Below are 47,008 nucleotides of genomic sequence, written 5' to 3' on the forward strand. Positions count from 1 at the left end.
CCCGTGACGTTCAGTTGCACCGAAAGCCCCCGTCCTTGCCCTGGGACGTCTCCGGCGGCTTCCTCGCCAGCGCCGCCACCGCCTACCGGCAGCTGTTCGGCTGGCCGCCCCACACCGTCCGCCCCGGCGATCCCGTCCTCGTCTGGGGTGGCGCGGGCGGTCTGGGTACCTCCGCCATCCAGCTCGCCCGCCAGGTCGGTGGCAAGCCCGTCGCCGTGGTCTCCACCGAGGAGAAGGCGAAGCTGTGCCGAGAGCTGGGCGCGGTCGGCACCATCCTGCGCACCGAGTTCGACCACTGGGGGCGGACCCCCGACGAGAGCGACACCCAGGCCTACGCGGAGTGGTTCCGCGGGGTACGTGCCTTCGGGAAGCGCTTCTGGGCCGAACTGGGGGAGAGGCGTTCACCCCGCATCGTGTTCGAGCACGTGGGGGCCGACACCCTACCCACGTCCCTGTACCTGTGCGACAACTCGGGCATGGTCGTCCTCTGCGGAGCCACCTCCGGTTTCCAGGCCGACGTGGACCTGCGCTTCCTATGGATGCGTCTCAAGCGCCTCCAGGGCTCCCACTTCGCCTCGCCGGCCCAGTGCCGCATGGTCATCGATCTGGTCGAGGACGGCCGACTCGACCCATGTGTGTCCAGGGTGGTCGGGTTCGACGAGATCGGTGAGGCCCACCAGCTCATGAGCGAGAACAGGCAACCGCCCGGCAACATGGTCGCGCTCGTCAACGCCGCTCCAGGTCAGGCCGATCTTGATCTTCCCTAGAAAACACCGAAAGGTTTCCAGACACCTTGGCCCAGACCTGGTGTACATAAAGGATGGCGGCCCCCGAGGCTGGTTCGGGGGCCGCCATCAGCCCGCACCCCTGGGTCTCAGGTGGGGCACGCCGCCCCTGGTAGGTCGGGCGGCGGGGGACGTATCCAGGGCTCGTCACCTGTGACGGAGTGACGAGCTTTCCGGTCCTGGATAGTCCAGGTTCGAAACACCGCGTGCTGGCTGTATCTGCTCACTCCTTCTGTTGGGGGAGGAGCCGCCGCCACCACGCTGTAGTGGCAGGAGCCGGTTCGGGTTCGCGGGAGGTGATTTCGCGGTAGTCCCTGCGCTGGGAGTGCATCTGTTCCAGGCGCGGAGGACCGGACCGCGGGTGGATCGGGGTGAAGCGCACCGGAAGGTCGACCAAGGCCCGCACGTTGACGTGGGGGACCCAGCGGTGTTGTTCGGGGGGCTCGGCCAGACGCAGGTCGGGCAGTCTGCTGGTGATGGTGCTCAGGGCGGTCTCGGCCATCGCTTGTCCCAGATCTCGACCATGGCGGGGGCAGCGGTGTGGCCCGGTTCCAAAGGTCAGGTGCGCCCGTGTGAAAGCGGTTTGCGCGTGGGGGGTGCGGTCCAGCAGGTCGATGTTGGCTGCGGAGAACCCCAGTACCAGGCAGTCTCCCGCCTGAATGGAGTAGTGGCCTAAGCGCACGTCTCGGGTGGGGAAGCGGCCCACCAGGATTTCCATGGGTGTGGAGTGCAGCATCACGTAGTTGACGGTTTCGGAGATCAGCATCTGGGAGCCGGCGTGGTTGGAGGCCAACCAGGTGTCCATCAGTAGACGGCGCAGTGCGGCCCCGATGGTGTTGGTGACCAGATCGTTGGTACCGGCGATGATCAGTGTCAGCTGGTCGCACACCTGGGTGTCGCTTTGCCCGTGGGCGATCAGGTGTGAGGGCAGGTCGTCTCCAGGGCTCGCGCGCCGATTCCGGGCCAGTTGGGTGAGTAGTACTTTGAGTTCGGCCGCGCCCTGGGGTGACTCGCTGCCCCCGCTCCAGAGTTTGTCCATGGACACGGCGAGTTCACCGACCTCGGCCTGGCCCAGCCCGAGCAAGCGTCCCAGGACGTTCAGGGGTAGCAGGCGTGCGTACTCACCGATGAGGTCGGCGTGGCCGCGGGCGCAGAAATCATCGACCAACTCTTCAGCGACCTGCTGGATCTGAGCCAGGACGCGTTGCTGGTCCAGTGCGGAGAAGGCCTCATGGAGGCCTGTGGACAGGAACTGGTGTTCCTCACCGTCGACGTAGAGCACGCTCTGGCGTTTTTCGTTGATGGCCCGTACCCCGGAGTCGGCCGGGATGATGCCGTGCTCCAGGTCATGCCAGTAGCGGCGATCGCACCGGTAGGTGTGATTATCGACCATCACCTGTCGGTTGACTTCATAGGAGAGCAGAAGCCAAGCGGGCACCCCCGGTTCGAGATAGACCGGGGCGACGTCTCCGTAGACCTTGCGTAGCCCTCGCCAGAACTCCTCGCGGTCATCGGGCACTCCCTCATAGAGGTGCACCGGGGGTGGCCCGCCTTGCACTCGTCCCGTAGGACGTCCCATCGTCTCTCCTTAGCGCGCTGGCCTCAGGCCGGGTATCTGTACCTGGGCGGCTTCCACACGCGAGGTGCCTTCGAAGTTGTTGGCCATGCGCTCCATGTCGGTCTCGGCGGCGCACAGGTAGAGCGTGCGCCCCTCAGGCCCGCCCAGGGCGCAGGAGACCACGAAGTGCCCTGCGGTGGCCGTGTCCACGATGTCGGTGACCTCGCCTTGGGGGGACAGGCGGCGCACCTGGCCGGAGAAGGGCGCGGTGACCCACGCCCCGCCCTCCGCATCCACACACAATCCGTCCAGGGCGTCCTGTTCCAGGCTGTCGAACTGACGCACGACGCGCTGGTTTGTCAGCTCGCCCTCGGCGTCGACGTCGAAGGCGCTCAGCCGGAAGTTGAACGTTTCGGAGACGTACAGCGTTTTGCCATCGGGGCTGAGCCCGATGCCGTTGGGGCACACCAGCCCCTCACCGGCGGTGGACACCTCACCCTCGGGGCTGACCACCACCACGCCACAGGGCTGGGCCTGGCCGCCGTTGAACAGGTCGTAGCCGATCTGGGTGATGTAGGCACGCCCCTGGGAGTCCACCCACATGTCGTTGGCGGCGAAGGCGACGTGGTCGAGTTTGGCAACGATTTCGACCGTGCCGTTGGGGTTGATCCGGCGCAGCGCCGAGTCGGCCTGGGTGACCACCAGCGGGGTCCCATCCGGGAGGAATCCCAGACCGGAGGGCTTGGCGTCCGGGAGGTCAGCGACCACGATCGCTTTCCCGGTCTGGGGGTTGATTCGGTAGACCAGCCCTCGGGGGATGTCCGAGCACCACAGTTCACCGTTGTACCAGCGGGCTCCCTCCAGGTACTGGAACCCCGCTTGCACCACCGTGGCGGTCTGTCTTGTCACCATGACCTGCTCCTTCGTTTCTGGGGCCTATTGGCAGACCCTCGCTCATGGGGTAGACAGGTAAGTGAACCAGCGTTCTCAAAAGATCACAATACGTAGAGCCGATCATTACCCAGAAGGAAGCCGAGCATGACTCCTGTGCGCATCGCCGGAGTGGGGATGTCATCCTTCTCCACACCAAGACACACCAGCCCATACACAGACATGGCCGCCACGGCGATCATCGACGCCCTGGACGATAGCGGCCTGAGCCTGGGCGATATCCAGCAGGCCTATGCTGGCTATGTGTATGGTGATTCCACATCTGGGCAGAATGCGCTCTATCGGGTGGGGCTGCCTGGCGTCCCGGTGGTCAACGTCAACAACAACTGTTCGACCGGCTCCTCGGCGTTGTGGCTGGCCCGACAGGCCGTGGCCAATGGGGCCGCGGAGTGCGTGCTCGCCTGCGGTTTCGAGCAGATGCGCCCTGGAGCGTTGGGTTCGCTGTGGGACGACCGGCCCAGCCCCTTCGATGAGTTCACCGCCGTGGCCGAGTCCGTCCAGGGATCCCACCCCGATGTCCCCTTGGCCGCACAGCTCTTCGGTGGTGCTGGCACGGCCTACGCTCAGCGCTACGGCATCAGCCCGGAGGTGTTCGCACACGTCTCGGTCAAGGCCCGCCGGCACGCCGCGAACAACCCCAACGCGGTCTTTCGCGACCCCCTCACCGTGGAAGAGGTCCTGGACTCACCTCACGTATTCGGCCCCCTGACCCGGCTCCAGTGCTGCCCTCCCACCTGCGGGGCGGCCGCGGCCATCGTGTGCAGTCCCGACTTCGCCCGCCGCAGGGGCCTGGGCGCGGGCGTGGACATCGTGGCCCAAGCCATGACCACCGACGAGCCCTCTTCGTTCACCGGCGACCTGATGAACCTGGTGGGGGCGGACATGACTCGCCGCGCGGCCGAGCAGGTCTATGAGGCCGCCGGGATCGGCCCTGAAGAGATTCCCGTCGTGGAGCTGCACGACTGTTTCACCACCAACGAGGTGATCACCTACGAAGGGCTGGGTCTGACCCCTGAGGGGACCGCGGAAAAGTTCATCATGGACGGGCAGAACACCTACGGGGGTCGTGTGGTCACCAACCCCTCCGGTGGTCTGCTCTCCAAGGGTCACCCTCTGGGGGCGAGCGGACTGGCCCAATGTGCCGAACTGGTCTGGCAGTTGCAGGGGCGTGCCGAACATCGCCAGGTGGAGGGGGCCCGGGTGGGCCTGCAGCACAACCTGGGCCTGGGCGGGGCCTGCGTGGTCACCCTCTACCAGAAGGTGGACTGACATGGCTCTGTCACCCGACGTGGTCGGCACCGTCTTGCCCACCACGGCCTTGCGCTTGGAGCGGGGCAGGCTGCGCCTGTTCGCCAAGGCCATCGGCTTGGTAGAGCCGGTGTATGTGGACGTGGCTGCCGCCCGTGCTGCGGGTCACCCTGACCTGCCCGCCCCGCCCACCTTCCTGGCCGCGCTCCAACACGAGGTTCCTCGGTCCCTGGGCTGGTTGGAGGACCTGGGGGTGGACCCTGCTCGGGTCTTGCACGGGGAGCAGTCCTTCACCTACCACCAGATGGCCTACGCGGGACAGAAGCTGACCATGACCGGTCGTATCAGCGACTACGCCGTCAAGAAGGGCGGTGACATGGAGCTACTCACCCGACATTTCCAGGTCACCGACACCAACGGAGCTCCCATCGCGGAGCTGGGTGATGTGGTCGTGGTGCGCCATCCGCAGGTGAGCCCATGATCACCACACCGTTGCAGGTCGGCGACCAGCTGCCCCCGTTGGAGATCGCACCGATCTCCCGCACCACCTTGGCCCTGTTCGCCGGTGGGTCCGGGGACCACAACCCCGTCCACATCGACCTGGACGCCGCACACACCGCGGGCATGGACGACGTGTTCGCTCACGGCATGCTCGGCATGGCCTACCTCGGCCGGATGTTGACCGCATGGGTGCCCCAGGATCGCCTACGCACTCTGCATGTGCGCTTCACCGCCATCACGCCGGTACACGCCGCACCGGTGTGCTCGGGCATGGTGGCCGAGGTCCACGAACAGCACGGCGAGCTCAGGGCCACGATTCAGGTCACCGTCCAACTCGCCGACGGCACCACCACACTCAGCGGCCATGCGACCGTCGCTGCGTACCCACCCATGAAAGGCATGTGAGAACGATGACGAACCTGCAAGGTAAGACCGCTCTGGTCACCGGCGCCGGACGCGGTATCGGCCAGGCCATCGCCCTCAAACTGGCCGCCGAAGGGGCCCGCATCGTCCTCAACGACCTGGACGAGGACCCGGTCAAGGACACCGTGGCCCAGATCGAGGCGAGAGGAGGGCAGGCGGTGCCCTGCGTGGGCAGTGTGAGCGCGCCGGCCTTCGCCGAGGAATTCGTCTCCACCGCGGTGGAGGCCTTCGACGGCATCGACATTATCGTCAACAACGCCGGATTCACCTGGGACAACGTCATCCAGAAGATGACCGACGACCAGTGGGACGCGATCTTGGACGTGCATTTGAAGGCACCGTTTCGGATCCTGCGCGCCGCCCAGCCGGTGATCTCGGCCGCGGTCAAGGCCGAACGCGCCGCCGGCCTACAGGTGCCGTGCCGCAAGGTCGTCAACATCTCCTCCCTGGCCGGGGTGGGCGGCAATGTCGGGCAGGCCAACTACGCCTCGGCCAAGGCCGGCGTCGAAGGGCTGACCCGGACCGTGGCCAAGGAGTGGGGGCGCTACAACATCACGGTCAACGCCGTGGCCTACGGGATGATCCACACCCGGCTCACCGCGGCCAGCGCCGACGGCGACAGCACCATCAGCATTCAGGGCAACGACATCAAGATCGGTATGAACCCCGAACTGCTGGAGCAGATGGAGCGTTCCATTCCCCTGGGGCGGGCCGGGACCCCCGAGGAAGCGGCCGGTGCCGTCTACCTGCTGTGCTCCCCCGAGTCGAACTACATCAGCGGCCAGACCCTCGTGTGCGGCGGCGGCTTCATGATCTAGAAAGGGCCCACCATGCCTTCGAAAAACCCTTCGCCTTGGATGGATGAGGACTTGGCCGCTCTACGCGACCTGGTCCGCACCTTCGCCGCCAGGGAACTGGCCCCGCACCAAGAGCGCTGGCGCGAGCAACACCATGTGGACCGCTCACTGTGGACCACGGCCGGGAAGGCGGGGCTGCTGTGCCTGTCCATCCCTGAGGAGTACGGCGGCGGCGGGGGCACCTACGCCCATGAGGCCGTCCTACTCGAAGAACAGAACCGGGTGGGTGACACCGCTTGGGGTGTGGCGGTGCACTCCATGGTGGCCGCCCACTACCTGCTGGCCTACGGCACCGAGGAGCAAAAACGCACTTGGCTACCGCCCATGGCCACCGGGCAGGTCGTCGCGGCCATCGCCATGACCGAACCCGGCACCGGATCGGACCTCAAAGCGGTGGCCACGCGCGCCCATCGTGAGGGCGATGAGTACGTGATCAGCGGTGCCAAGACCTTCATCACCAACGCCTCCCAAGCCGATCTGGTGATCGTCGTGGCCAAAACCGACCCCGAGGCGGGCAGCCGCGGCATCTCACTGATGCTGGTGGAAACCGACCGTCCCGGGTTCCAACGCGGCCGGATCCTGGACAAGATCGGCCAGCGCGGCCAAGACGCCTCCGAGTTGTTCCTGGACCAGGTACGGGTACCCGCCGACCATGTCCTGGGTGGTGAACCCGGACACGGGTTCGCCCAGCTGATGAACCAACTGCCCCAGGAGCGGCTGACCATCGCCATCACCGCGGTCGTGGCCATGGAAACCGCTCTGGAACACACCCTGGCCTACACCAAGGAACGCACCGCCTTCGGCAAGAGGATCTTCGACTTCCAGAACACCCGCTTCACCCTGGCCGAGGCTGCCACCCACACACGCATCGCCCGCACCTTCGTCGACGCGTGCATCGCCCAACACCTGCGCGGGGACCTGGACGCGGTCACCGCGGCCATGGCCAAGTCCTGGACCACCGAACACGCCTCGGTCGTGCTCGACCAGTGCTTGCAGTTGCACGGCGGCTACGGCTACATGGCCGAGTACCCCATCGCCCACCTGTGGGTGGACCAACGAGTGCAGCGCCTCTACGGCGGCACCACCGAAATCATGAAGGAGATCATCGCCCGCGACCTGTGAGCACAGACCCAGACCGGCCACGCCCCGAGCGCCCACCCCCCTTTCAACCACAGCATCGCAACGGAGCCCACCATGTACCTGACTCAGTCCCTGCACAATGCTCTCCAACAGGATCCCGACCGGCCCCTGACCCAACACCAGGGGCGTGTGCGCACCGTGGCCGAGTCCGCGGACCGCATCGCACGTTTGGCCGGCGCACTCCAAAAACTGAGGGTGGCCTCCGGGGGCCGCGTCGGTATGCTGGCCTTGAACGGCGACCGGTACCACGAATACCTGCTGGCGGTGCCCTGGGCCGATGCGGCCCTGGCACCGCTGAACTACCGGTGGAGCGTGCCCGAACTCACCCATGCCATCACCGAAGCCGAAATCTCGGTCCTGCTGGTCGATGAACCACTGTGCGGTGCCGCCCAACAGCTACGCGAGCAGTGCGCAGACCTGCACACTCTCATCTACTGCGGCAGCGGAACCTGCCCTTTGGGCATGCTCGACTACGAACAGCTCATCACCCAAACCGCACCTGTGCCCGATGCCCGACGCGGCGGCCAAGACCTGTTCGGGATCTTCTACACCGGCGGCACCACCGGTACCCCCAAGGGGGTGATGCTCAGCCACGACAACATCCACATCAGCGCATTGGGGACCCTGGTCAGCGGTGACTGGATCAGCTCGGGCGGGCGCATGCTGCACGTGGCCCCGCTGTTCCACATGGCCGAGATCTTCATCTGGCTCACCGGACAGCTACAAAACGCCACCCACTTGTTCCTGCCCACCTTCACGCCCAACCAGGTCCTGCACACCCTGCAGAGCGAGCACATCACCGACGTGCTCCTGGTGCCGACCATGCTCCAAATGATGGTCGACCACCCCGAGGCCAGCCGCTATGACCTGTCCGGTGTCCTGCATGTGCTCTACGGCACCTCTCCCATCTCCCAGCCCCTGCTGGAACGGGTACGCCGACTCTTCCCCAACGCCAAGTTCTCTCAGGCCTACGGCATGACCGAACTGGCGCCGGTCGCCACCATCCTGCGCCCCGCAGACCACGACCAGCCCGAACTGCGCGCCTCCGCCGGCCGTGCGGCCCCGCACGCCGAGGTCCGCGTGGTCGATGAAGACGACACCGAGGTGACCCGGGGCACGGTCGGAGAGATCGTCGCCTGCGGCGACCACATGATGTCGGGCTACTGGAAACGCCCCCAGGAGAGTGAACAGGCGCTGCGCGGGGGATGGATGCACACCGGCGATGTCGGATACATGAACCAGGACGGCTACCTGTTCGTGGTGGACCGGCTCAAGGACATGATCGTCACCGGCGGAGAGAACGTGTACTCCGCAGAGGTGGAGGGCGCCCTGGCCAAACACCCCGGAGTGGCCTCCTGCGCAGTGATCGGGGTTCCCGACGAGGTCTGGGGGGAAAAGGTGCACGCGGTGGTGGTGCCCCGCACCGGTCATGAGCCCTCAACCGAGGAACTGCGCCAGCACTGTCTGACTCACATCGCTGCCTATAAAGCGCCACGCAGCAGCGAACTGGTCGCCGAACTGCCGTTGGCGAGTACGGGTAAAATTCTCAAGCGCAAACTCCGTAAGGCTTACTGGCCTCAGGAGAATCGACCTATCGGATGATCCGCCCAGATCCATGCGCTGGGCCAGGAGAGGTATGCCGAACCAGACCAGGCAGGCGCCCGCTCGTGGCACCCGACCGCCCAACCGGCGCGAGCTGATCATCACCGCAGCCACCGAACTCTTCCACCACCACGGCTACGACAGTGTGTCCATGAGTTCGGTGGCCGCGGCCGTCAACGTGACCCCCACAGCGCTCTACCGCCATTTCCGTGGCAAACCCCAGTTGCTCACCGCCGCGGTGATGCGCGAGATGGAGCCTGTGCGCCAAACCATCGAGGACACCCAGAACACTGATCTGGATACTGTCGCCCAGGGGCTGGCCCGCGCGGCCGTGAAAAGTGATCGGCTGGGTCTGCTCTGGCTACGCGAAGCACGGGCCTTGCCCTCGGAGGAATACGCGCTCTTGCGCGCCGAGGTGTCCCACACCATGCGCCTGTTGGCCTCCTTGCTGGCGCGGCACCGCCCCGAACTCACCGATCAGGACACCCGTCTCCTGACTCAGAGCCTGTGCTCGGTGCTCTCCTCGACCTCCACCCGCCCCCAAGCTCTGTCGAAGAAGCGGTACCAACGAGTACTACACGACATCATCCTGGCTATCGCACGCCTGTCGCCCGAACCGGCTCAGGCGAGCCCACCATCATCTCAAGGAATAGGGCTCTTCCCCTCGGCCAGACGTGAGCGACTGTTGCAGAGCGCACTCACGCTCTGGGCCGAATACGGGTACACGTCCGTGGGCATCGAAGACATCGGTTCTCGCGCGGGGGTGGCCACCTCCGGTGTCTACCGCGAATTCGAGTCCAAAGAACATCTGCTGGCGGCGCTACTGGCCCGCGGAGATGAGTGGGTGCGTTACGACATGCACCGCGCCCTGGGACGTGCCAGCAATCCTGATGAGGGCCTGACCACGCTCCTGGCCTCCTACGTCGATTTCGTAGCCGATCACCACACCTACGTCACCATCTTGCTGCGCGAGGCTCGACACCTGACTGGTCAGGCACGTGAGCAGAGCAAGCAGACCCAGCGCGAATACATCAACGAATGGGTCACTCTGATGCGCACTGTGGTCCCCGATCTACCCGAAGCCGAGGCCCGCTTGCGCGTGGGCATCGTGGTGAACGTCGCCAACGACTTGGCCCGGACCCCCAAACTGCGTGCTCTACCCGCGTCACGCGCAATAATGAAACAGCTCGGCCTGGTCATCCTGGCCGTCCCGACACCCGTTGAATCACCTGCTCGATGACCGGATCAGCTTGCGCCGTGGATGAGCGATGGGCGGGATCGATCACTTCGTGGAATCGACCTCTGTCCTGGCCACACATCCGGTAGGCGTGCGCGGGCGATCTGGACATGTGGGTGGCGGCGTTCCTCGGCAGGCTTGCCGTTGACACCTTAGCGGCGGGGTATGCGTGTGCCGACGTTCGGGGGGTACCTGCAGATGACGTCTCGAGGCTCCTCATCCCGTTCTCTGAAAGAGCATCCCCGGCGTCTAGAGTACTTTCGACACTTCAACACCACCAACTACGTGGTGAGCACATGCCCAGGATATGGGCGTGGCCGACTCAGTGTGGTGAACTCATCGCCCGTATGGGAGGCGTGCGGCATACTAACCTCACCCTGTACTGAAGATCTGACCGGCCCCCACCCTTAAACCTTGTCGAAGCTGTCATTGCGCCTCAATGGATCCCCTGCACGTTCGAGGGGCGCTCGGTAAGATGGTCGTACTCCTGGGAAGGATCCGCAATTGGCGACTCGCCTGGATGAGGGTGTCAAGGCCGAGGCTGAAGCGATCGTGAAAAGGGCACCCGAAGGGATGCTCGCTACGGTTTCAACGTTTTTGACGACTGTGCGGCGCCAGGGCTTGTCGACCGCACTGACCGACCTCGAGTGGCAGGCCAGGGGACGCGAAGGCGCGGCGTCCCATGCTTTGAACGCAGGTGTGAGCTATCGGATCGGGCGCAGGGTCGCCGAACTGAACGAGCCGCCTTCAGCACAGGCTGTGCTGATCTGGCTGGCAGTGGCCGATTCACAAAAGCACGAGCTGGCCACACGCCATGCCGTACTACTGGCTGAGCAAGTATCCGAACGGATTCGGAATGCGCATTAATGTCGGCATCACCCTAGCCCATAGGGGGCTTAACCCCCGAGGAGTGGTCAACGTTACTTGAGGTGGCGAGCGGCGGTGGCCGGCGCCAGGTCGGTGAGGATGTCGCCGGGACCTCGGTAGGCGGTGCCCTTGGCTGGGCCGTAGCCGAGCTCGGCGGGGGTCAGCTGCTACCCGCAGTGGATGGAGAGAACTTCGGCCAGCAGAGCGGGGCTGCGCCGCAGGGGCGGGATCGGTGCTGTCCGACCCGAACCCGCCCCTACCTTCGCCCGTCTCAGACGCGGCAGGCCTGGATCTTGGTGACCAGGATGGCTCGGGCTCCCGCCTGCTCCAGCTGGTCCATGATCGTGTGCGTCTTGGCGGTGGGCACCATCACCCGTACCGCTGACCAGCCTTCCCGGTGCAGTGGGGAGATCGTCGGCCCCTCCTTGCCCGAGCTGATAGCTACGGCCTGGTCCAGGTTGGCGACCTCGATGTCGTAGTCGAGCAGGACGTAGTCCCGGGCGGTGAGGACACCATCCAAACGTCGCAGGAACCGCCGCGAGACGTCGCTGCCCACCTCCGGAGTTCCCTGGACGATGACGGCTTCCGAGCTCATGATGGGCTCGCCGATGACTTCCAGGCCCAGGTGGGCCAGGGTCGCGCCGGTCTCGACCACGTCCGCGATCACGTCCGCCACTCCCAGGCGCAGGGCGGTCTCGACCGCGCCATCCAGGCGCACGATCCCTGCGGCCTCGACGCCGTGGTCGGTAAGGTGCTTGGCGACCACTGTGGGGAAGGACGTCGCGATGGTCTTGCCCTCCAGGTCGTGCACGCTGCGCGCCGTCTCAGAGTGACCGGCGAAGCGGAAGGTGGAGCGGGCGAAGCCCAGAGCGAGGACCTCTTCGGCCGGCGCGGCCGAGTCGCTGAGCAGGTCCCGGCCGGTGATGCCCATGTCCAGCTGGCCCGAGCCCACGTAGGTGGTGATGTCGCGGGGGCGCAGGTAGAAGAACTCGATCCCGTTGGTTTCGTCGGTGATGACGAGTTCCTTGGAGTCGGTGCGCTGCTGGTACCCGGCCGCATGGAGCATCGCCACCGCTTTGGTGTGCAGTGAGCCCTTGTTGGGGACGGCGACGCGCAGCAGGGGCGACATGGGTGACCTCTCGTGTGTTCGGTGTTGGGGTTTCATGATTCCAGATCCCGGGTGGTGGCGGTGGGGGTTCACCACACTCCTTGCTCTCGTGCCCAGGCGTTCACCTGTGGTTCGGTCATGGAGGCGATGTGGTCCGTGACAGCGCGAATGAGTGAGGTGGGTGAAGCGTGGTCGCGTTTGACCCCCAAGCGCGGGGACAGGCCGTTGGGGTGCGTGAGCAGGTGTTCGAACAGGTGCTCCAGCGCGGCCTTGGCCTGGGGTCGGTGGCGGCGTCGTTGGGGTGGGCGTAGGACGTGGTGGAGTGTGATGGCGGTGATCCAGGCCGCTTCGGCCTCAGCGACGGCTTCGACGTGCAGGTCCGCGTGGTGGCCACGTACGGGATCCCCGTGGGCGGTGGCGGCGCGGATCCACCGTGTGGTCAGGGCCTGCGTGAGCGTGTGCACCAACCGTTCGGCTGAGGGGGAACCGTCGAACCCGGCCCCGACCAGTTCCCGCAGAGGGGCTGAGCCCAGGAGGCGTTGGGCGGCCTCGTCGATCAGTTCCTGAGGGTGCTCGGTCAGGTCCTGTGCTGCCAGGGCGCTGAGGAAGCGGCGGTGTTCTGGGGCGGCGAGCATGCGTGGGCAGAAGAGCTGTGCGCGTACGGCGTCCTCGAAGTCGCCGGTGGCGTTGGCGACGTCGTCCGCCCAGTCCATGATCTGCGCCTCAACGCGCACGTGGGCGGCGGGGACGCCCTGCCGGGCCCAGGTGAACGCCTCGACGTCTTGGGGGTGGACTCCGAACTTGCGCCGTCCTTCCTGGCGTGGCCATGGGTATTTGCAGGCCGCGTCCACGGTCGCGCGGGTGGGGTTCAATCCCACCCCGGCCTCGGTTACCTCCAGTCGGGTGAGGATGCGCAGGGTCTGGGCGTTGGCCTCGAACCCCCCGGCCTCGTGAGCCAGGGCGTTCAGGACGCTCTCGCCATAGTGCCCGAACGGGGGGTGGCCCAGGTCGTGGGCCAGGCCGCTGATCTGGGCCAGGCGCCCATGGGCTCCGAGCCGTTCAGCGAGTCGCCCGGCGATGAGGGACACCTCCAGCGAGTGCGTCAAGCGGCTGCGGGGGCTGGTGGTGCCTTCGTGCAGCCCCAGGGACTGGGACTTTCCTCCCAGGGCCCGCAGCGCATGGGAGCGCGTCAGGAGCGCGTAGTCCTCACCGAGGGGATCTCCCCCGCTTTCGGGGGCGGGGTGGCGTCGCTGGAGATCGTGCTCGTTCACAGCATCTCCCCCTCGGCGCGGCTGTCTTCGAACAGTCGGTGCATGGTGTCCTGGTCCAGGTAGCGGCGGTAGAGGCCATCGCCCAGCAGGTCGCCGCGCGTGCGACCGCCGAAGGCGGCTTCCAGGTACATCAAGCGGCGCAGGAGACGGCCGTGGATCCACCGCCGATCCAGGTCTAGACTGCGCCCCGGCGCCAGTTTTCGCAGCGCGTTGGTGTTGATCAGGCGGTTGGTGTCGACCAACCGCACACGCCCTGCCGAGTCCACGCACAGGTTCTGGAACCGGTAGTCGATGATGTCGGGCAACAGCACCTGCTCTCGCGACACCCGCTCCAGCAGTTCCCGAGTCAGGGTGATGAACCCGTGCAGGTCCGCCAGGGCCGTGGCGGGCAACTCGGCGCGTGTGCTGAGGTTCAGCCGCACCGTGGGGTGCACCTGGACCCACTCCTTGACCAGCACCATCTGGCACAACGCCGCGTCGGGCGAGGGACGGATCAGGACCTGGGAGGGGAGCAGCTGCGGGCACCGGGACGAGTAGACCTGCACTAGGTAGGCGTACTCCTCCTCGATCTTGTCCGGCGTCAGCTCGGGGGCCTGGGCTTTGAAGTACTGCACGCACAACCCGCTCCCCGGGTCGGGCCGAAACACGCGGCTGTGCTCTCCTTCACCCACCAGCGTGTACCCGGCGGGCGGCTGGGCCCGGGTCACGGTCACGTCGCGCCTCCCAGTTCCACCAGCGCCTGGTCGAGCACCACGGCGTCCGCCCCGAGGCGGCGCGCACACGCCAGCGCCTGCGTCGCGCTCTGCACCAGCGGTTCTCCGGGCCCGTTGAAGCTGGTGTTGAGCAGTACCGGGGCGTGGCCGCGCTGGCTGAGGACCTCCAGTACCTCCCACACCAGGTCCTCCCCGCCGGGTGGGAGTTGCTGGGGCCGGGTGGTGCCGTCGTGGTGGCGCACCGCGGGCATGAGGGCCGCACCGTCCTGGGTCAGGTGGGCGGCACCGAGCATGTAGCGGTGCAGGTGTTCGGAGGGCTCCCACCAGGCGTGGTCTTCGCGGTGGGTCAGGGGCCCGAAGGGCCGCCACTGCTCGCGGCGCTTGAGCCGGTTCATGTGCGCGCGCATGCCCTCATCGGTCGGCAGGGCCAGGAACGATCGGTGCCCCAGGGCCCGAGGGCCGACCTCGCTGCGCCCCCTGCACACCCCCACGACCTTGCCCTGTTCGAGGAGATCGACCACACGTTCGGCCTCCACCTCCTGCGCCCGGCCTCCGCCCAGGTCGGGCACCGGACCGGGGGCAGGGCCGGTGTAGGGGTCCAGGACCTTGGGCTCCCTGGGTGCGGCCAGGGTCCAGGCCGCACCCAGGGCCACCCCGGCATCGTGCGGGACCGGGGGGGCGTACACCGGGCCCGGCAAGCGGCCGTTGGTCGCGCAGTTGAGCCCCACGCCTCCGGCGATGCACACCTGTTCCAGTCCGGTCAGCGCCCGGGCCTGGCCCACCAGCCACTGCACGGTCGTCTCCACCGTGGTCTGCGCGGCCGCGGCCACCCGGACGGCCCGCTCGTCCTGGGGCAGGGTCGCGGGCGGGTGGGAGGGTCCGGTGGCCCCGGCGAAGCGGGTCACCTGGTTGGCCCACCGGGCGCGGGTGGCGGCGTAGTCCAGGGCGGGGTCATCGCCCAGGGCCGAGATCACCCCGTGCTCGCCCACGCGCAACCATCCGGGGTCGGGTCGCTGGCCGGTGTGGTAGGCGGCCAGGCCCATGGTTTTGCCCGCGCCGCGCTTGCCCAGCCCCAACCACGCCGAGGCGGCCTCGTAGAGGTGACCCAGGCTGGTCGCCTGCGGCCAGATGGCCACCTGAACCAGAGGGTGGCCCCGGCGGGCCCGCCACAGCGAGGTCGCCTCACTCTCTCCGTTACCGTCGATCACCACCACGGCGCTGTCCTGAGCCCCGCTGGCGTGGAAGGCGGAGGCGGCGTGGGCCTGGTGGTGGGGTACGAAGTGCAGGCTGGGCCGGTGCGGCAGCCCGAGGGCCGCCAGGAAGTGGGAGGGGGAGGTGAACTCCCACCGGCGTCCGGCTGCGGCGGCCAGTCGGGGTTCGTCCCACCCCACGGCGACGGCGTCGACCTGATGGGCTTCGATTCCGGCGGTACGCAGGCACGCGTCGACGGCCAGGGTCGGCATGTGGGTGCCCACGGCGTGCCGGACGCGGCTCAGGCGTTCCTCTTCGACGTAGGCCAGGACGGTGCCCTCTTCGTCGATCAGGCACGCGGCGGCATCGTGGAAGGTGGCGGTACCGGCGTTGACGCCGAGGATGTAGGTGCTCAACGCTGGCTCGCTTTCGCGGGGGTGGGGCGGGCGATGGTCTGGGCGTAGGCGGCGAACATCGGCTTCAGGCCGAAGGTGAGGGCGGTGGCACGCCCCCCTGCCGAGAGCCGGTCCCGTAGCGCGGGGTCGCTCAGCACCTGGTGCAGCGCCGTGGCCAGGGCTGGCGGGTCGCATGGGGGCACCAGCAGACCCGAGTGGGCGTGGTCGATGTACTCGGCGGGGCCTCCGTGCGCGGTGGTGATGACCGGCACCCCGGCGAGCATCGCCTCGATGTTGGTGTAGCCGAAGGGCTCGGGTTCGCGGCTGGGGTGCACGGCCACATACGCGCCGGCGTAGCAACTGACCACCTCCGCGGGAGTGAGCGCGTCCAGCAAGAACACGTGCTCCTGCAGTCCCTTGCGCTGGATTCGTTCGCGCAGTTCCTGCTCGTAGAGGGGAGTGCGGGTGTCCAGCAGCCCGGCCCCGTTGATCACCACGACCGTCTCGCCCAGGTCGCCGTTGGTGTGCAGGTAGTGGACGGCGTCGATGAGGTCGATGTGACCCTTCCAGGGCACACGGCGGGCCGAGAGCAACACCACCGGCCCCTGGTCGGATACGCGGCTGCGCACGCGCACCTGTTCGAAGACGCGCTCGCGGCGCACGGTGGCCAGCTGGTCGAGGAAGTGGCCGGTGTCCATGCCGTTGAACACGCGAACCACCGCGTGCGGGTCCACTCCAGCGTCGATGAGGGCTTGGCGGATGGTCTCGGAGACCGCGATCAGGCGCACGCGGGCGCGGGTGTGGTCCAGGCGGGAGGCGAGGTAGCCGAACCGGGCGCGCATCTGGGCACAGTCGTGGATGACGCCGGTGATCTGCAACCGCTCGGCCTGCTCAGGCCTGAGGTGACCGAACTCCTCGGCCTTGAGAAGCGCCACGAGCGGGTTGATGTTCTGCACCAGCAGATCAGGGGTGCGCGCGGCCAGGACCTGCTCGGTGTACTGGCGGGCCAGGCTCTCCCAGATGGGGTTGGTGTCCTGGTCGATGAGGTCTTCATAGTAGCGGTGCACCCGCGCCGGGTCCTTGCCTCCGGTGACCGGGTCGGCCAGGTACTGGGGGAAGGCGGTGGCCACCCCGCGCAGCTCAGCGCGCTGACCCTCGGGCGTGAGCAGTGTGCCCATGAACCCGGGGCGCTCAGTGCCGGTGCGGGTGATGGTCACCTCGGTGTGGGGGTGGTGCTCGACCATCGCGGCCAGAAACTGGTGGGTGTGCTGGACCAGCCCGGTCTGGCGTGTGGGCTTGACCTTTCCGGTCGCGGTCATCACCCCACGAACGTCATAGGTCAACACGTGCAGGGCAGAGGGAAATACGGCCATCAAGGCTCCGATCATCCGGGGGCAGAGCACCAGCGAGCGCGGTGCTGCTGAAATTCAGCCTGTCCGCCGCAGGCACGAAGGCACTAGTGATGAGTCCGGACGAACGCGGACGTTCACGGGTGCGACGACGACCACTGGGGCAGGATCGAGCCATGACCGCACCAGAACTCCCTCGGCCGCCCTGGGCCTCGGCCCTGCGCCAGGCCCGGCTGGAGGCCGGGTGGGACGCCCACCGCCTCGCCATAGAACTCCTGCGCGCCGCTGGCCCCGAGGCCACCGCCAGCGCCGAATCCCTGACGCGGCGCATCCGTGAGTGGGAGGCGGGACGTAGCACCATCCGCGAGCGCTACCGCCTGCTGCTCGCCCACGTCCTCCAGCTCGACGCCGACTGGTGCGAGCGGCGCCCCGGACCAGGCAGTGAGGCAGAGCAGGTCCGCGCCGTCACCAGGGGCCTGATCACCCTGGACGAACTCACCGGCGGCACTGACCTGGTGGCCCCGGCCGTGCGCAACGCCCACGCCGCACACCAGGCCCTGCGCGCCGACCCCGTGCCGGGGATGGCTTCCGCTGCTGCCGAGGCCTTGCAGGTGGCGGGGTGGCTGGCCTTCGACGCCGATAGTGGTCTGTTGGCCCGACGCCTGACCAGCTCCTCCGTCCTCACCGCTCGGGCGGGCCGCGATGCCCCGGCGGAGCTGTTCGCACTGTCCCAGTTGGCGATGCAGGACGCCCACGAGCAACGCCCGGACCAGGCCCGAGGCGTGTGCGAACACGCCCTGGACCAGGACCTGCCGCCCAGGGTCCGCGGTCTGTTCGAACTTCGCCTGGCCCGGGCCCAGGGCCAGGAAGGAACCCCCGCCCGCGCCCTGGAGACGCTGAACCGTGCCAGGTCTCGTCTACGAGGAGAATCTCAGGACCGCGACCCTCCATGGACATGGTGGGTGAGTGAGGCCGAACTGGACTGGCACGAGGCGATGATCCATGGAGACTGCGGCCAGTGGCCCCAGGCGGTCCCCCTGTTGGAATCCGCGCTTCACGGCCGCCCGGGGACGTACCGACGCGGTGCCCTCAACGACGCCGCACATCTACTGAACGCCCTTACACGTTTGGATTCGTGGAAGGCGGCTGAACAGGTGCTACGAAACACGATCGTGCCCGGAGTGGAGCATGTTCACTCGGGGCGCACGCAGACGCTGTTGGGACGTATTCGCTCCCGAGTGGCCGAACGGGGTGGCCCTGTGTCCTTGAAGCAGCTCGTCGAGCTCACTCGCAGCCCACGACTCCCGGTGAGCTGAGTACCCGCGTTGTGCACTGAGGGCTGACCGGCTTCGTCTTCTGCTCGACTAGGAGGCCAGGTTCACGGTGGCACCGGAGACCGCGACCAAGTGTTCGATGAAGCCGGGGTAGCTGGTGGCTACCGATCCCCACCCGGAGATGGTGGTCTGCCCGTTGGTGCGGGCCACGGCCGCGATGGCGGCCGCCATCGCGATGCGGTGGTCACCAGCGCTGTCCACCTGGCCGGAGGTGAACGCGGCGTCCCCGCGCCCATGGATGACCATGCCGTCCGGACGCTCCTCGGCGTGCACACCGAACACGGTCAGCATCGCCACCGTCGAGGCGACCCTGTCGGATTCCTTCACCCGCAACTCCTCGGCTCCGGTGATGACCGTGGCCCCCTCCGCCCCGGCCGCCGCAACGGCCAGAACAGGGATCTCGTCCACGATCCCCGGCACGTCCGCGCCGGTGATCTCCACCCCGCGCAGCGGGGCGGCGACCACGCGCACCGACCCCGTCGACTCCTCCACCCGCACGTCGGCGCCCATCCTGCGCAGGATGTTCAGGAAGTCCGCCCGCCCGAACCCCAGGTACAGGTTCGGCAGCTCGATCTCGCCGGCCAGGGCGGCGGCCACCGCCCAGAACGCCGCTTGGGAAGGGTCGCCCGGAACTGTGTGCTCAGCCGGTGACAGCAGACCAGGGTGCACGGTCACGGCGGTGCCGTCGATTTCGACCCGGGTTCCGGCCGCGAGCAGCATCTCCTCGGTATGACGTCGAGTCGGGTGCGGCTCGATGAGCGTGGTGGGTCCCTGGGCGGACAGCCCGGCCAGGAGCAGGCAGGACTTGACCTGAGCGGACGCCTTCGGAATCTCGTAGGTGATCCCGGACAGATCGCCCCCGCGAATCACCAGTGGGGCCAGACGGCCACCGTCACGGGCGTCCACTCCGGCGCCCATGAGTCGGAGGGGTTCGGCGACGCGGTCCATGGGGCGCTGACGCAGGTACTGGTCGCCGGTCAGGACACTGAGACCCGGGTACCCCGCGCACACCCCGGACAAGAGTCGGATTCCGGTTCCGGCGTTGCCACAGTCGAGCACGTCCACGGGCTCGTGCCGCAGCCCTCCTCGCACGGTCACGGTGCCGTCGGCCTGGTCGAGGAATTCCACACCGAACTGTTCGAGCACGCCGCGGGTGTGGGCGGGATCCTCGCCTCGGGAAAGCCCGGTAATGGTGGAGGTCCCTTGGGCGAGCGCGGACAGGATCAGGGCCCGGTGGGAGATCGATTTGTCTCCGGGCACCGAAACGGTGCCCCTGACCCCGGAGGCCGGGGCGGTGACCGACAGGACTGAGTCGTGCATGGGTCCTCGATTCAGTTGGTTAATCCGGATCAACCACGTTCTCGGGGGCCGGGGCGACACGGACCGGCGCTAGCGAACGCGCAGGGCTGGCCGGGGGCGTTTCGCTCGGAAGGCTTAGTTCAACAGAGAGATCCGTTCGGCAAGCGGTCCCCCACTCGGGTGCCCTCCCAGATCGTCTACCAGGGAGCGCAACCGCCCGTGGGTGGTGGCGCGCAGTGACCCGGACGGGACCGTGTCCAGCACGCTCTCCCCCAATGCCACCGCGTCCTGAGCCTGACGCCGGGACGCCTGTGCACGGGCGTGCACCGTCACTGCCGCAGCCCATCCGGGCGACCCGGAGCGTTTGAGGGAGACCGAGGTCTGCGCGTGCTGCGCGGCCAGGGCCGGATCGTGTTGAAGAAACGCTTCGGCCAAGTGCATCTCGAACTCAGCCCGATCGAACCCGAACCGTCCGGGTTCTTCCTCGGCACGGTCCATGTCGCGTAGGGCCTGGGTAACGTGCACGGTCAGAGCGTCGGTGTCGCCCAAGGCCACCAGCGGGCGCAGGCGGCACCACGCAGTGATCTGCGCGGAACGCAAAGGAGTATGGGCGTAGTGGGCGGCTTGCTCGGCGAGTTCGAGAGCTTCAGCCGGGCGGTTACGGCCCATGGTCACCATCGACTGCGCACCAAGCGCCCATCCGGTCAGGCCGGGGTCACCCACCTGCTCTCCGACCCGAGCCGCCGTGCCCAGATGAATGAGCGCTCCCGTAGGGTCGCCAGTGTGATGGGCGAGATTGCCCAACAGCGCAGACATCCAACCCAGGACCCGGCGGGCGTCGACGCCGGTGTTGCCCATCAGCAGAGAGCGGCAGCGCGCCACTTCCGCAGCCAGCACCCGAGGCGGGAAATCGCTGTATCGGCTCTCGTAGAAACCCAACGCCTGCTCAGCCAGATCCTCCCCCGCGTCGGCACCATGCAGGCGGATGCTGTCGGCGACTGCGGTCAGCTCGGGATACTCGGGGGGCATGTGGTGCTCCTGTCGCGGCTGCGGTATGGGGTGACCGTACCAACCGGGGCCACGCACGAGCAGGGGAACACCTAACCGTGTCGGGGGTATCCCGTACACGCGGGCCAGAGCGTACACGTACTCGGGGCCGGGTCGGGTCTGGCCGTGCTCCCACCGGCAGAGCATGGCGGTGGTAAGCCCCGGTGGGGCTAAACCATCGGAGCGATACACCTCACCCACAGCCTCCACAACATGGCGGCGAGACCACCCATAGGCGAGCCGCCAAGCCCCCAACGTGCTGACAGGCAGGGTTCGGGTGATCTGGTCGGAGATCGCAGGTACGGCCACACCATGACGTTGCTGTTCGGCGCGAATACGAGAAGCCTCGCGGGCGAGCTGGGCGCGGGTGGCGCGGCTGACCTTCACGTCGCTCTCCAGAGGGTCGGGCCAGGGACCCTACCCGGATGATCACGGTCACAAGATTGCCTTCGTGGTCAATGTGTGCTCACCACGAGCGCATTGATCCTCTCCGGCCCCCGGACGTTTCCTGGGATCACAGCCCGGCACACCCTGCCGGCCGAAACAGAGAGGCAGCCGATGACCACCATCGTGGACACCCCCACCGCCACCCGTGACCCCCACGACTACGTGACCCCTCAGGTGTGGGACCGCCAGCTCGCCCTGCTCACCCGCGACCACCCCTGGGACACCGTCATGGCCGAACGGTGCTTCGGCCAGGCCGTGGCCTATTTGATCACCGCCATGGAGAAGACCGGCCAGGGGCTCGGGCTTGGCTGCGGACCGCTGGTGGACATCGCCGTGCACGGGTTCATCCTGGACACGGTCAACTACCGGAACTTCTGCGAGCGCCACCACGGCCGCTACCTGGAGCACGTACCCGAGATCGAGTTCAAGAACGACGGGACGGTGGTGAAGACCGCTCGCGTCATCGAGGAGAACGGGTTCGTCATCGACCAGCCGCTGTGGGGCCGCGACGCCGCCAACTGCTCACCGTGTGCTCACGGAACCGACTGCCACTGATCCTGTAGGCGAAAACCCTGGCGCCCTCTGGGGTGTCGGGGTTTTCTTACCAAACCCCTGTCTTAGGGCAGCGCTGGTGGCTACCGTGTGACGGTCCTTACCACACCGCACAGGGGCCACACGATGATCGTCACCGACCTGACCACCTACTGGGACCGCTACGCCGGTAACCTCCCCACCCCCTCACGGGAGGCAGCACTCAAGAAGGCGCTGCGCTGGTGCCAGTACAACGACCACGGCCCCGGCCCGGAACTGCTGGGTGAACCTGAGAGCGCCCTCGAACTCGGGTGTGGTCGAGGAGACGCGGTGGCGGCACTGGCGAGTACGGGTGTGGATTCCACCGGTGTGGACCTGTCAGCCGAACACATCCATGCGGCACACCAGTGGTGGGGCGAGGTCCCAGGCGCACGGTTCGTTCAGGGCGACGTGCTCACCTTTCTCGCGGGGACAGACCAGCGGTGGGATGTGGCGTATTCGATGTGGGGCGCGGTGTGGTTCACCGACCCCGAAACGTTGTTGCCTCTGGTCCGCGACAGGATCAAACCCGGGGGTCGTTTGGTGTTCGCTCACGCCCCTGCCGTCACTGGCGCCTATGGGGTTCAGGGGATGTACGCGAACGGGTTCCAGGGCCGGGCCGTGTGGGTGCACCGGTGGGCGCATGAACCGCAGGTGTGGGAGGGGTTGCTCCGCAACGTGGGGTTCGAGCACGCTCGTGTGTGGGTGGAGCCGGCACCTGAGGCCGACCATGTCGGCACCCTGATCGGGGTAGCTCACGGGTGACAGGCACAGCCTCTCTCCCACGGTCTGGCCCTCCCTCATGACACCCTTGCCGAGATCATGACCGTCCTCGCTCGCCTGGACGGCTCCCCGGCATGACCGTGGTGGATGGGTATCTCCAGGCCCCGAACCAACCGGCACGATCGTGGAAGTGCGGATGTATGCCTTGGTGACCATGAAGCCCACGGTGCGCGCTGAGGAGACCACACCCCGACGGCCGGTGAGGGTGGGCCAATCCCGGGGTTCCAAACTGACCGCGCGCTTCTACCGGCTGCTCGCACCGTCACAGGCGGGTGGCCGCTTCGTGTCCGGTTTCAGCCAAACCCGCGACAACCCGACCACACCGGGTTACTGTGCAGGGGTTGGCCCCCAGCAGGACGGAGCGCAACGTGGGCAAGCACGACAACCAGGACAAACCCACCGATGGCGGAACAGGCGGCAGCGCGGGCGGCGACGGCCAAGACCCCACCAAACACGGCGCGGAACCCATCCCACCCCAGTCGGGAGACGGGCAGGATCCCAACCGGTGACCGCGTACCCCGGCGCTCTGTTGGCTCAGACGCTCACCTCCACCGGCCAGCTCATCGACCCCCTGTGGCACCGGGCCCTCCTGTCCGTGAACAGGGCTGAGTTCATCCCCGACACCGTGTGGGTCACCGCTCGCGACCACCCTGGGTATTTCCGGCCGGTGACCCGAGAGGACCCCGACCACGCCCGGTGGGCTCACCAGGACTACGCGCTCGCTGTCCAAGTGGACGACGGCACTCCGGTTGGTGGCCCCAACGGTGAACCCGGGTGGGGTCGGTTGCGCACGTCCAGCATCAGCCAGCCGTCGCTGGTCGTGGACATGCTCCAGGCGCTCGACGCCCAGGAAGGTCACCGGGTGTTGGAGATCGGGACCGGCACAGGCTATAATGCCGCGCTCCTGTGCCAGGTGTTGGGCGAGGGGTCGGTGGTGTCGGTGGAGGTCGACGAAGCGCTGGCCGAAACCGCGGTGAAGAACCTCGCGCAGGCCGGCTACCATCCCACGGTCGTGACGGCCGACGCGACCGGTGCAACCGAGGGCGTGGGCGAAGGGCTGTTCGATCGGGTGCTGTCGACGGTCGCGGCCCGCGGCGAGGTTCCGTTGCCGTGGGTGGAGCAGACCCACCAGTACGGAATCATCGTGACACCGTTCGAAGTGGGCAACACCCCCGGTGTCCTGCTCAAGCTCCGAGTTCACGGTGACGGGACCGCGAGCGGGCACTTCATCGGTGACGCCCCGTTCATGACGTTGCGGTCCCAACGGCCGGACACGCGCCGGGTGCGGGAGCTGGTGGATGAGGATGCCCCTGGAGTGACGGACGGCCTGATCGGGCTGAACCCCCGGGTGGTCGCACACCGGCACCAGGGGTGGCAGCTCGTCTTGGGCCACCTGGTCCCGGATCTGCGGTACGCGGTGTACGAGGCCTCCGAGCACCACCCGGAGTGGACCGGGGAAGCGACCGTATACGTGGCCACCCCGGACGGGTCGTGGGCGCTCGGCGAGTACACCCCGGCGGACGGTATGTACGAGACACGGCAGGTTGGGCCCCGGGCTCTGTGGGCGGAGATCACGGCAGCGTGGGACGAGTGGGTGACACACGGGTCGCCGGGCCGTGACCTTCTGGGGGTGACCGTGGACGAGGAAGGGACGCATCTGTGGGCGGGCAACCCGGTGGCAGAACTCGGTTCCGTCAGGCGTGGTCGGCGTCGTCGCCGGTTGTTCGGTTCTAGCTAGCGGATGCCTGACCCGGTAGACACAGAACCGGACCCCACCAATTCCTCTGGTGGGGTCCGACTCATATCAGGGCGATATTGCTAGCCACGGGTCGCAGTGCGAAGCAGGGTAGCCCCCTCCGACGTCGACACATTCATGAACACTTGGGAGGGCTCCAGGACACTGCGCGCCCCCACACAGTTGCCGTCTTGGCCGTTGCTGTGACTGTAGCTGGACTTCTTCGAACCATCGTTCATCATGTGAGGTTGCCTCGAATCTCTTCCATTGGCACGAAGCTAGTTAGCCAACGTGTTGCGTGCGTGGTTGATGACCTCAGCGGTCAGGAGGTCGTACCGCCGGAGAACACGGCCTGTCGGAATGCTCCGCGAAGCTCGGTGATCGGGCCACGGTCTCGGGTGTAGAACAGCTTGTTCGTCATGAGGACGGCCCACCGCTCCCGGTGCGGGCAAACCCACGCCCCTGTCCCTGTGAACCCGTAGTGCACCCACACATCCTCTTCCGGGGCAGTCTGCGTAGCGGGGTGCCAGAACAGGCCACGCTGAGGTTCGAGCTCGCCGGTCTGTACCCGAAGAGACTCCGCCACCCACTTCTCCCCGAACCCCACCCCGTCCACCGCAGTGAGCATGTGCGCCAGGAACCTGCCCACGTCCGGGGCTGTGGAGAACACCCCAGCGATGCCGCACACCCCACCCAAAAGGCGGGCGGAGAAGTCGTGCGGGATACCCCGCAGATGCCGACCACTCTCGTCGTCCAGCTCGGTGGGAGCGGTACGCCCTGTTTGTTGAGCAGGCAACGGCCCGAAGCGGGTTTGCCCCATCCCTAGAGGAGCCCACACTCGCTCTCGGGCGAGCACGTCCAGACCCTGACCGGTGAGTTCTTCAGCGAGGAACCCCAGGATGAGCGCGGCCCGGTCGGTGTACTGCACCTCCTCCCCGGGGGTGTGATGCAACTGTTCAAAGAGGACTCCGCGGCGGATGTCGGTTGCGTCGGTCCCGTACAGGGCCTTCAGCTGTGCGCGTGGGGGAACCCCCGCGGTATGGGTGAGGAGCTGGCGCACGGTCACCTGGCCCAGGGGCGAGGTGGCCAGGTCCGGCAGGAGGTGAGCGAGGGAGTCGTCCACGCGCAGATCACCCTTGTCCCAGAGGGTGCCGATCACTGACCAAACCGCTGTGACCTTCGTGAGGGAAGCGATGTCGAACAGGGTGTCGGGTCGTGTCAGTGTTGTGGGATCGGTGGGGTCTAGGACTCCAATCTGCCCGCCGGCCACGGCGCCAGCGGGGCCGCCGACGAGCCAGACCGCCCCGGGCGTCGCTTGCTTCTCCATAGCCTGGTCGAGGAGGGCGTTGATGCGGTCGGCGTCCACGGACATGGGCGGGTCTCTTCCTGGTCAGGGTCTTTCGCAGGCGAGCCTACTGGTGCTGGAGAAGGTTTTCTGAGAGGTCGCGGAGCACGTTCGCGGGCCAGGACCCGGCGTCGACCAAACTCGTGGCGGCGCTGTGCGAGGCCGCGGTGCGGCTGGCGCAGAACCCCGGCCCCTCGCCGGGCTGATCTCTGCCTAGGGTGCGTCGGCCTGTGTGGGCAGGGTGGGTCCGACCCGGCGCAGATATTCCAGGCGCTCGTGAAGGATCGGGGTGGGCGCGGCCAGGTCCGTGCGCACGTTCACCGATCGGCGCATGAAAGCGATGACGTGGTCGGGAAGGCGCCCGTTCAGGGCGTCGAACGGGATGATGCGGTGCAGGGGGATGGGCCCGTCGGTGCCCTCGGCGCGGGCTCGGAGCACAGCCACGGTGATGCGCCAGCCGATGTCGGCGGCCGCGTGGGGGTGGGTGTGCAGCGCAGGTAGGGCGGTGAGCACCGGTGGGTCCAACGCCCGGGTGATGTCCCACGTGGGTGTGCTCATTCCCCCATGGTGCCATTGGTGGTGTTCCTGCCTGGTGGTGACCGTTGTCCGGGTCGAGAATTTTCGGTCGCTGTCGGTGATATGCAGCGAAAAAACACGGTGTTACCAGTGGGTTTATGTACACCTCACTCCGGTATCTGGCGTCTTATGGGTATCGGCCGCCCCCTCGCTAACCCCTTGCCCCGGGCGGCGGCCTCCACATCTTCTTTTGTCACAGCCCCTGGAGACCTCTGTGTCCGCACGCTCTTTGATACTCACCGCAATGGTCGCGGCCGCCCTGGCCCTGCCGACCTCTGCGGCGGTGGCCGACACCGCCCCCGCCCCCGGCGACACGTGCACCGTCAAGGACAGCCGCACCCCCGTCACCCTGGACGACGGCACCGTCCTGGAATGTCAGAAGGACCCCGACAACCCCCGCAACCGGTACTGGGTCATCATCTCCGAACCCGACACCCCCGCCACCCCTGAGGAGGGCGCCGACTGCGAGGAGGGCGCCGACCCGAGCACTCTGGACGACGGCACGGTCCTGGAGTGTGTGGAGGGCACCTGGACCGCGGTACAGGAAGAGGACCCCGACAACGGCGACGGTGACGACACTGGCAACGAGGACGACTCCGAGGACGAAGGCGAGAGTGAGGGTGAGGGTGAGGGCGGCGACACCGACTCCCCCGCCGAGACCACGGTGACGTTCACCGACACCTGCGACGGCGTCAGCGGCGAGCTGATCCTCAGCGACGACAAGGGCAAGTTCCGCTACAGCACCTGGCTCGACGACGAGCAGGTCGCCGACGGTGAGCGTGTGCAGTCCGGTCAGGTGCTGGCCTGGGAGTCCGAGCAGCTCGACCAGATGCGCATGGTCGTCGAGCACAAGCCCAAGGGCAAGGGTGGCGAGTGGGAGACCGTCGTGGACGTCACCCACACCTGGGAGCAGCTCCAGGACTGCGAGGACGAGGGTGAGAAGGGCGGCACTGACGAGGACGACAAGTCCACCCCCGCCCCGGGCGACAACGGCAAGGGCGAGGACGGCCCGGCCCAGCAGGCCGGCGCCGGTGGCACTCTGCCGGTGACCGGTGGTGCTTTGGCCGGGCTGGTCGCTGCGGCTGTGGCCGCGGTGGGTGCCGGTGGTGGCGCCCTGTACCTGGCCCGCAAGCGCAAGGCCGCCGCCGGCGAGGGCGACGGCGCGTAACTACACCCGTATCCAGGTGCCCCCGAACTCTCGGTCGGGGGCACCTTCGTGTTCTTCAGACGTCCTCGATGGTCGGAACCAGGCCGATGACCACCGCCACGTTCCGCGTCTATGCTGCCCAGAGAACACCCGCGACGGAACGGACCCCCATGACCGACTACCTTCAGGTGTCCACGGCGACCGAGACCCGCGAACAGGCAATGGAACTGGCAAAATCCCTCGTAGAGGCCAAGCTCGCGGCGGGCGCGCAGATCATCGGTCCGGTGACCTCGGTGTTCTGGCACCTGGGCGAGTTCGGGACGGGGGAGGAGTGGCAGCTTCTACTGAAGGCCCGCGCTGACCGGTACCAGCAGATCGAGTCCCACCTGATCGGACACCACCCGTGGACGAACCCCGAGGTCGTTGCGACCGCGATTGTGGAAGGCTCCCGGGACTGCCTGCGGTGGATCGGGACTACCACGGCTCCCGACCACACCTAGACGTTGCTGGCCAGCTCCAGTGTGTTGGCGACCTCAGACAGACCACGGTGGTGGGCGAGTTCGTCGAGTACCGGAGCGAGCTTCTGGCGTGGCCGCACCGACGCTACACCCGCAGCGAGGGTCAGCACTCGGGTGGCGGTCGCCGCTGCCTGTTCGACTTCCCCTGCGGACATGTAGGCCGAGGCCAACCAGGTCATGTACAGGGCCTTGTCGCGGGCATGCGCGTCATCGAACCCGCTGAGCGCTTGTTCCAGGACGGGAACGGCTCGTAGTGGTCGGCCGAGTTCGGACCAGCACCGCCCGGTCATGATCTGCAGTTCGGTGTGATCGACCCAGGCCGCCCAGTCCGGCTGGGGAGCGTCCGCTCGTTCGGCGAGCGCACCCACTGCCTCTTCCAGAGCACGTTCGGTTTCGCCGGGTTCTCCGGCCAGCGCATGTGCCCAGGCACGCCGCTCGTGCAAGAGGGCGCGGGCGCTGGGAGGTGCGTGGGGCCCTGCGGTGTGGCAGGACTGGAGGGCGATGTGCTCAGCGGCGCGTGGATCGCGTTCTTGATAGGCGAGGAAGGCCAGTGCGTTCGCGGCGAGAACGTGGTCGCCTGCTGTGGTGGCCGCGTGGTGGCTGTCCTCGTATAGGCCGCGGGCGTCATCGTGGCGTCCGGCGTCGAAGGCTGCCCATCCTGCCTGCTGGGCCTGTTCTGCCAGCACTGACAGTAAATCGCGGCCGGTGGTCTCGGTGTAGGTGCCTTCACGCAGGAGACGCTTGGTGGCCTGGTACTCCCCGAGATAGACGCGGTGGGTGTCGCCTCCACCGAGGATGTCGTCCAGACGGCGCAGGCGGGCGGTGCGGTCGCGTAGTTGGTCGGGGAGGCTGCTGCCGAGTCGTTTCCCGGGTACTTGGGGGACAGTGAGGGCGACGGCGAGTCCGGCGCCTGCCGAAGCGGTGAGGAACTCTCGTCGGCGCACATCGTCTCCGTTCTCCCATGGGCGTGGTGCCAGGCTGACCATGTGGCCGGGGATGCGTAGAGCGTCCGCGATGGTGGTGATCTTCTCGAACGAGGTGATCCTGCCCCGCCCCCGGGCGAGTAGTCCGACCCGGTCGGGTTTGATCTCGCATGCCTGCGCGAGCTGGGCGTAGCTGAGGGGGACGGCGGTGTGCGCCAGACGGAACACGGCACCGAAGTCATGGCGGGCGAGCGCGGTCTTGACGTCTTGGCGCAGGAGAAAGCCCGGGGGTAGAGCGGTCGGCGGTCGGTACGTGGTCATAGGGGGGTCCTGTCGCACCGGCGAGCACTAATCGTGGCCACGACCCTACCCATGATGGGTATCCCCGTCGGGGGGATGTGGGAATTTCCTGTGCTGCGCACAGTGGGAGGCAGCCCAGCGAGGGCACCGGCATCCACGTCACCCCAGGAGGGGACATGTCCCTCACGCTCGCACCGTTCACCGTGCAGTTGCCCGATCACACGTTCAACCCCGGCTGGAACCGCATTCCTGGCCTGTCCGTGGAGGGCAACCTCCTGCACATCCACCCTGAAGAGTACTTCTTCCGCCTGGAGTCCACCAGGTGGCGGATCATCGACTGGCAGACCGTGTTCGCCCGGATGCTGCCGATGGAGGAGACCTCGGACGAGGCCCTGGAGCAGAAGGCGCTGAAGTTCATCGAGGACCACGTCCGTATCACCCACGACCCAGCCGAAGTCGTGGGCGTGGCTTGGCAGGTGTACAGCTACCTGTTCCGCACCGAGCACCTGCCCACCCTGGACGTTCCCGGGATCACCGCCGACCACCTCAAGATCCTGGCGGAGGTCTCCACCCTGACCGCCCTGAACAAGGTGGACGCGGACGGGCGCATCAGTATCGTCGGCCCGGCCTGGTTCTTCGGTGACACCGCCCGTGTCGTCTACGACCTGGACGAGGCCACCGTCCAGAACCTGGACGAGGTCTTCCACGGTGGCCTGTTCAACGAGAACCGCCGTATCGAGTCCGTCAAGGCCCACACCGCCCTGGGCGGCCGCCTAGTCCACGGCTGCCAGTCCGCCCCCTCCCAGAAGGGCGGAGTCGTGGCCCCCTACGGCACCCCCATGGACCGTTTCCGCGACGATCTGGCCGGGTTCCGCGACGCCTGGATCACCGACGTGCGATCCTTCGGCGCCTGACCCTTCCCCTGCCGGGGCCCTGGGTCCACAGGGCCCCGGCCCCACACGGCACAGGAGAAACCGTGGAAACACCACAGCTCGACCAGCTTCGCGAAGAGGTCACCATCAAAGCAGGACTCACCCCCACCTCGGTCGAGGTGCTGCACAGTTGGGCCCTGTCCCATGTGGAGCGCCTCACCCTGCCCGACAACTCCACGGTGATCTTCAAAGCCGCACGCGAGCCCTTCACCCACGAGGACGACGCCCTGACCAGCGCCTGGCAGGCCGGTGCGACCGTCCCCCGCCTACTCACCTCCGCCCGAGGGGCGACCACCCTGGGCATGCTCATGCAGGACCTGGGCACCTCTGTTCGGGAACCGGACGAGGACGACGGAGCCATCGCGGCGGTGCACCTGCACTCCGCGGCGGTGCCCGACTTCCTCGCCCCCGGGGACACCGACTGGCTGGCCTCGCTGCCCCGACGCGCTTTGCGCACCCTGGATGTGCTCCAAGGACAAGGACGGTGGGAGGAGGCCGGCGACATCGCCACGACGCTGCGCACCATCGCCCAGGCGGCACCCGCACGCGCCGAGGGCACGATGTTGCGCCCCTACGGGTGGGTCCACAGCGAGTTCCACCCCACCAGCCTGCTCATCACCCACGAGCGCGTGTACGTGTGCGACCTCGCCCGTGCCTTCCGCGGACCCGGGCTGCTGGACCTGGTGTCCTGGCACGGCACCATCACCCCCGCCGATCCCGACCGGGCCCGCGCCTTCCTCGAACGCTACGTGCACGCGGGTGGACCGGCCGAGGCCCTGCACGATCGGGGCGGCCTGGCCGCGCAGGAGTGGGCCTTGGGCTGGCACCGCGTGTGGATCGTGGAGTGGTACCTGTCCCAGGCCGCCCAGTGGATCGCCGACCCCGCCGCCGACCCGACCTATGAGCGTGTGGTGCGCACCCACACAGCTGAGGCGGCCCAGCTCCTGCACGTATGAACCCCGAAAGGGCCAACAATGGAGACTCCTCCCCCGTACCTGCTGTTGGACGTCGATGGTGTCCTCAATCCCTTCCCAGGCCCCAGCGGATCGCTCCCGCCCGAGCACCGCCCCCACCGGGTCACCTACAACGGCAACCCGAACGTGCCCGTGTGGCTCCACCCCGACCACGGCATCTGGCTCAACGCCCTGCACTCCATGGACCTGGTCCGGCCGGTGTGGGCCACGAGTTGGCTGGGCGAGGCCGACCGACTCATCGGTCCCCGGCTCGGCCTGAGCACACTCGGGCACATCGACCTCGGCGCACCCGCCGACGTCTTGACCCGGCACCCCAACGGGCACCTGTGGAAACGCGAACCCGTGGCTGCGTGGGCGGGGAACGAAACGTTGGTGTGGATCGACGACGACTTCGCACAACCCGACCACGACTGGGCGAAACAGCGCGCGGTGGATGGAACGCCCACCCTGCTCATCCAACCCGACCCCTACCGAGGCCTTCAACGCGAGCACATCGACGCCGTGCGCATGTGGGCCATCGCCGTGATGCGGGACCTCCACACCAGCAGGGAGCACGATGACCACACCAGCCCAGGTCCACCCGTCCCGACCGGTACGCACACCTCAGGGAACGACCGTCCCCGTTGACGAGGACCTGGTGGAGCTGCTCCGACTCCTGTGGGAGCTGGGCGTGCGCACACGGTCGAGTTGCCAGGACTACGGCGCTCTGCTGGCGTCGTCGGCTCCCGGCTTGCTCGTGGGCGATCCGCGGTGGGTGGACTTCTACACCGGCCGCGTCTGGGTGGAGATGGACGCCGCACACGCTGAAGACTTGGCGGGTTGGCTCAGCCGGGACGGAGAATTACGTCTGGCCATGTCGCAGTGGGGGATGGCGGAATCGTGGGTGTGGACACGCCCGATCCTGCCCGACCTGGTGGGAGGTCGGGGCCGCACCGCCGACAGCGCCCACGTGTTCTTTCCTCGACACCACCGCCAACGGGTGCTGAACGTGCTTCACAGAGAGAAGACACCGAACCCTGGGGCGCGTTCGGGCGGAGCTGGTAACGAGGTGCCTTCACGAAACCGTCACTACCGGTAAGCGGTCCGGTGGGGCCTGGTCCACATCGAGGGCTGCTTGGAGACACCGGTACCGCGCTGGTGGTCGATGGCCGGATCCAGCCATTTTCGCCACACACGGTCCCTGGACGGTTACGGTCTGGGCAGGGTCCCCCAACAGCAACCCGGACTCCGCCCCTGCCGGGTTGTTCCGCCCTACTCACAGGAGATGTGCGTTGACCATCACCGAACCCTCCGCGTTGGCCACCGGCAAGATCTGGCTGGACGTGACCCGCCAATGCCAGCTGTCCTGCGTCCACTGCTACAACTCCTCCGGCCCCGACGGCGGGCACGGCACCATGACCGTCCAGGACTGGCTGCGCACCGTCGACCAGGCCGCCCAGGCCGGGGTGGGCATGGTGCAGCTGATCGGCGGTGAGCCACTGCTGTACCCGCACACGAAGGAGATCGCCGAACACGCCCTGGACCGGAACATGGGCGTGGAGGTGTACTCCAACCTGGTGCACGTCACCGGCCCCTGGTGGGAGCTGCTCCAGCGGCCGGGCATGAGCCTGGCCACCTCCTACTACAGCGCCGATCCGGACCGGCACAACGCCATGACCGGCCGCCCCGCCTCACACGCCCGCACGCGGGCGAACCTCGTCCGCGCCCTGGAGTTGGGTATCGAGGTGCGGGTCGCGATCATCACCACCGACGGGGCCGGGGTCGATCAGACCCGCACCGAACTCGAAGGCCTCGGTGTCACCCGCATCGGGGTGGACCGGGTGCGCCCCTACGGGCGCGGCGCCGACACCAGCGAGCCCTCCTGTGAAGGGTTGTGCGGGGCGTGCGGGGACGGCCGCGCCTCCATCGGGCCGGATGGCAGCGTTGCCCCGTGCGTGTTCTCCTCGTGGATGCGCACGGGAAACGTTCGCGATGCCGCGCTGGCCGATATTCTGAACGGCCCTCGGATGGCTCAGGCGCGTGCGACGATCACAGCCGGCAAAAACGACCCGCCGCCGAACCCGGTGCCCTGTGAGCCGGACCGCTGGTGCAGCCCTGGAGTGCCCGACAGTGGCTGCACGCCCCGAACATGAGAGCGACTAATGGACCTGCCCTTTCACGACCTGGTGCTGCCGCACACCGGCGCCGTCACCCACACCCGACCGGCCACCGGAGGCAGCGGATTCGCCACCGCGGTGTTCGTCCACGGTGAGGCCGGCGCATTCTTCGTCAAGGCCGTACCCAACCGTCCCGGCGGTCGCCTCGATGCCGCCCGGCGTGAGGCACTGGTCAACCCCGCCCTACTCGGTCTGGCACCCCGACTGCTCTTCCAAGCCGAGGACGAGGGATGGTTCGTGACCGGGTTCGAGATCGTGGACGGTCACCACCCCGGCTACGATCCCGGGTCCCCGGACCTACCGAAGGTGGCGCAGGTCGTGGATCAGATCACGGACCTGGTCCTACCTGAGACCGCGGTCGGATGGCAGGAGACCCGGTGGGACCGGTTCACCGACCGGGCCGATCTCCTGGCAGGAGACACGCTCACCTACACCGATCTGCACCCGAACAACATCCTGATCGATGGAGACCGCACCTGGGTGGTGGATTGGGAGTGGCCGACCCTGGCGGCTGGGCACCTCACCGCAGGGAGTCTGGTGGGGCAGCTCATCGCCTCCGGACACTCACCCATCGACGCCGAGTCATGGGTGTCGGCCGGGGCGGCGTGGAAGGCCGCAGACCCGGCCGCGGTCGACGAGTTCGCGCGGGCCCAGGTGCGCATGCAGGAGTGGATCGTGGAACAACTGCCGGACCAGGAGTGGCGTAAGGCGATGCTCGCCGCCGCACAAAAGTGGTGCCGGCACCGAGAGGAGCTGAAAGCGGGGCGGTAGCGGCGCCCTGGAGCACGTTCGAAGGCCCCCACCGCTAGAACCCAAGGGGGACGGTGGGGGCCTTCGTAGTTCTCCCAGCTCGCAGTTCAGATGTCGTCCACGCTCAGCCCATGGCCGAACCGGAACGTCTCCCAGTCGTCCGGGCGCATCTCCAGCCCCTCCTGGGCACGGAGGCCTTCGAGACTCAACCGCCACTGCTCTTCCTGGGAGAGCAGTGGGAAGGTCTCCTCGAACTCACTTGTCGACCCGGCCATCTCCGGGTTCGGCCACCCATCCGACACCGAGTACGACAACACCACAGGCTCGTCCGAGCGCTCACGCAACAGTGTGACGACCTGCTGCCACGCCTCCCCCGGCCGGAACACCTGCCCCATGTTGTTGGAGAACTCCGACCGCAATGTTCCCTCGGCCAGACCACGTTCGATGATGTCGGCCAGCCAGGCACGGTTCGGGCCGTTCACCCACCCGTGGATCTCCGTCTGGGCAACCAGCCGCACCACCAGACGGGTCGGGTCGTCAGCGCCGATCATGGCGGTGTTCAGCTTCAGAAAGAACCTTGACATCACCCAGCCATCCGGGAGCGTCAGAGTGGCGGGACCACCTCCACGGAAGTGCCGCTCGTCGAACACGTCCGGGTCCAGTCGAGAGATGGTGCGCTCGTTGACCACCTGGTGTGCCCAGTGCAGCTCGGTACCGAGGAGCTTGACGGTGCGGGTCGGGCTGTTCCAGTACATTTTGCTCATGACCGGTCCCTAACTCTTCGCCGCTTGGCGGCGCTCGTCGGCCTCCAGGAGGTCGGGCCGGTTCAGCGGGGAAGGCACCCAGCTCGCTTGGGCCTCGGTCTGGCCGCGCTGAATCTGGAGCTCTTCCTCGCTCAGGTACTCCTCGGGGATGTCGAACTCCCCATCGCGCGCGCCCAGCACGAAGGCTTCCCATTCGGCGGGGGTGAAGAACAGGGTGCCCTTCTCCGGTGACTTGCCGTCGCGGACGGCGCGGAACCCGTCGTCGAACTCAGCGACCTCCACGATCGCCTCGGAGTCGGGGTTGGACAGGGAGGAACGCATCCACAGCGCGTCGGTGGTGTCGTGCCACTTCTCGTTCCCGTTGGCCTCGGGAGGAAGATCCTCGCGGGTTTCAGTCATGACGGCTCTCCTTGTATCGGCCAGGGTGAGGGGAACCCCAGGGCTGTTGCAAATTCGGTGACTGACGGCATCGCTCCTGGACATAGGAGAGCACCAGCATGAAGCAAGCTCCTTGAACACGACAACGGAGCCCTGAGGAGAGGCCAGAAACTCAGCACATGCCAGAGTCTCCATCACACCCGGCACGAAACACTCTTCCCAGGCGGGCAGACACCGGAGTTTGACTTTGGACCAGGCATCGGAGCGCAGGTCCGCCAAGATCGCAGGGACTTCGGTCTCATGCACGATGAAGCCGCTGCGGCCCCCGCACGTGGTCATGATGGGGTCCTGGGCGTTGTCGTTCACGGGGTCATAGAAGTAGGTGTCCTCCGGGAACCCTGTTCGGCGCGAGATCCGCACTCGGCCCTGCACCCAGTCAGGGCCGCGCCGGTGGTATACCGCCGCATAGGGCCCCGTGAGCCAGAAGGCGTAGGGGGACAGTACCTGGATTCCACAGAGGGATCCGCGCTCATCGCTCATGAGCCGATTCCACCACACCAGCGCGCTGGGCAGCCTGAGATCACGAACCCCGAGCTCGTGCCCGCCCCCTGGTTGGGGCGGACCCACGGAACTAGTCACGGGTTACTTGTCCTGTTGCCGGGCGTTCGGGAGAACCACCCCCTGGTAAGGGCCGGAGCCGACACGACCATATTGTCTGTGGTCGGCGTCATCGTGTAACCACTGCGTGGTCATAGCCGAGAACCTTCCTTCCCCAACTCACCAGGGAACGTTTTTCCGCCTTCGCGCCCACAGCGAAGTACCCACGCAGGTCGGTACCGGATGCCACGAAAAAGGAAATTTGATGGCCTTTACTGCCATACATCCTGAACACGGACGAATTGACGCAACCCGCAGCGATCTGGGCTGTGGACTGGACTGGTCACAAGTGCACCGCGTACGACCGCGGATCAACCTGACCTGCCCCGAGTGTGAGTGGGGCGTACACGCCAAGCATTCCTCCCGCGGTCTCCGATTCTTCGCCCACAACGCCAAACGGCCTGCCGAGTGCCAACTGTCGAACGAGTCCGTCGAACACCATCTGCTCAAGCTGGAGCTGGCAACGGCCATCCGCGCGGCCGGATGGTATGCGGAACTGGAGGTGAGGGCGGATGACGGGACATGGCGCGCCGATGTCCTCGCGTCGTCTGCTGATGGCACACGTCGCATGGCGTGGGAGGCCCAGCTCTCCGCGATCACGGCGGAGGAGTTGCAGGAGCGCACCGCCCGCTACGCCGACGCGGACATCGCTGTGTGCTGGGTCTCCCCCCGAGCCGAGGTCCCATGGTTGAGCAGTGCCCCGGCAGTGCGGGTGGCGGTGCCGTCCAAGGATGCCCATGTGTGGACCGTGGCGGACGGTCTCGCCAAGTTCATGCCCAAGCTCGGCTCGTGGGTCCGGGTGAGTGACATCGACCTGGCCACCTTCGCCCGGTGGGCGCTGCAGGAGCAGGTCACCCCTCATACGATCCTTCCTCGGTACCGGCGGGTTCGGCTGAGGCCGGATGGGAGTCTGAGCCGCCGGGCCTCGTGCTGGGCCAGCGCCAAGTCGACTGCTGCTGAATCCCGGCATGAGCAGATGCGGAGCCGCCAGGACGAGCAGAAGAAGCGCAGGCAAGAACGTGAGCGGGTCGAGCAGGAGCGCAAGCTCTTGGAGGAGAAGGCACGCAACGCGGAAGAGGAACGCCTGCGTGCGATCGAGCGGGAAGCCGAAGCGGAAAAGGCGCGCGAGCGCCTCCAGGTGCAGATGGCTCAGTGGGCGGCTGAACGGAAGGAGCGGCTGGCGCAGGCCGAGGAGCAGCGGCGGATCGAAGAAGAGCGTGCTCGTAAGGCTGAGCAGGCCCGGCTGGCCCAGGAACGGCGGGAGCGCGAGGCGGCGGAGCGTTGGTGGGCTGAGCTCTCGGGCGAGCAATGGCAGGGCTTGCTCGCCGCGATCGGTGAGCTTTCGGTGCAGGAGAAGGTGGGGAAGACGTATCCGGTTAAGCAGGGGGTGGATGCGGAGTATGCCTTCGGGGTTCCGATCATGGCCAGGCGTGGTCTCTACGGAATCGTGAGGCCTTCACCCGATTCTGTGAAGAACTGGAACGTCTACGGTCGTCAGCGGATCTTCGTGCGTAATCAGCGAGAAGCCGATCTGTTCACCGATCAGGGCGTCGATCCGGCTCTGGTTATCCACTTCGATCTTCCCGACTTCGAGCAACTGAACCTGTGCTGAGTACGCGGACACCAGAACGTGTGTTCCGAGGGCTCCTAGAAATGGACCGAATCCGGTTCCCTGCTCCTGGTCCACCGAATCGTCTCTGACGTTCCGGTCCGCTTTCGGCCAACCTCATGACAGGCTCTGCACGCACAGTTACAGTCACCTCGCAGCAAACCCCACAGGGAAGGCACGGGTCATGGGCAAGCACTCGAACCCCGACAAGCCGCAGGACCAGCGCGGGGACCCCAAGGACAACGACAGCCAGCACCCCAGCCCGCACGGGGGCGGCGGGGAGAAGCAGGGCAAGTGATCGACCCGCACATCGAACGCCGGGCTGCCATGGCTGCCCACTTGGCGGACCGAGGCGTCCTCACCGATCCGGCCTGGCGTCAGGTCGTGGAGAAGGTACCCCGGCACGTGTTCCTGCCCGACACCGTCTGGGGCCTGGACGTCGATGCCGGGGACGGCAAGCTCGCCCCTGTCCCCCGTTCTCACACAAACTGGTCGCGTTGGGCCTACGACGACGTCTCGGTCATCACCCAGGTCGACGACGGCACCCCCGTTCTCCCGGACGGGCGTGGGGAGCGGGCCACGTCCTCGGCGTCCCAGCCCTCCCTGGTCGTGGCCATGCTCCAGGCCTTGGACGTCACCGTTGGGATGGACGTGTTGGAGATCGGGACCGCGACCGGGTACAACTGCGCGCTTTTGTGCGAACACCTGGGACCGGAGCACGTCACCTCCATCGAGATCGACCAGAGCCTCGCCCGCCAGGCGAGGGCCAACCTGGCCGCCGCCGGGTACGGGCCACAATTGGTCGTCGGAGACGGTACTCAAGGGGCACCTGGCCGGGCACCGTTCGACCGGGTGCTCGCCACGGTCGCGGCGCGGGACATCCCCGGGGCGTGGATCTCCCAGACCCGGCCCGGCGGGGTGATCGTCACCCCGTGGGCGACCGGTTTCGCCACCACGAACCTGCTCCGGCTGATCGTCGAGGAGGGGGACGTGGCGCACGGGCGCGTGGTCGGCGATGCTCCGTTCATGTGGTTGCGCGATCAGCGGGTACCGGCCGGGGATTGGCGGGACTTCATAGACGAGCAGGCTGCCGGCTCGGTCGAGTACCGCACCACCATCAACCCGATGCCGGTGTGCGACGCTGACCCGTCCGGCGGTCTGGCCTTGACGGTGGGAGCGTTGGTACCGCACCTGAACACGGTCCGCTACCACGCTGCGGATGACAGTGGTGAGGCCACCATCTACCTGTTCGACCGTCGGGGTTCATGGGCGCTGGTCGAGTACGTCCCAGGGGACGAGGACGGCTTTGAGGCGCACCGGTTCGGTCCCCGCGACCTGTGTGCGGAAATCGACCGCGCACACCGCCTGTGGGAAGCGGCCGGGGCACCGGAGCGCAGCTGCCTCGGAGTTACAGTGACCACCACCGGTGCACGACGGTTGTGGGTCGATAGCCCGAGTAACCCGGTCCTGAAAGCGTCCGGTGGTGCACGAACAGGCGGAGCACGTCTTCATGGGGTGCGCGAGGTAGATCGCCGTGCTCCGTCCTCCGCGTCTGACTGAGTTGACGGCGAAGGTGTTCGGGTGGGGCTCCGTGTTGCGCGGCCACTGGGGCGTGGAGATCATCTCTGCCCAGCTGCGCGCCACGTCGATCGTCCAAGGCGTGCGCGAGGTCTTCGACAAGATCATCACCGCCATCGACGCCGCCCAAGAGGTGCCCACCTTCCACATCCCGAATAACACCTGAACGAGAGGGGCAGGGGGTTGAGACCGGCCGGCTCGACCCCCGGTGCTGACTGTGCACCAGGCCAAGGCGTTATGTCCTCACCGTGGACTAAGGTGCGCGCGTGAGCAACGAAGATGCACCCGACCTGCGTCGGCTTGGAGTCCCAGTCATGGTCGTGGACGAGGCCGGTCGCACACTGCGTAATGCCGCATCGTCTTTCCGGGACTACCTGGAAGGTCTTGCCGATGAGCATCCAGCGCACAGCGCCGCAGCGGCTGACCAGCAGTGGATCGAGGACTCCCACCACAAGCTCAGAGCACCACGACGTCGTGTTCTCCACCAAGGCCTATGGGCCAAAAGCCTCACTCTCCAAAACGTTCTGGACCATGTCCTGGCCATGGAGAGAGTCCTGGTAGGTGAGCCAGTCGGTATCTGGTCGCACTTGTCTTTGTCGCGTGTGGTGCAAGAGGGCGCTGTACGCGTGAGCCATATCTACGATCCGCGCGCATCATCCGAGCAACGGTTCGCTTTAATCGGCGCGGCCTGGGTTGGCGATGTGCAACGGCATCTCACTGCGGCACGGGAATTCAGCTCCCAATCGCAACTGCTGGTCGAAGCCGAACAGCGCTGGGCCAGCACCGAGCGGACCATCCAGGCGGCCGGTCTGACCATAGACCGCGATCGACGGGGGTGCCCTAACCGCGTTGTGCTCGGTGAAGCCCGTGCTTCGTGCACCTTCGACCTCAGCGGCGCGGCGCATGCCCGGCCCAGCCACCTCCCGGTCTGGTACCGACTCTCGTCGGCCGCCTCCCACTCGACATCGTGGTTGATGCAGCAGGCGACCGGTTTCGACGCCGAGGGTGCGATCACGACCTATGCGGACACCAACACGGTCACTGCGGCCGTTCTCTCGGTCCTCGGAGCTTTCGAAGACCTCACCGCGACCTTGGGCAGCTATCACGGCCGTGACCCCCAAAGGGCGGTGCGCACCATCCAACGGCGCACCGTGGCCGTGATCGAGCGCCAGAGAACAGCTGAACAGCAGATGATGCAGGATTTCGAGCTGATGCGGTCCCTCGAAGACATCTGAGCTGGCTCCCCGCCCCGTGGGGGCCAGGAAGGATGAGGGGGGTTGAGGGACATCGACCACACGCTCCTCACCATCAGCGGAGTGAGCAGGGACATCTACGCCCACGCGTTCGAACGGGTCACCGGTGAGCCCCCACGGGAGATCGCATCGATGGCCGGACGCACCGAACAGGCCATCATCATCAACACCCTCGCCCTCAACGATCGCGAGGCCGACGAGACGACCATCGCGGCCTTCTACGAGGGCCTTGGGAAGGCCGACGTGGAGTTGAAGTCCAGGCGTTCGGCCTGGCCGAGCATCTGGGGTTGGACACCGGCGGGTACGGAGACCACAGCAGCGACCGCGCGCATCTGGTGACGGCAGCACGGGAACGCACGGGTGCCAAGCTCGGCACCGTCTTCGCGTCCGAGACGACGGTGATCCTCGGCGATGCTCCGCACGACGTCCGCAGGGCTCATCACACCGGGTCCCCGCTGATCGCGGTGGCAACCGGAACGCGCACCCGCGAGAACCTTCTCGACGTCGGGGCCGACGCGGTCCTGGACGACCTCAGCGATGGTCCCGGCTTCACTGATCGACGCCGTTGTGCGCGAGCTGACCGAGGAAAGCGGTATCGACCGGGCCCAGGTCCGCGTATTTTCACCCCTGCACCTCTACATCGAATACGGCCGACTTTCAGCACGGCCAGAAAAACACGAGCCTGCGCGCTACCATCTCGACATCGGCTTCGCATGCACCGCAGCGGTAGGCACCCAGGTGGGACGTATCCAGGAGTCGGAGGTCGCCGCAGCCACCCGCTCTAAGGCCGAGCGCCTGGTCGGGCCACGCATCGCCCGAGCGGTTGAGGCGCCGATCCGGGGCAGTTGATTGGATGCCTTTGAAAGCTTCCAAGGCAAATACTGATGTCCGCTGCAGAGCACGCTTAAAAAAATGCTTTTAAATTAACTGAAAGGTTCTTCATGGAACTTGACAAGGTGGCTCTCGACGCAGCCATGGAAGCTTATGGCGATGGTCCACCACTGTCCCCGTCTGCCCTTGAAGCGATTCGTCCCATTTGGATTCCCGCTTACCGGGCTGCTTTGGAAAATAGCACGAAATAGGCACAGGACGACTCACATAACCAACCTGATAACGACTCCCAGCACCCCAGCCCTCAAGGTGGTGGCGGAGAGAAGCAGGGCAAGTAGTGGCCGACCCCCACATCGAGCGACGGGCCTCCCTCCTCGCGGAGCGCGGCATCCTCACCGCCCCGGCCTGGCCCCAGGCTTTGGAAAGGGTGCCTCGGCACAACTTCCTTCCCGACACCGTTTGGGGAGAAGACCTCGACGCCGACGAGGTCACCGCGTTGCCGTCGCCCGCTTACACCCGAGCTGGTCCCGCTGGGTCTACGATGACGTCTCAGTTCTCACCCAGGTTGATGACGGCCACCCCTGCTACCCAGACGGGCGCGGTGAGCGGGCCACCTCTTCGACCTCCCAGCCCTCCCTTGTCATCGAGATGCTCCAGGCCCTGAATGTGGGCGAGGGCATGAGCGTGTTGGAGATCGGCACCGCGACCGGATACAACTGCGCGCTGCTGTGTGTGAGCGGCTGGGCTCCGAGCGCGCGTGTCCGCGGTGGGCGTCCGGGGCCTGGACGCATGCTTGGACACCGCCCCCGTCAGCGACACCAGCGCATGGGAGCACGACCCCTTCGCCGCTGTGGTGGAGGACGCGCGGCTGTGGGGGCGGTTCAGACCGGGCATCTGCTCAGCGAAGGTCCGCCGACCGCACTCCGCGGCGGGGCACAGGAATCGGCGCACGAGCAGCCGAAGCCGTACCGCCAGTCCGGCGGCGGGCAGGTCTGCGGGGTTGCGCCAGTATGAGCCGTGAACGCGCTGCGACCGTTGGGAGCAGTCCGGGCAGCGGGCTCCACCGCCGGATGCTCTGGCCTCGATCGACAACGCGTTGTCCGTGGTTTTCACGCTGGTGACAGTGATATCGACGTTCTTGGGGAACAGTGTCCGGGTGAGCCATGAGCAGACTTCATCCAAGGCGTTCGAGGTTGTTGTTAGGGCGCTGGAGGCGTGGCGGGTTCCGCCAAATCATTCTGAAGTCTCACGGTGTGTGACCGCTCCACAGAAACTGCGCCAGAGCCCAAACACATCAACAAACTCATCTCCGCGAACGTTCTGGTGCTGGTACCGGTACTGGTTCAACATCGGACCGCACCGATACGCTGAACTCCGTGCGCGCACAACCGGCCCCCGCCAATATCCCTGGCGGGGGCCGGTGTCATGTGCTACCTACCGTGTGACGAGCGTGTTGATAAGCCCGGACCACTCCCGAGCGTTGAACGTAAGATGCCCCGCCTCACGGTTTTGCGTGTCGCGGACATCCGCGCCTGACCCGTGCTCTCGGGCCTCTACGCAGTTCCCACCGCCGCCATCGCTGTAAGTGCTCTTGTGCCACTTTTTCATGCGGTCCGCTGCTCCTTTATCTGGCTGATCAGCTCAAGAGTCGATCGCGTCGACAGCGCCTCGCCCTGCATCATGCTGAACAGGTCGTAGGCCTCCCTGACGGTCGTCTCGGAGTCTACGATCTCACCCCCCATGGCGTGCTCCAGGTACAGAGCTTGCCGCCGCGGGCCCAGATCGACCACTCGGTAAGGGGCACACAAACCTGGAGCACCGTCGAGAGGGATCGCCTGGAACCGGATCGTACCGTTCTCGACCAGCTCCTGAACCCAAGAGAGTTGTTCAACGAGTACCGCCGCAGATCCGACGGTACGGGTCAGCACCACCTCATCCACCAGGAACCACATCCTCACGGATCGTTCACGAAGGGCATCCAGGCGGATCATGCGAGCATGCACGATCTCTTCGATTTCATCTGGGGTCGCTTCCGGTGCTCGGGCCTTGACCAGCGCACGAGCATAGTCAGGTGTCTGCACGACACCGGGGAAGATGATCGACTGGTATTCACGGATTTGGGTGGATTTCCGCTCAAGCGACAGTGCGCTTTTGAGCTGCTCCGGAACATTGCCTTCGAGGCGTGTGTCCTTCCAGAAGCTCAGCAGAGCGCCGTTTGTTGCGAAGAGAACCTCCATTTTGTCCACATGTTGGCGTTTTGGGACTCGTGTGGCTCGCTCGATCGCACCGACCATTGACCCTGTCACACCAAGGCGTTTGCCGACTTCAGGGAGGGACATTCCCTGGTCCTCGCGGTGTTTTCGTACAGCCTTACCAAAGGGGATCCACTTGCGATGAACTTCTTGAGGCATAGCAACAGTTAACAACAACCAGCAACTACTTGCCACCAAAAAACTCAGAAAAAAACAGTTTCCCTGTTGTCATGGCGCCCTGACCTGGCGTTGTGCATAGTCATACGCAACAGGGCCGCGTTGGCGTACCGGTCTTGTCGCCTGTGCTTTTAAGAGAAGCGCACAGGTCTCGCATAAAAAAACCCTCGGCGGCCGGCCAGGGCCCCGAGGAACGGTCCTCACCCTAGGAGTGAGCACAGATGCATCATACCGCCCGAACAGGGTCTCAGCCCCTTCTGGAGCTGGAACGGTTGGCCCGAATCGCCTCCCGTAATCTGCCCGGATGGCGCGTCAGTTTCCTGCCCAAGGCCATCGCTCCACGTCGTTGGCGGGCCATGTCTGCGGGGCCGTTGTCGGCCGCACAGATCCGCTCGGGGATGCCGGGCGCACTCTTCGCCCCCACCCTGGGTGAACTGGAGCTGCGGGTCCGTCACTGGGTGCGTGTGCGACGACTGATCGCCTTCCACTCCGTGATGCGGAGGTGGCGCCGGTGAAGACGCAACCGCCGCCGACCGTCTCGGTCCCTGCACAGACCTCACCAACCGACATCGTGGGCCTGCACTCCACCGTGCTGGAGCGCCCTGAAGGCGGGGAGGAGTGGAAGAACCTGGCAGGTGAGGCTCGCCAGTGGGCCCACCGCCGAGCCCAGGACCTGGGGTATGACCCCATCAGGGACGACACCCTCCTCTACCACCTGAGTCAGCTGGTGAGCGAGCTGGTCACCAACGCTCTCGTCCATGCCCGTGGCGCGGTGATGATCGCGCTCGCGCGTGAGCGCTGCTCCGCTCTGCGTTTGGAGGTGTACGACCACAGCCCCAAGGACGGCAGCGAGCCCCATGTGGAAGTTCATTCCGCGTTGGAGGCGGCCATGCGTACGCACGGGCGCGGGCTCCTGCTCGTCCGGAAGATGAGTACGGGCTGGGGGGCCTTGTTCCATGGCACCGGGCACCTGGTGTGGGCCTACCCCACTCCCACGGACCCGGGTGAGGTGCCTTGATGTCGCTTTGGGCGAGCATGCGCACGGCCCTGGGCAGGGCCCTGGTGGGGCATGATCGCGCCTTTGAGGAGATGTGGTGGCAGGCGGTCCAGAACGGGTTCGTGCTCACCCGTGAGAGGCGCGTGTGGGGTGCGCTCTACGCCCTGACATCGGTCAGGGGGGAAACACGGATCCTCTACGACCTCGGTGAAGTGCGGGGGTTCCTGGAGCGGGACCGCAGCTGTTCTTGCGTGTGATGACTGGGGCGGTGGCCACGATGGGCCGCCGCCCCGTTGCGTTGTGGAGGATGCCCGTGCTCGGGGAAGAGAACGCACCCGTGATCGACCCACCGACCTCGGTTCTAGGGCCGGCTGTGTCGGCCGTGCTCACCCATGCTTGGAGCGCCCCCATGCCGGTGCTTCCCGGCCAGGAATGGCGCAGGGTGCTGGCCGGGGCGGTGGGGGTGTGTTGGTGGGTGGAGGTCACCCCGCACGCCGACGGTGTCGATGATCCGGTGTGGAGGGCGTGGAAACGGGGCCACCGCCACTACGCCGACGCGCTCATGACACGCTCGGTGGCCTGGAACACCAGGCGTGATCGAGAACGGCGGGTGCGTCGGTTGTGGGTGCCCCAGGGCCCGTTCGAGGGTGATCAGGTGTATCTGCGCGATGTGCTGCGGGCCCGGTCTCGGGCCGGACAGCCCGTGCGGGTGCTCGACTCCGCCCCCGCCCAGGGGTGGGTCGAGGAGCGGCAGGTGCGGGATCTGGTGGTGACAGATCAGGGCGTGTTCGCTCCCTGTTACAGGAACGGAGTACCTGCGGGGGCTTTTCGCCTTTGCGGCCCTCACCTGGTGGGCGCCGTGGTCGGGGACCTGGCCCGGCTTTGGGAGCGGGCGGTGCCCATGGAGCGGTGGAGAATCTCGGGCTGAGTAGCTTCCTCTGCAAGGGGGAGAATGGGCGGTGATGACTACCTTCACCGCCCCCACCAGCCTGCTGACCCTGCGCTCGGCCTGCGCCCAGATGGGTTGGGACCTGTCTTGTGATCCGGAACTGGTCCGCTTGGGTGAGAACGCGGTGTGGCGTCTGCCCGAAGGTGTGATCGCTCGGGTGGCCCGCTCCGAGGACCGCTACGCCCAAGCCCAGCGCGGGGTCGCGCTGGCCCGCTGGATGGCCGAGCACCAGGTGCCGGTCGCCGCCCCCATCGAGGACATCGACAACCCCCACCGCACCCGTGAGGGCGGGGTGGTCACCTTCTGGCACGAGGTTCCACGGTCTCGCCCTGCTTCTCCGAGCCAGTTGGGGGCCGCGTTGGCGTCCCTGCACCGCATGCCGGCCCCCTGCCATGTGGATCTGCCCCGGGCCGCGGCCGTGGACAAGGCCGAGGCCCGGTTGCGCGTGGTCGACCTGGAAGAGGAGGACCGGGCTGCCCTGTTGGAGTTGGCCGCACGCTTGCAGGGCGAGTACGCGGGCCTGTCCTATGAGCTGGAGCCAACCGTGGTGCACGGGGATGCCCACGCCGCCAACCTGATGGCCACGCCCGAGGGTGAACTGGGGTGGGTGGATTTGGACGGTGTGGGGTGGGGGCAACCGGAGTGGGATCTGGTGCTCACCGGTATCGAGTACGAGTGCGGGTGGGTCACCGATCGTGAGTATGGCCAGTTCGTGGACGCCTACGGCTACGACGTGATGGGCGCTCCGGCCTATGCGACCCTGCGCGGGATCCGTCTGCTGAGAATGACGTCCTGGCTGGCGCAACTACCCGGTGCCGTTGAGAGGGCCGAGGTCGCGCGTCGGGTGCGTGACCTGCGCAGTGGGGGTGCGATCCGGGGGTGGCGGGCGTTCTGAGCGGTGCACCGGCCCGTGGATCTGTGGGGTTCTACGATGGGTGCTGAGGGTGTGTCACCACCCTGTGGCGGGGTCTTGCGTTGTTTGCAGTGTGTGCTCGACGCTGTGACGCACCCAGGTGGCGTCCGGGTCGGAACCGAGAGGGATGGTGTCGTCGGCCAGGTCGGCCAGGTCACGACGCACACGTGCCGATCGGATGGCAGGGGCGGTCTCCACCAGGGTGCGGGTGCTCTGGCGAGCACGGTCCGTGTCGCCAGCGGCCAGGTGCAGGCGGGCGAGCTTGATGTGCGACAAAACCGCGGCTCGGGCCTCTTCGGGTGCGTGCTCGCGTACCGCCGAGTCCAGCAGTTGCACCGCCCGGTCGAGTTCGCGTCCCTGGTGGAGGGCCAGGGGGACCAGGGCCTGGCCGGTGTCGCCGGCCAGTTGGGCGCTGTTCCAAAACCCCATCCAGGCGGGTTCGCGGTCGAGTTCGCGGCGGTCGAAATGGGCATGGGCGGTGTCGATGGCGTACAGGCAGTCGCGTTCTGCGCCCAGGGAGCCGTGGGCGCGGGCGGTGACCACGGCCAGGGCGGTGCGCAGGGTGGCGGTGGTGGTGGCGGCGAACGCGCCGGCCATGCCGAGCTGTTGCAGGGCCTG

At 66.9% G+C, this 47,008-nt stretch carries 51 protein-coding genes and 2 pseudogenes; 35 read left to right on the top strand and 18 right to left on the bottom strand.

The genetic code is table 11. The features are described from left to right. Positions 1 to 767, top strand: a 767-nt coding sequence (locus tag BQ8420_RS27955) for a zinc-binding dehydrogenase (RefSeq protein ID WP_143847607.1), incomplete at its 5' end; no start/stop codon positions are given. Between the two features lie 241 nt (positions 768 to 1,008). Here the strand turns inward: BQ8420_RS27955 and BQ8420_RS27960 are convergent. Continuing rightward, a complete protein-coding gene (locus tag BQ8420_RS27960) occupies positions 1,009 to 2,364 on the bottom strand; it encodes a cytochrome P450 (protein WP_143847609.1) in 1,356 nt (451 codons plus the stop codon). A 9-nt stretch (positions 2,365 to 2,373) separates the two neighbouring features. Further along, positions 2,374 to 3,255, bottom strand: a complete 882-nt coding sequence (locus BQ8420_RS27965) for an SMP-30/gluconolactonase/LRE family protein (RefSeq protein ID WP_087102908.1) — start codon at positions 3,253 to 3,255, stop codon at positions 2,374 to 2,376. A gap of 126 nt (positions 3,256 to 3,381) precedes the next feature. Between BQ8420_RS27965 and BQ8420_RS27970 the strand changes: the two genes are divergently transcribed. The 8 genes from BQ8420_RS27970 (at position 3,382) to BQ8420_RS31695 (ending at position 11,169) form a co-directional block, all read left to right on the top strand. After that, complete coding sequence (locus tag BQ8420_RS27970; protein ID WP_087102910.1) at positions 3,382 to 4,563, top strand: lipid-transfer protein; 1,182 nt, start codon at positions 3,382 to 3,384, stop codon at positions 4,561 to 4,563. A 1-nt stretch (position 4,564) separates the two neighbouring features. Beyond that, positions 4,565 to 5,023: a MaoC family dehydratase N-terminal domain-containing protein gene (locus BQ8420_RS27975; protein ID WP_087102912.1), complete on the top strand. Its 459-nt coding sequence runs from the start codon at positions 4,565 to 4,567 to the stop codon at positions 5,021 to 5,023. Next, positions 5,020 to 5,448, top strand: coding sequence for a MaoC/PaaZ C-terminal domain-containing protein (locus tag BQ8420_RS27980; RefSeq protein WP_087102914.1), 429 nt, complete (start codon positions 5,020 to 5,022; stop codon positions 5,446 to 5,448). Before BQ8420_RS27975 ends, BQ8420_RS27980 begins: the two co-directional genes overlap by 4 nt. A 5-nt stretch (positions 5,449 to 5,453) precedes the next feature. Then, on the top strand, positions 5,454 to 6,284 hold the full coding sequence (locus tag BQ8420_RS27985; protein ID WP_087102916.1) for an SDR family NAD(P)-dependent oxidoreductase: 831 nt from the start codon (positions 5,454 to 5,456) through the stop codon (positions 6,282 to 6,284). Positions 6,285 to 6,323: 39 nt separating this feature from the next. Further along, a complete protein-coding gene (locus BQ8420_RS27990; protein ID WP_235006530.1) occupies positions 6,324 to 7,445 on the top strand; it encodes an acyl-CoA dehydrogenase family protein in 1,122 nt (373 codons plus the stop codon). 72 nt (positions 7,446 to 7,517) lie between these two features. Then, positions 7,518 to 9,065: an AMP-binding protein gene (locus tag BQ8420_RS27995; RefSeq protein ID WP_087102921.1), complete on the top strand. Its 1,548-nt coding sequence runs from the start codon at positions 7,518 to 7,520 to the stop codon at positions 9,063 to 9,065. A 34-nt stretch (positions 9,066 to 9,099) separates the two neighbouring features. Continuing rightward, complete coding sequence (locus tag BQ8420_RS28000; protein WP_160049467.1) at positions 9,100 to 10,305, top strand: TetR/AcrR family transcriptional regulator; 1,206 nt, start codon at positions 9,100 to 9,102, stop codon at positions 10,303 to 10,305. Positions 10,306 to 10,806: 501 nt separating this feature from the next. Next, complete coding sequence (locus tag BQ8420_RS31695; RefSeq protein WP_143847611.1) at positions 10,807 to 11,169, top strand: hypothetical protein; 363 nt, start codon at positions 10,807 to 10,809, stop codon at positions 11,167 to 11,169. Positions 11,170 to 11,440: 271 nt separating this feature from the next. Here the strand turns inward: BQ8420_RS31695 and hisG are convergent, their stop codons facing one another. From hisG to BQ8420_RS28020, 5 genes are all read right to left on the bottom strand, one after another. Then, on the bottom strand, positions 11,441 to 12,298 hold the full coding sequence (gene hisG / locus BQ8420_RS28005) for an ATP phosphoribosyltransferase (RefSeq protein WP_235006531.1): 858 nt from the start codon (positions 12,296 to 12,298) through the stop codon (positions 11,441 to 11,443). 68 nt (positions 12,299 to 12,366) lie between these two features. Beyond that, on the bottom strand, positions 12,367 to 13,548 hold the full coding sequence (dgt, locus tag BQ8420_RS28010) for a dGTP triphosphohydrolase (protein WP_160049469.1): 1,182 nt from the start codon (positions 13,546 to 13,548) through the stop codon (positions 12,367 to 12,369). Next, positions 13,545 to 14,261: a hypothetical protein gene (locus tag BQ8420_RS32085; RefSeq protein WP_160049471.1), complete on the bottom strand. Its 717-nt coding sequence runs from the start codon at positions 14,259 to 14,261 to the stop codon at positions 13,545 to 13,547. The genes dgt and BQ8420_RS32085 overlap by 4 nt, the downstream gene beginning before the upstream one ends. Further along, complete coding sequence (locus BQ8420_RS28015) at positions 14,258 to 15,868, bottom strand: carbamoyltransferase C-terminal domain-containing protein (protein ID WP_160049473.1); 1,611 nt, start codon at positions 15,866 to 15,868, stop codon at positions 14,258 to 14,260. The genes BQ8420_RS32085 and BQ8420_RS28015 overlap by 4 nt, the downstream gene beginning before the upstream one ends. Further along, entirely contained in the window at positions 15,865 to 17,220 is a 1,356-nt protein-coding gene (locus BQ8420_RS28020) for a glycosyltransferase family 4 protein (RefSeq protein WP_160049475.1), read from the bottom strand. The genes BQ8420_RS28015 and BQ8420_RS28020 overlap by 4 nt, the downstream gene beginning before the upstream one ends. Before the next feature lie 152 nt (positions 17,221 to 17,372). Here BQ8420_RS28020 and BQ8420_RS28025 point away from each other — a divergent pair, with 152 nt between their 5' ends. Then, complete coding sequence (locus tag BQ8420_RS28025) at positions 17,373 to 18,512, top strand: hypothetical protein (RefSeq protein WP_087102929.1); 1,140 nt, start codon at positions 17,373 to 17,375, stop codon at positions 18,510 to 18,512. A 48-nt stretch (positions 18,513 to 18,560) separates the two neighbouring features. On the opposite strand, the gene aroA is transcribed toward BQ8420_RS28025, so the two are convergent. Both aroA and BQ8420_RS28035 read right to left on the bottom strand, forming a co-directional pair. Next, a complete protein-coding gene (aroA, locus tag BQ8420_RS28030; RefSeq protein ID WP_087102931.1) occupies positions 18,561 to 19,850 on the bottom strand; it encodes a 3-phosphoshikimate 1-carboxyvinyltransferase in 1,290 nt (429 codons plus the stop codon). A 114-nt stretch (positions 19,851 to 19,964) separates the two neighbouring features. Beyond that, complete coding sequence (locus tag BQ8420_RS28035; protein WP_087102933.1) at positions 19,965 to 20,858, bottom strand: hypothetical protein; 894 nt, start codon at positions 20,856 to 20,858, stop codon at positions 19,965 to 19,967. Between the two features lie 576 nt (positions 20,859 to 21,434). Here BQ8420_RS28035 and BQ8420_RS28040 point away from each other — a divergent pair. The 4 genes from BQ8420_RS28040 (at position 21,435) to BQ8420_RS28050 (ending at position 24,414) form a co-directional block, all read left to right on the top strand. Further along, on the top strand, positions 21,435 to 21,878 hold the full coding sequence (locus BQ8420_RS28040; RefSeq protein ID WP_087102935.1) for a hypothetical protein: 444 nt from the start codon (positions 21,435 to 21,437) through the stop codon (positions 21,876 to 21,878). Between the two features lie 123 nt (positions 21,879 to 22,001). Continuing rightward, the gene (locus BQ8420_RS28045) at positions 22,002 to 22,658 is read left to right on the top strand and encodes a bifunctional 2-polyprenyl-6-hydroxyphenol methylase/3-demethylubiquinol 3-O-methyltransferase UbiG (protein ID WP_087102937.1); all 657 of its coding nucleotides are present in this window, start codon (positions 22,002 to 22,004) and stop codon (positions 22,656 to 22,658) included. 359 nt (positions 22,659 to 23,017) lie between these two features. Then, positions 23,018 to 23,185 carry a hypothetical protein gene (locus tag BQ8420_RS32090; protein WP_160049479.1) on the top strand — a complete coding sequence of 56 codons (168 nt, stop codon included), beginning with the start codon at positions 23,018 to 23,020 and terminating at the stop codon, positions 23,183 to 23,185. Beyond that, on the top strand, positions 23,182 to 24,414 hold the full coding sequence (locus tag BQ8420_RS28050; protein ID WP_087102939.1) for a methyltransferase domain-containing protein: 1,233 nt from the start codon (positions 23,182 to 23,184) through the stop codon (positions 24,412 to 24,414). Before BQ8420_RS32090 ends, BQ8420_RS28050 begins: the two co-directional genes overlap by 4 nt. Positions 24,415 to 24,733: 319 nt before the next feature. Here the strand turns inward: BQ8420_RS28050 and BQ8420_RS28055 are convergent, their stop codons facing one another. Together BQ8420_RS28055 and BQ8420_RS28060 are read right to left on the bottom strand one after the other, a co-directional pair. Further along, the gene (locus BQ8420_RS28055; RefSeq protein ID WP_087102941.1) at positions 24,734 to 25,783 is read right to left on the bottom strand and encodes a serine hydrolase; all 1,050 of its coding nucleotides are present in this window, start codon (positions 25,781 to 25,783) and stop codon (positions 24,734 to 24,736) included. 186 nt (positions 25,784 to 25,969) lie between these two features. After that, positions 25,970 to 26,314, bottom strand: coding sequence for a hypothetical protein (locus BQ8420_RS28060; RefSeq protein ID WP_087102943.1), 345 nt, complete (start codon positions 26,312 to 26,314; stop codon positions 25,970 to 25,972). 232 nt (positions 26,315 to 26,546) lie between these two features. Between BQ8420_RS28060 and BQ8420_RS32945 the strand changes: the two genes are divergently transcribed. Both BQ8420_RS32945 and cutA read left to right on the top strand, forming a co-directional pair. Next, on the top strand, positions 26,547 to 27,500 hold the full coding sequence (locus BQ8420_RS32945; RefSeq protein ID WP_235006532.1) for a hypothetical protein: 954 nt from the start codon (positions 26,547 to 26,549) through the stop codon (positions 27,498 to 27,500). A 149-nt stretch (positions 27,501 to 27,649) separates the two neighbouring features. Continuing rightward, positions 27,650 to 27,979 carry a divalent-cation tolerance protein CutA gene (cutA, locus tag BQ8420_RS28070; RefSeq protein WP_087102987.1) on the top strand — a complete coding sequence of 110 codons (330 nt, stop codon included), beginning with the start codon at positions 27,650 to 27,652 and terminating at the stop codon, positions 27,977 to 27,979. Here the strand turns inward: cutA and BQ8420_RS28075 are convergent. Next, positions 27,976 to 29,241, bottom strand: a complete 1,266-nt coding sequence (locus tag BQ8420_RS28075) for a hypothetical protein (RefSeq protein WP_087102947.1) — start codon at positions 29,239 to 29,241, stop codon at positions 27,976 to 27,978. The genes cutA and BQ8420_RS28075 overlap by 4 nt on opposite strands. A gap of 155 nt (positions 29,242 to 29,396) precedes the next feature. On the opposite strand from BQ8420_RS28075, the gene BQ8420_RS28080 reads away from it, so the two are divergent. The 6 genes from BQ8420_RS28080 (at position 29,397) to BQ8420_RS28105 (ending at position 34,053) form a co-directional block, all read left to right on the top strand. Beyond that, entirely contained in the window at positions 29,397 to 30,134 is a 738-nt protein-coding gene (locus BQ8420_RS28080; protein WP_087102949.1) for a hypothetical protein, read from the top strand. 62 nt (positions 30,135 to 30,196) lie between these two features. Then, the gene (locus BQ8420_RS28085; protein ID WP_200816128.1) at positions 30,197 to 31,108 is read left to right on the top strand and encodes a hypothetical protein; all 912 of its coding nucleotides are present in this window, start codon (positions 30,197 to 30,199) and stop codon (positions 31,106 to 31,108) included. 18 nt (positions 31,109 to 31,126) lie between these two features. Beyond that, the gene (locus tag BQ8420_RS28090; RefSeq protein WP_160049481.1) at positions 31,127 to 31,753 is read left to right on the top strand and encodes an HAD domain-containing protein; all 627 of its coding nucleotides are present in this window, start codon (positions 31,127 to 31,129) and stop codon (positions 31,751 to 31,753) included. Then, positions 31,683 to 32,204: a hypothetical protein gene (locus tag BQ8420_RS28095; RefSeq protein ID WP_160049483.1), complete on the top strand. Its 522-nt coding sequence runs from the start codon at positions 31,683 to 31,685 to the stop codon at positions 32,202 to 32,204. The genes BQ8420_RS28090 and BQ8420_RS28095 overlap by 71 nt, the downstream gene beginning before the upstream one ends. A 193-nt stretch (positions 32,205 to 32,397) precedes the next feature. After that, positions 32,398 to 33,258, top strand: a complete 861-nt coding sequence (locus tag BQ8420_RS28100; protein ID WP_235006533.1) for a radical SAM/SPASM domain-containing protein — start codon at positions 32,398 to 32,400, stop codon at positions 33,256 to 33,258. A gap of 9 nt (positions 33,259 to 33,267) precedes the next feature. Then, the gene (locus BQ8420_RS28105) at positions 33,268 to 34,053 is read left to right on the top strand and encodes a hypothetical protein (RefSeq protein WP_087102953.1); all 786 of its coding nucleotides are present in this window, start codon (positions 33,268 to 33,270) and stop codon (positions 34,051 to 34,053) included. Positions 34,054 to 34,139: 86 nt separating this feature from the next. On the opposite strand, the gene BQ8420_RS28110 is transcribed toward BQ8420_RS28105, so the two are convergent. Then, positions 34,140 to 34,796: a hypothetical protein gene (locus BQ8420_RS28110; RefSeq protein ID WP_143847615.1), complete on the bottom strand. Its 657-nt coding sequence runs from the start codon at positions 34,794 to 34,796 to the stop codon at positions 34,140 to 34,142. Between the two features lie 9 nt (positions 34,797 to 34,805). Next, positions 34,806 to 35,195 (bottom strand): DUF397 domain-containing protein, encoded by a 390-nt coding sequence (locus BQ8420_RS28115; protein WP_087102957.1) that lies wholly within the window; start codon positions 35,193 to 35,195, stop codon positions 34,806 to 34,808. Between the two features lie 841 nt (positions 35,196 to 36,036). Between BQ8420_RS28115 and BQ8420_RS28120 the strand changes: the two genes are divergently transcribed. The 8 genes and pseudogenes from BQ8420_RS28120 to BQ8420_RS33105 all read left to right on the top strand — a co-directional run bounded on the left by BQ8420_RS28120 (position 36,037) and on the right by BQ8420_RS33105 (position 42,116). Next, positions 36,037 to 37,443 carry a competence protein CoiA gene (locus BQ8420_RS28120; protein ID WP_143847617.1) on the top strand — a complete coding sequence of 469 codons (1,407 nt, stop codon included), beginning with the start codon at positions 36,037 to 36,039 and terminating at the stop codon, positions 37,441 to 37,443. 291 nt (positions 37,444 to 37,734) lie between these two features. Continuing rightward, a complete protein-coding gene (locus tag BQ8420_RS28125) occupies positions 37,735 to 39,000 on the top strand; it encodes a methyltransferase domain-containing protein (protein ID WP_235006534.1) in 1,266 nt (421 codons plus the stop codon). Beyond that, positions 38,975 to 39,184 carry a hypothetical protein gene (locus BQ8420_RS28130; RefSeq protein WP_143847619.1) on the top strand — a complete coding sequence of 70 codons (210 nt, stop codon included), beginning with the start codon at positions 38,975 to 38,977 and terminating at the stop codon, positions 39,182 to 39,184. The genes BQ8420_RS28125 and BQ8420_RS28130 overlap by 26 nt, the downstream gene beginning before the upstream one ends. Positions 39,185 to 39,284: 100 nt before the next feature. Next, entirely contained in the window at positions 39,285 to 40,253 is a 969-nt protein-coding gene (locus tag BQ8420_RS28135; RefSeq protein ID WP_143847621.1) for a hypothetical protein, read from the top strand. A 42-nt stretch (positions 40,254 to 40,295) separates the two neighbouring features. Continuing rightward, positions 40,296 to 40,610: a hypothetical protein gene (locus tag BQ8420_RS32500; protein WP_200816129.1), complete on the top strand. Its 315-nt coding sequence runs from the start codon at positions 40,296 to 40,298 to the stop codon at positions 40,608 to 40,610. Between the two features lie 59 nt (positions 40,611 to 40,669). Beyond that, a pseudogene (locus BQ8420_RS33245) lies at positions 40,670 to 40,750 on the top strand (HAD family hydrolase); the annotation flags it as partial. A 58-nt stretch (positions 40,751 to 40,808) separates the two neighbouring features. Further along, positions 40,809 to 41,120: an NUDIX domain-containing protein gene (locus BQ8420_RS32950; RefSeq protein ID WP_394335830.1), complete on the top strand. Its 312-nt coding sequence runs from the start codon at positions 40,809 to 40,811 to the stop codon at positions 41,118 to 41,120. Positions 41,121 to 41,261: 141 nt separating this feature from the next. After that, a complete protein-coding gene (locus BQ8420_RS33105) occupies positions 41,262 to 42,116 on the top strand; it encodes a hypothetical protein (protein WP_255404915.1) in 855 nt (284 codons plus the stop codon). On the opposite strand, the pseudogene BQ8420_RS32960 reads toward BQ8420_RS33105, so the two are convergent. The 3 genes and pseudogenes from BQ8420_RS32960 to BQ8420_RS28155 form a co-directional block, all read right to left on the bottom strand. After that, a pseudogene (locus tag BQ8420_RS32960) lies at positions 42,042 to 42,215 on the bottom strand (transposase family protein); the annotation flags it as partial. The gene BQ8420_RS33105 and the pseudogene BQ8420_RS32960 overlap by 75 nt on opposite strands. A gap of 321 nt (positions 42,216 to 42,536) precedes the next feature. After that, positions 42,537 to 42,710, bottom strand: coding sequence for a DUF397 domain-containing protein (locus tag BQ8420_RS28150; protein WP_087102966.1), 174 nt, complete (start codon positions 42,708 to 42,710; stop codon positions 42,537 to 42,539). Further along, complete coding sequence (locus tag BQ8420_RS28155) at positions 42,707 to 43,513, bottom strand: helix-turn-helix transcriptional regulator (protein WP_087102968.1); 807 nt, start codon at positions 43,511 to 43,513, stop codon at positions 42,707 to 42,709. Before BQ8420_RS28155 ends, BQ8420_RS28150 begins: the two co-directional genes overlap by 4 nt. A gap of 239 nt (positions 43,514 to 43,752) precedes the next feature. On the opposite strand from BQ8420_RS28155, the gene BQ8420_RS28160 reads away from it, so the two are divergent. The 5 genes from BQ8420_RS28160 to BQ8420_RS28180 all read left to right on the top strand — a co-directional run bounded on the left by BQ8420_RS28160 (position 43,753) and on the right by BQ8420_RS28180 (position 46,372). Continuing rightward, positions 43,753 to 44,046, top strand: a complete 294-nt coding sequence (locus BQ8420_RS28160) for a hypothetical protein (protein WP_143847623.1) — start codon at positions 43,753 to 43,755, stop codon at positions 44,044 to 44,046. Further along, a complete protein-coding gene (locus BQ8420_RS28165) occupies positions 44,043 to 44,549 on the top strand; it encodes an ATP-binding protein (protein ID WP_143847625.1) in 507 nt (168 codons plus the stop codon). Before BQ8420_RS28160 ends, BQ8420_RS28165 begins: the two co-directional genes overlap by 4 nt. Continuing rightward, the gene (locus BQ8420_RS28170; RefSeq protein WP_087102974.1) at positions 44,549 to 44,785 is read left to right on the top strand and encodes a hypothetical protein; all 237 of its coding nucleotides are present in this window, start codon (positions 44,549 to 44,551) and stop codon (positions 44,783 to 44,785) included. The genes BQ8420_RS28165 and BQ8420_RS28170 overlap by 1 nt, the downstream gene beginning before the upstream one ends. Before the next feature lie 152 nt (positions 44,786 to 44,937). Then, positions 44,938 to 45,456 carry a DUF6879 family protein gene (locus BQ8420_RS28175; protein WP_143847626.1) on the top strand — a complete coding sequence of 173 codons (519 nt, stop codon included), beginning with the start codon at positions 44,938 to 44,940 and terminating at the stop codon, positions 45,454 to 45,456. A gap of 34 nt (positions 45,457 to 45,490) precedes the next feature. Beyond that, complete coding sequence (locus BQ8420_RS28180; protein WP_087102978.1) at positions 45,491 to 46,372, top strand: aminoglycoside phosphotransferase family protein; 882 nt, start codon at positions 45,491 to 45,493, stop codon at positions 46,370 to 46,372. A gap of 54 nt (positions 46,373 to 46,426) precedes the next feature. Here the strand turns inward: BQ8420_RS28180 and BQ8420_RS32095 are convergent. After that, the coding region (locus BQ8420_RS32095; RefSeq protein WP_235006536.1) for a hypothetical protein at positions 46,427 to 47,008 on the bottom strand (582 nt) is incomplete at its 5' end.

This window comes from Nocardiopsis sp. JB363 (assembly GCF_900143625.1).
GTDB lineage: Bacteria > Actinomycetota > Actinomycetes > Streptosporangiales > Streptosporangiaceae > Nocardiopsis.

Bases quoted from the DNA above. Each gene is read 5' to 3' on its own strand.
- BQ8420_RS28045 (WP_087102937.1), top strand. From the start codon at position 22,002: ATGATCGTCACCGACCTGACCACCTACTGGGACCGCTACGCCGGTAAC.
- BQ8420_RS28095 (WP_160049483.1), top strand. From the start codon at position 31,683: ATGACCACACCAGCCCAGGTCCACCCGTCCCGACCGGTACGCACACCT.
- BQ8420_RS28160 (WP_143847623.1), top strand. From the start codon at position 43,753: ATGCATCATACCGCCCGAACAGGGTCTCAGCCCCTTCTGGAGCTGGAA.
- BQ8420_RS28055 (WP_087102941.1), bottom strand. From the start codon at position 25,783: ATGTCCGTGGACGCCGACCGCATCAACGCCCTCCTCGACCAGGCTATG.
- BQ8420_RS28090 (WP_160049481.1), top strand. From the start codon at position 31,127: ATGGAGACTCCTCCCCCGTACCTGCTGTTGGACGTCGATGGTGTCCTC.
- BQ8420_RS28025 (WP_087102929.1), top strand. From the start codon at position 17,373: ATGACCGCACCAGAACTCCCTCGGCCGCCCTGGGCCTCGGCCCTGCGC.
- BQ8420_RS27985 (WP_087102916.1), top strand. From the start codon at position 5,454: ATGACGAACCTGCAAGGTAAGACCGCTCTGGTCACCGGCGCCGGACGC.
- BQ8420_RS28170 (WP_087102974.1), top strand. From the start codon at position 44,549: ATGTCGCTTTGGGCGAGCATGCGCACGGCCCTGGGCAGGGCCCTGGTG.
- BQ8420_RS28035 (WP_087102933.1), bottom strand. From the start codon at position 20,858: ATGCCCCCCGAGTATCCCGAGCTGACCGCAGTCGCCGACAGCATCCGC.
- BQ8420_RS27970 (WP_087102910.1), top strand. From the start codon at position 3,382: ATGACTCCTGTGCGCATCGCCGGAGTGGGGATGTCATCCTTCTCCACA.
- BQ8420_RS28020 (WP_160049475.1), bottom strand. From the start codon at position 17,220: ATGGCCGTATTTCCCTCTGCCCTGCACGTGTTGACCTATGACGTTCGT.
- BQ8420_RS28115 (WP_087102957.1), bottom strand. From the start codon at position 35,195: ATGACTGAAACCCGCGAGGATCTTCCTCCCGAGGCCAACGGGAACGAG.
- BQ8420_RS28040 (WP_087102935.1), top strand. From the start codon at position 21,435: ATGACCACCATCGTGGACACCCCCACCGCCACCCGTGACCCCCACGAC.
- BQ8420_RS28060 (WP_087102943.1), bottom strand. From the start codon at position 26,314: ATGAGCACACCCACGTGGGACATCACCCGGGCGTTGGACCCACCGGTG.
- BQ8420_RS33105 (WP_255404915.1), top strand. From the start codon at position 41,262: ATGGTCCACCACTGTCCCCGTCTGCCCTTGAAGCGATTCGTCCCATTT.
- BQ8420_RS28175 (WP_143847626.1), top strand. From the start codon at position 44,938: ATGCCGGTGCTTCCCGGCCAGGAATGGCGCAGGGTGCTGGCCGGGGCG.
- BQ8420_RS27990 (WP_235006530.1), top strand. From the start codon at position 6,324: ATGGATGAGGACTTGGCCGCTCTACGCGACCTGGTCCGCACCTTCGCC.
- BQ8420_RS27960 (WP_143847609.1), bottom strand. From the start codon at position 2,364: ATGGGACGTCCTACGGGACGAGTGCAAGGCGGGCCACCCCCGGTGCAC.
- BQ8420_RS28000 (WP_160049467.1), top strand. From the start codon at position 9,100: ATGCCGAACCAGACCAGGCAGGCGCCCGCTCGTGGCACCCGACCGCCC.
- hisG (WP_235006531.1), bottom strand. From the start codon at position 12,298: ATGTCGCCCCTGCTGCGCGTCGCCGTCCCCAACAAGGGCTCACTGCAC.
- BQ8420_RS28155 (WP_087102968.1), bottom strand. From the start codon at position 43,513: ATGCCTCAAGAAGTTCATCGCAAGTGGATCCCCTTTGGTAAGGCTGTA.
- BQ8420_RS28180 (WP_087102978.1), top strand. From the start codon at position 45,491: ATGACTACCTTCACCGCCCCCACCAGCCTGCTGACCCTGCGCTCGGCC.
- BQ8420_RS27965 (WP_087102908.1), bottom strand. From the start codon at position 3,255: ATGGTGACAAGACAGACCGCCACGGTGGTGCAAGCGGGGTTCCAGTAC.
- BQ8420_RS27980 (WP_087102914.1), top strand. From the start codon at position 5,020: ATGATCACCACACCGTTGCAGGTCGGCGACCAGCTGCCCCCGTTGGAG.
- BQ8420_RS28075 (WP_087102947.1), bottom strand. From the start codon at position 29,241: ATGACCACGTACCGACCGCCGACCGCTCTACCCCCGGGCTTTCTCCTG.
- BQ8420_RS28080 (WP_087102949.1), top strand. From the start codon at position 29,397: ATGTCCCTCACGCTCGCACCGTTCACCGTGCAGTTGCCCGATCACACG.
- BQ8420_RS27995 (WP_087102921.1), top strand. From the start codon at position 7,518: ATGTACCTGACTCAGTCCCTGCACAATGCTCTCCAACAGGATCCCGAC.
- BQ8420_RS28150 (WP_087102966.1), bottom strand. From the start codon at position 42,710: ATGAAAAAGTGGCACAAGAGCACTTACAGCGATGGCGGCGGTGGGAAC.
- aroA (WP_087102931.1), bottom strand. From the start codon at position 19,850: ATGCACGACTCAGTCCTGTCGGTCACCGCCCCGGCCTCCGGGGTCAGG.
- cutA (WP_087102987.1), top strand. From the start codon at position 27,650: ATGACCGACTACCTTCAGGTGTCCACGGCGACCGAGACCCGCGAACAG.
- BQ8420_RS32950 (WP_394335830.1), top strand. From the start codon at position 40,809: ATGGTCCCGGCTTCACTGATCGACGCCGTTGTGCGCGAGCTGACCGAG.
- BQ8420_RS27975 (WP_087102912.1), top strand. From the start codon at position 4,565: ATGGCTCTGTCACCCGACGTGGTCGGCACCGTCTTGCCCACCACGGCC.
- BQ8420_RS28120 (WP_143847617.1), top strand. From the start codon at position 36,037: ATGGCCTTTACTGCCATACATCCTGAACACGGACGAATTGACGCAACC.
- BQ8420_RS28105 (WP_087102953.1), top strand. From the start codon at position 33,268: ATGGACCTGCCCTTTCACGACCTGGTGCTGCCGCACACCGGCGCCGTC.
- BQ8420_RS28110 (WP_143847615.1), bottom strand. From the start codon at position 34,796: ATGAGCAAAATGTACTGGAACAGCCCGACCCGCACCGTCAAGCTCCTC.